Raw genomic sequence first — 57,671 nt, 5'->3', positions numbered from 1 at the left:
ATTCGCCGCCTGTACCAACAGTAAGCCAAACCAGAAATGATCGCTGACTTTGTCGTAACGAATAATCGCCGCGCCAATCACTGCCAACATAGCGCTGAAGGCATAGCCGATACGCAGCGGACGTCGGCTGAGCAAATCGTAAATCAGCGTGACATACAGCGGCGTCATGACGGTGAACAGCAGAAACTCCGTGACGCTCAGATACAGGTAAGCCTCAAAGCTCAGCAGATACATGATGCCGAGTTGCAGCATGCCCACCAGCATATACAGCAGGATGGTCGAGGCACGATAGCCACGCCAGCGCAGGAATGGCAGGAAGACGATAGCGGCGAGCGCTAAGCGCATCAGCACGGAGAACCAGGAGTCCACCTGCCCAGCCAAATATTCCCCGATTAAACTGAATGAAAAAGCCCACAGAATGGTGGTAACGATCAGTAACAGCACGGTAACGATCCCAAAATGAACAGTGGCGCTAGTGTAAACAAACTGTCGCTATTGAGCTGAACTATCTGGTTTACAACAGCGCAAAATAGCGTCAATTAATGCTCATCGCTTCGCTTTTTAACCACACTAAAATGCGCGAAATACAACATTTCCTGGTTTTTATCGCTCTTTACCGTCATCAAACTGTAACAAATGTGTCACATATCACAGTAACCGTGCGTGACCATCACTATTCTTTGCGCGAAATGGAAATATCACCTTTCCGTTTATAACGTTGCCGTAATTGCCCCAACCTGCTGGGAACTCATAACTATATCGCGCCCTGGAGGGCCACACTCATGTTGAGTATCTTCAAACCTGCACCGCATCGGCCCCAGGTGGCAGATGATCGTGTCGATCCGCTCTATCGTCGTCTGCGCTGGCAAATTTTCCTGGGAATTTTCTTCGGCTATGCGGCTTACTATTTAGTGCGCAAGAACTTTGCGTTAGCCATGCCTTATCTGGTTGAGCAGGGTTTTTCACGCGGCGATCTCGGTTTTGCGTTGTCGGGTATTTCCATCGCGTATGGCTTTTCGAAATTCATTATGGGTTCAGTGTCGGACCGCTCGAATCCACGCGTATTTTTGCCCGCCGGATTGATCCTCGCTGCGGCGGTGATGTTGTTTATGGGCTTCGTGCCGTGGGCGACATCGAGCATCATGGTGATGTTCGTGCTGCTGTTCCTGTGCGGCTGGTTCCAGGGCATGGGTTGGCCGCCCTGCGGACGCACCATGGTGCACTGGTGGTCGCAGAAGGAGCGCGGCGGCATTGTCTCGGTGTGGAACTGCGCGCATAACGTCGGCGGCGGCATTCCACCGTTGCTGTTCCTGCTCGGTATGGCGTGGTTCAACGACTGGAAAGCAGCGCTGTATATGCCGGCGTTTGGCGCCATCATCATCGCGATCTTTGCTTTCGCCCTGATGCGTGATACGCCGCAATCCTGCGGATTACCGCCGATTGAAGCCTGGAAGAACGATTATCCGCCGGATTACAACGAGAACCACGAGCAGGAGCTGACGGCGAAGCAGATTTTCATGCAGTACATTTTGCCTAATAAGCTGCTGTGGTACATCGCGCTGGCTAACGTGTTTGTTTACCTGCTGCGCTACGGCATTCTCGACTGGTCGCCCACCTACCTGAAAGAGGTGAAGCACTTCACGCTGGATAAGTCCTCGTGGGCCTACTTCTTCTACGAATATGCCGGCATCCCCGGCACGCTGCTGTGCGGCTGGATGTCCGACAAAGTGTTCCGAGGCAACCGTGGCGCCACCGGCGTGTTCTTTATGACGCTGGTGACCATCGCCACCGTGGTCTATTGGCTCAACCCGCCGGGCAATCCCGGCATCGATATGCTGTGCATGATTGTGATCGGCTTCCTGATTTACGGGCCGGTGATGTTGATTGGCTTGCACGCGCTGGAGCTGGCGCCGAAAAAAGCGGCGGGAACCGCGGCGGGCTTTACCGGGCTGTTTGGCTATCTTGGCGGATCGGTGGCGGCGAGTGCGATTGTCGGCTACACCGTCGATTACTTCGGCTGGGATGGCGGCTTCATCGTGATGATTGGCGGATCGGTGCTGGCGGTGATTCTGCTGCTGCTCACCATGGTGAGCGAGCATAAGCACAAAAAACAGATGGCATAACGAGTATGGGCCGGTGATCGCCGGCCCATTTTTTTACGCGAGGAACAGCTTGCGCAGCGTATGCGGCACCGCATCTTCCGCATTGCTACCAATCACTTCCAGCGTTGGCAAGGTGTCTTTCAGACGCTGCTGGCCATTACGCATGATGCAGCCTTTGCCTGACATGCTCAGCATCTCCACATCATTCATGCCGTCGCCGAAGGCGATGCACTCTTTCAGCGAGTGACCCAGCTGCTTAGACACAGCTTCCAGCGCATGACCTTTCGAAACGCCGCCCGCCATCACTTCCAGACAGGTCGGCAGTGAGAAGCTGACATTCACACGATCGCCCCAGCGCGCTTCAATCGCCTGTTCCAGCGGAATCAAACGCTGCGGATCTTCACAGGTGAAGAACACTTTACTGATGCCATCGGTCGGCAGCATCCCTGGCTGGTAAACCTGATAGTTGAAGTCAGATTCGCGGAAATAGTCCTGTTCATCCGGACGATGACGGCTCATGAACCATTCGTCGTCGCGATAGACGTGCGTCAGGATGTGTTCATCATGATATTGCAGGCCATACAGATCGCTGGCGATATCGGCATCAAGGTTGTGGCTGAACACCAGTTCGCCAGCAGCGTTGTGTACGCGCGCGCCGTTAGACGTGATCATGTAAGCCGGAATGGCGAGCTTATCGCGCATCTGCCCGACGTCGATATAGTGACGGCCGGTGGCAAAAACAAAGTGAATGTCACGCGCCACCAGCTCCTGCAGCGTAGTACGCGCGAACGGGGTTAAACGGTGTTCCGGAGAGAGCAGCGTGCCATCCAGGTCGGATGCGACGATGTGATACATGTAAACCTCGGGTGTTGATATCGGAAAATAAAATTGATTAAGCGTGATGCTCGAAGAAATCCACCACTGCGTTCAGCGCTTCGGCGCGCATCGCGTCTTTTTCGAACAAGATCTCATGACGCGCTCCTGTTATCACATACGGCGCGTTGCCCGCGCAGGGATGCCCCGCTTCGGCCATCGCCGTACAAAAGAGATCCTGTGAGCGGTTATCTACCACATCATCTTCGCTGGCCTGCAGCAGCAAGGTTGGTGTGGTGATGTTCGCTATCTGACTAAAAATGTTGCGCCCGGCCTGTACGCCTTCACGCACCCAGTGATAGGTCGGTCCACCCACGCGAATGGCCGGGTCATCGGCGTAGAAACGCAGGTTGCGGCGATAGCGTTCGCGACTATGCGTCAGGCGGTTAATGCCAAAAGGATTAGCGCGCCAGCGGCCGGTGCCCAGCGCGTAACCTTCACGCAGCGCAGGCAGTTTTTCTGTCCAGTCGAGAATGCGGTGCGCCATCCAGTCTGGCAGCGGCAGCACAATACCAAACATCGGTGCGGAAAATACCGCGGCGTGAAACGCCTGCGGCTGACGCGCCAGAAACAGTGCCAAAATCGCCCCGCCCATCGAGTGGGCCAACACGTAGCGCTGCTGATAATGTGAGCTGATGATCTCTTTCAGATACAGTGTTTCCAGATCGTCAACATAGTCGCTAAATTCCACCACATGACCGCGATGCGAATCTTCGAGCAGACGTTCGGATCGTCCCTGACCACGATGATCGAGAATCACCACATCGTAGCCACAATGGAAAAGGTCATAAGCCAGTTCGGGATACTTGATATAGCTTTCAATGCGGCCAGGCACGACCAGAATGACACGGCGATGTTGCGGTGAGGTGAAACGGACGTAGCGGATCTTCAGGTTGCCGACGCCGGTGAATTCACACTCTTCACGGCGACGCCAGAAGTCGAGCAGCGGACCGGTGGCAAAGGCCGAAAAGCCTCGCTCACGCCCGAGCCAACTCTGTTTATGATGCTGCATCCGTCCCCCTGAAAAAAACGTGATTGGCGCGCAAGTGCTGCGTAGCGTGCCGCGATTTTCTGTCGTATTGTGTCACACTTCGCTAACTTCAGGGAATGTCACACATGACCATTGAATGGTGGTTAACCTACTTGCTGACCACAACCATCCTTAGCCTTTCGCCCGGTTCCGGCGCGATTAACACCATGAGCACCGGCATTAGTCACGGCTATCGCGGCGCAGTGGCATCGATTACCGGTTTGCAGCTGGGCCTGGCCATTCATATCGTGCTGGTCGGCGCCGGTTTGGGGGCGCTGTTTTCCCAATCGCTGCTGGCCTTTGAAGTGCTGAAGTGGGCCGGTGCAGCCTATCTGGTGTGGCTGGGGATTCAGCAATGGCGTTCCACGGGCGGTATCGATCTTGATGCCGTAGCCAAAGCGATGCCGCGTCGTCGCCTGTTTAAGCGTGCGGTGCTGGTGAATCTCACCAACCCGAAAAGCATCGTGTTTCTCGCCGCGCTGTTCCCGCAGTTTATTCAGCCGCACCAGCCGCAGCTCATGCAGTATTTGGTACTTGGCGTCACCACCATCGTGGTCGATATCATCGTGATGATTGGTTACGCCACGCTGGCTACACGCATCGCCGGTTGGATTAAGGGACCGAAGCAGATGAAACTGCTGAACCGTACCTTTGGTGGATTATTTATGGCGGTAGGCGCGCTGTTAGCCAGCGCCCGCAAAATGGCTTAGAGGAAATCGCCACCGATCTCAAAGCCGTCGGTGGCGCAGCCAGTTCGGTGCCGGCCAGCGCGCAGACCCCGGAGCGTACACGTAGTACGTGAGGAGGGCGAGCACTGCCCGGTGCCGAAATGGCAAGTAAACCAGGCTTTATCGCGAAATAATCAGATGAATACCAAACCCGGCAAACAACACGCCCGCCATGCCATCCACCCACTTCGCCATCCGCTGATACTTATCGCGCATCCACGGCATGGCGAAAATCGCCGCCACCAGCGTAAACCACGCGAACGTCTCACCAATAATCAGCAGGAATAAGCCCCAGCGCTCCATCGCGCCCACGTCGTTGCCGACGAACAGCGAGAACACGCTACCGAAGTAGATGATCGCTTTAGGGTTAGACAAGTTCGTCAGAAAACCTTTCAGGAAGCTCATGCCGCGTTTCGGCAGCTCAACCACTGGCGCTTCCGTTTGCGGCTGCTTATGACGCTGACGCGCCGAGCGCATCAGCTGCCAGCCCATCCACAGCAGATATAATCCGCCACCAACCATAATAATCTCGTGCAGCCAGGCCATTTTTTCGAGGATCAGATGCAGGCCCATCAGCGCGACGCCAGCCCAAATCACAATGCCTAACGTAATGCCCAGTACACCCATCATCGCCTCTTTACGCGATCGGCTCGCGGCCGTTTGCGACACAAAGAAGAAGTCCGGGCCAGGACTCATCAGCGCAACCAGATGCACCAGCGCGACGGTAGCGAATAACATCAGCATGAATTTTTTCCTTTAACCTTCATCAACATGTTCTTTGATCATCACCATGAACGGCTTACCAAAACGTTCCAGTTTGCGATGACCGACGCCGTTCACGCTGAGCATTTCTGACGCGCTAATCGGCATTTGTTCTGCCATTTCAATCAGCGTGGCATCGTTAAATACCACGTAAGGCGGAATGTTCTCTTCGTCGGCAATGGCTTTGCGCAGCTTACGCAGCTTGGCAAACAGTTGACGATCGTAATTGCCGCTGTGCACTTTCGGCGAGCTGCTGCCACGTGTTTTCACCGTAACGATGCGCGGCACTGCCAGCATCAGCGGTACCTCTGCACGCAGTATCGGACGCGCCGCTTCGGTCAACTGCAATGCCGAGTGCATGGCGATGTTTTGCGTGACCATGCCGAGATGGATTAACTGACGCAGCACGCTGATCCAGTGTTCATGGCTATGTTCGCGGCCTAAACCGTACACGGGCAATTTATCGTGGCCGTTGTCGCGGATACGCTGATTACTGGCACCGCGCAAAACTTCAACAATATAGCCCATCCCAAAGCGCTGACCGGTACGATAGATGCTCGACAGCGCCTTTTGCGCTTCCAGCAAGCCGTCGTAGCGACGTGGCGGATCGAGGCAGATATCGCAGTTGTCGCACTGCTGCTGGCGACCTTCGCCGAAATAGTTCAGCAGCACCAGACGACGGCAGGTTTGCGCTTCCGCAAATGCACCCATCGCGTTGAGCTTGTGGCGTTCAATATCCTGCAGCGGGCCGGGCACTTTCTCTTCCAGACATTTACGCAGCCACGCCATATCCGCCGGATCGTAGAGCATCATCGCTTCGGCAGGCAGGCCATCTCGTCCGGCGCGGCCGGTTTCCTGATAATAGGATTCGATGTTGCGCGGGATATCGAAGTGCACCACAAAACGCACGTTGGGTTTGTTGATGCCCATACCGAACGCCACGGTGGCGACCACAATTTGCAAGTCATCACGCTGAAACGCTTCCTGCACGCTGGCGCGCTGCGCGCTATCGATGCCGGCGTGATAGGCGCCAACACTCAAGCCGCGACTTTGCAGCCGCGCGGCAGTGTCTTCCACTTTGGCACGGCTGTTACAGTAAATAATGCCGCTTTTGCCGCGCTGATCCTGCACATAACGCAGTAACTGTTCGGTGGGTTTGAATTTCTCCACCAGCGTGTAGCGAATATTCGGGCGGTCAAAGCTGCTGATTTGAATCAGCGGATCGTCCATCTGCAGCAGATGGGCGATATCGTTACGCGTGGTTTCATCGGCGGTGGCGGTTAACGCCATTACCGGCAGATGCGGGAAGTGCTGACGCAGCTGGCCGATCGAGCCATATTCCGGACGGAAATCGTGGCCCCATTGCGAAATACAGTGCGCTTCATCCACCGCCAGCATCACCGGATTCCACTGGCGCAGGCTGTCGAGGAAGTTGTCCATCATCAGGCGTTCAGGCGCGATATACAGCAACTTCAACTTGCCGCTGCGGCAATCCGCAAACACCTGCTGTTGCTGCTCACGCGTCTGCGTCGAGTTAAGGCACGCCGCAGCGACGCCGTTGGCCAGCAGCTGATCAACCTGATCTTTCATCAGTGAAATCAGCGGTGAAACCACCAGCGTCAGCCCTTCACGCACCAGCGCCGGGATTTGATAGCACAGCGATTTGCCGCCGCCGGTTGGCATCACTACCAGACAATCACGCCCTGCAAGCGCAGTTTCAATGATGTTTTGCTGACCGGGACGGAACTGCTGATAGCCGAAGGTATCTTGTAATACCTGCTGCGCCAGCATTTCCTGATTGAGCACTGCCGATGTTGCCACGGTAATCCTGTATTTTTTGCGGGTTAGAACAGATCGTTGAGCGTTACGCCCACGCCGAAACGCGTCTGGCGATGGTTATAGTCGATCAAAGATTCACCATAACCGCTGAAGACCTGCGTGTAAAAGCGCACGTGTTCAGAGATTGGGTAGCTCCAGGCGAAGGTTGCACCGCCGAAGCCGCTGTTCCAGTTGTAGTTACCTTCCACGCTGAAAATGCTGTCGCCCATCATGTAGCCAAGCTTAGCGCGGTAGTAACCCATGTATTTGGTGATGTCCGGGTTATCGTCATTGCTTTCACTTTCTGGCAGACGATACCAGGGTTTGATCTCCGCGAGAAGGTTGCCGTTTTCTGCCATTAAGCGGGCATAAACACGGTTCCAGCTGCGTGAGGTCGGTTCGCTGCGACCGTTCGACTGATGGACAAGGCCGGTTTCCACATCGCGCAACGTCCAGCCGGCGAAGGTGTAATCGGTCGCCCAGCCGAGGAAAATCTGCGGCTCATAATCGGTTTCACGGAACGGCGATGAAGCGCCACGGTTTGAGAGCTGCCACCACGACCGCTGAGTATAGGATGCGGCCAGTACTGAGTTATCGCCTAAAATGCCGCGCCACAGCGGAAATGCCAGGCTGAGCTGGAATTTTACTTCATCATTTTTCGCTTTGTCTGCCCAGTTGTACGAAGAGATCGCCTCTTTGTTCATATCTGTGGTGTAGGTATAAAGCAGGTAGTTATTTTCGTAAGGATAAAGCACGAACGGGTTATCGTGTTTCTCCAGCAGGTTAGCGATAATGCTGCCCCTCACTGCCGGTGCATCATGAACCTCTTTTATCGTGGCTTCGTCGGCCTGCGCCAGGGCAGGAAGGATCAGTGCCGCTGCCAGCAAGGCGTAATGCTTACGCATAGAATTCTCCAGAGAACTGCGTGTCGTAATCGTCAAAGGACGGTTCAAAAAGCAGGCCATTCTACACGCAAATTCAGCGGTTGATCAGCGCCGATTTCCGAAACTGGAAAGCGGCTCGAACGCGGCATAATATACACAACTCGTTAACATTTTAAGGCAGGAATTATGTCATCCCCGTTGCTGACACAGCAGGAAGCGCGCCGTCTGATTGGCGAAATTTTTGTTTATCACATGCCCTTCAATCAGGCGCTCGGATTAGAGCTGGATCGACTGGAAGCGGATTATGCCGAACTGGGCTTTGCCAATAAAACCATGCTGGTGGGCAATGCGGCGCAGCAAATTTTGCACGGCGGCGTGATTGCCTCGGTGCTGGATGTAGCCGCCGGGCTGGTGTGCGTCAGCTATGCGCTGACGCGCCAGGAAAGTATTACCGAAGAAGAGCTGCGCCAGCGCCTTTCACGCATGGGCACCATTGATATGCGAGTGGATTATCTGCGTCCCGGCCGCGGTGAGCGCTTTATCGCCACCAGCAGCCTGCTGCGCGGCGGCAATAAAGTCGCCGTAGCGCGCGTGGAGTTACATAACCAGCAAGGCGATTACATCGCTACCGCTACCGCGACTTATATGATTGGCTGATTGCCACCTTTTGGATGTGATGATGGATACGCAACAAACTCGCCAGGGTATTGGCTATGCGCTTGGCGCTTACTTCATTTGGGGCATCGCGCCGGCTTACTTCAAGCTGGTTAAAGAAGTTCCTGCCACCGAAATCATGACGCATCGCGTGATTTGGTCAGCGCTGTTTATGCTGCTGCTGATCACCCTAAGCCGCAGCTGGACGCAGGTGCGCAGCGTGCTGGCTCAGCCGAAAAAAGTGCTGCTACTGGCGCTGACCGCTGTAACCATTGGCGGCAACTGGCTGCTGTTTATCTGGGCGGTAAACAATCAGCATATGCTGGAGGCGAGTCTTGGATACTTTATCAACCCGCTGATTAACGTGGTGTTTGGCATGCTGTTTCTGCGCGAGCGCTTCCGTCGCTTGCAGTGGCTGGCGGTGTTGCTGGCGACAACCGGCGTGTTGGTGCAGCTGTGGCAATTCGGTTCGCTGCCGATTATCGGTCTTGGCCTGGCATTCAGCTTTGCCTTGTACGGCTTGGTACGCAAAAAGATTCAGGTGGATGCGCAGAGCGGCATGCTGATCGAGACGCTGTGGCTGTTTCCGCTGGCGGCAATTTATCTGTTTGGCTTCGCCGACAGCGCCACCAGCCATCTCAGTGCTAACGCCATGAGCCTCAATCTCAAGCTGATCGCAGCGGGAATCATTACCACCATTCCGCTGATGCTGTTTGCGGCAGCCTGCGCGCGTCTGCGCTTATCGACCGTGGGTTTCTTCCAGTATCTTGGCCCGACGCTGATGTTCCTGCTGGCGGTGATCTTCTACGGCGAGAGCCTGACACCCGACAAGATGGTGACCTTCGGCTTCATCTGGCTGGCACTCGCCGTGTTTATTATTGATGCGGTGGCGTTTTCAGCTCGCTCGCGGGTGCGCATAGCGTGAAATAAAACGCGCCAGCGCCGGGCCGGTTAGCAAGATGGTGAACAGACGCAGTGTCTGTAGCGCCATGACAAAAGCGATATCGACCCGGCTGCCGGCAGCGATTATCGCGACGGTATCCAGCCCACCCGGGCTGGTTGCCAGATATGCGGTCATCAGATCAACATGCAGCACGCGCGTCAGCATCCAGGCTAATCCCCCGCACAACAGCATCAAGCCAAATATCGACACCAGCATTTGTGGCAAGGTACGCAGCGCCAGCAGGAAAATCGGGCGGGTAAAACGCAATCCTACGCTCCAGCCAATCAGCGCATAGGCCAGCGCCAGCAGCCATTCCGGCACCTGCAAGGTCGCCACATCGGTGCCGTGCAGCACCGCGCCAATCAGCGCCGGTAGCAGCAATGCACCCGAAGGAATGCGTAACCGTTGCCCGAGCCAGGCACCGGCAAACATCACCATCAGCGTTAACAGGAAGCTGCTTTGCAGTGTGGGAAACCACACCAGATCCGCCGCGCCACCGCTGGAGTCGAGGCCAATGCGCGCCACCACCGCCGCAGCCGTCGCGACAAACAGCACGCGCAAATACTGCATAAACGCGACCAGCCGCACATCCGCACCGAAATCACCGGCCATCGCCACCATCGCTGAGGCGCCGCCGGGCGACGATCCCCACGCGCCGGTGGGTCCCGGCAAATTACTGAAGCGCACCAGCAGAAAACCCGACAGGCCGCTGGCCGCTAACGTCAACACCAGCACCGCCAGCACCACCGGCCAATCCTGGATTAGCGGCGTGAGAATCCCTGGCGATAAGCTTTGGCCGATCATGCAGCCAAGCACTGCCTGTGCCAGCACAAAGAAACGTTTATCGATGCGAACGGTAGCGCCGCACAAGCCCATAACGGTACCGACGATCATCGGACCAAGCAGCAAGGCCGCAGGAAGGTGGAACAGCTGGAGAATGATCCCCAGTACTAACGATGCAATCAGCAGAATGGTCCACTGAAGTCGCAGGGAGAAGCGCGCCATAAGGTGGAATCAGAAAGAAAACAGAACCAACAGGTTACGCAGAAATGGGGAACAGCGCTAGTTTATGGGCTACTGCTAAGCGCTTTCCTGTCGCCATAAATGGCGACCCTACGTTTTCAGGAGCGGTTTTGTAGGGTCGTCATTCATGACGACCAAGGCGTGCAGCAAGTTACAACCAGTTTTTGCGCTTGAAATAGAGGTACGGCGCCAGTCCGGCGAGGATCATCAGGCTGATCGCGCCCGGATAACCAAAGCTCCATTTCAGTTCAGGCATAAACTCGAAGTTCATACCGTAGCTTGATGCCACCAGCGTTGGCGGCAGGAACACCACCGAAACCACCGAGAAGATCTTGATGATGCGGTTCTGCTCGATGTTGATGAAGCCCATCGCCGCCTGCATCAGGAAGTTAACCTTCTGGAACAGCGATTCGTTATGCGGTAGCAGTGATTCGATATCGCGCAGGATTTCACGCGCCTGCTCCAGCTGATTGCTCGGCAGACGTGCCTTGCGCACCAGGAAGTTGAGCGCACGTTGCGTATCCATCAGACACAAACGCACCTTCCAGCCGATATCTTCCAGCTCCGCCAAACGCGACAGCGCCTGGTCGTACTCTTCGCCCTGCTGGCCTTCCATGATCACGCGGCTGAGTTTCTCCAGCGCGCTATAGATGTTCTCGATCTCATCCGCCAGCTGTTCGATTTTGGTTTCGAACAGATCGAGCAGCAGTTCATAGGCGTTACCATCGGTCAGCGTCTGGTTGCGCGCACGCATGCGATAGAGGCGGAACGCCGGCAGTTCACGTTCACGCAGCGTGTACAGGCGATCTTCGCGAATGGTAAATGCCACGGTGGAGTTGCCGGCATGATCTTCGGCATCTTCAAAGAAGAAGAAGGAGTGAATGTGCAGGCCGTCTTCGTCTTCGAAGAAGCGCGCCGAGGCTTCGATGTCTTCCAGTTCCGGACGCGTCGCCAGGCTCTGGCCGAGTTCACACTGCACGCGATCGCGTTCGCTGTCGTCGGGTTCGATCAGATCGACCCACACCGAGGTGTTGAGTTTGTCGTTATCTTCTTCCAGCTCGATGCGCGTCAGACGATTACGATCGAGTTTAAATGCGCTCAGCATAGCAATAACTCCCCATTTTTTTGGAATGGGACAAGGCGGTGAACCACTTTTTTATAGCGGGCACGGCGAAGCCTGAACACGGAAACTTTCGCTTCAAGGGTAAATCAGTGCTAACTCATGCGACGAGAGTAAAAAGGGAGGTCGCTGATAACCGCTATGGCTACCAGCTAAAAGAGGTAACCTTAGGAGTTCCTGTTAAACAGGTGATTGAGCCAGCATCGACTGGGCGCGTCCAAGGCATTGTCCTCTCATGATAATAGTGCGCGCATGTTACGCTGAGACGAAAAAGTCGTCAAGGTAGCGCAACCGCGCTACACCGTTTCCAGACGGGCGTAAGCCGCCACCAGCCACTTGATTCCCTGCCCCTGAAACGCTACCTGCAGACGGCTGTGTTCACCGCTGCCTTCCAGGTTGATAATGGTGCCTTCGCCGAACTTGGCATGTCGCACACGCTGACCGAGCGTGAAGCCACTGTCATTTTGCGCGATCGGCGTGCCCATGCGCTGATGACTCACCGGACGACTGACGCTGGCGCGCAAACGGACCTCTTCCACACACTCTTCCGGCAGCTCGCCGATGAAGCGTGAGGGGCGGTGATACACTTCCTTACCATAAAGGCGGCGAGTTTCGGCGTAGGTCAGCGTCAGTTTGACCATCGCGCGCGTCACGCCAACGTAGGCCAGACGGCGCTCCTCTTCCAGACGCCCGCCTTCATCCAGCGACATCTGGCTTGGGAACATGCCCTCTTCCATGCCAACGATAAATACCTGACTAAACTCCAACCCTTTTGCCGAGTGCATGGTCATCAATTGCACCGCATCCTGCCACTTGTCGGCCTGGCCTTCGCCCGCTTCCAACGCCGCATGTGACAGGAAGGCCTGCAGCGGCATGAGATCTTCGTCTTCATCCTGATAGCTGAACTGGCGCGTTGCCGTTACCAGTTCCTCAAGGTTTTCGATACGCGCCTGGCCTTTCTCGCCCTTCTCCTGCTCATACATGATCCATAAACCGGAGTCTTTAATCACGCGATCGGTTTGCACATGCAGCGGCATTTCGGCGGTTTCTGTGGCCAGTGAATCCACCAGTTCGCAGAAGCGTTGCAGTGCCGATGCGGCGCGTCCGGCCAAGGCTTTATTCTGTAATAGCTCGCGCGTTGCCTGCCACATTGTCAGTTGCTGTTCGCGCGCGGTCTGACGTACCACGTCTAGCGTGCGATCGCCCACGCCGCGCACCGGCGTATTCACGACTCGCTCGAACGCCGCATCATCATTGCGATTGGCCATCAAACGCAGATAGGCCAGCGCATCTTTGATCTCCTGACGCTCGAAGAAGCGCATGCCGCCATAAATACGATACGGCATGCTGCCTTGCAGCAGCGCCTCTTCCAGCACGCGTGATTGGGCGTTGCTGCGGTAGAGAATGGCGCAATCCTGCAGCGCGTTGCCGTTCTCATGCCAGCTTTTGATGCGATTCACCACAAAGCGCGCTTCGTCCAGCTCATTGAACGCGCAGTAGAGCGAAATCTTTTCGCCGTCGCTACCGTCGGTCCACAGCTCTTTGCCGAGGCGGCCATTGTTGTTGGCGATCAGCGTGTTAGCGGCTTTCAGAATGTTGTTGGTCGAGCGATAGTTCTGCTCCAGACGAATGGTTTCTGCGCCTGGGAAGTCCTGCAGGAAGCGCTGGATGTTCTCCACCTGCGCACCGCGCCAGCCGTAAATCGACTGATCGTCATCGCCGACAATGATCACGCGGCCCGTATCGCCTGCCAGCATACGAATCCACGCGTACTGAATGTTGTTGGTATCCTGGAATTCATCCACCAGCACGTTGCTGAAACGCTCGCGGTAATGGTTCAGGATATGCGGCTTATTGAGCCATAGTTCATGGGCGCGCAGCAGCAGCTCGGCGAAATCGACTAATCCGGCACGATCGCAGGCTTCCTGATACGCCTGATAGATGCGCAGCCAGGTTTGCTCCACCGGATTGCCGTAGCTTTCGATATGTTTGGGACGCAGGCCTTCATCTTTTTTGCCGTTGATGTACCACATGCCCTGACGCGCAGGCCACTGTTTCTCATCAAGGTTCATCGCTTTGATCAGGCGTTTGAGCAGACGTAGCTGATCGTCGCTATCGAGAATCTGGAAATCCTGCGGCAGACCGGCATCAAGGTGATGCGCGCGCAGTAAACGGTGCGCCAGGCCGTGGAAGGTACCAATCCACATGCCGCCCTGGCTGGTGCCGATCAGCTGATCGATACGGTGGCGCATCTCCGCCGCTGCTTTGTTGGTAAAGGTCACCGCCATAATCGAATAGGGCGAGCAGTTCTCTACCGACAATAGCCAGGCGATACGATGCACCAGCACGCGGGTTTTGCCACTGCCTGCTCCGGCCAGCACCAGCAGATTGCTACGCGGTGCGGCGACCGCCTCGCGCTGTTTGTCATTCAAGCCGTCAAGCAGTTCAGAAACGTCCATAAGCACCGTTTTAAGAATTGAGATACATATCCATCATCATTCGGCTTGCCGCAAGGCGGCAAGTGTCTGAATCCCCGGGAGCTTACATAAGTAAGTGACCGGGGTGAGCACGTGCAGCCAACGCAGCGCCAACTTGAATGATGATGGATACGACTGGATAAATTTACAGCTATTATAGCAGCGAGGTTAAAGATGCCAACCGATCAATTTCCACGTGCGGCAGCAGACGCGCATCGCCAATTTTCATCAGATTGCCTTCACGCAGATTGATCCAGCAGGCTTGCATGCCCGCACGCAGCGAACCGGCAACATCGGTGGTGAGATCGTCGCCAACGTGCAGAATGTGCTCGGGCGCGATGTTTAAACGCTCAGCGGCAAGGTGATACATATCCTGCCACGGCTTGGCGCGGCCGTGCGGACCGGCTCGCAGCGCGAACTGGAAGTAGTGATCGATGCCGAGCTTTTCCGGGCAGGCATTGCCGTTAGTGATCGCCACCAGCGGTACGCGCTCGCCCAGCCATGTCAGCGTTTGATGTGTCTCATCTGGCATCGTGACTTCGCTGCGCCACTGATGGAATACGCTCATCACGTCGCTGGCACCGGCGCTAGCCTCTGCTGCGGATAAGCCGACATTGAGCAGCGCCAGTTCGACCGAGCGGCGGCGCCATTCGGACACGTCGTGATAAATTTCCGGCTCGCGCGCCAGCAACTCATTACGCAACGCCTGATAATCCGCCGGCGTGAATTCACGTAGCGCCGGGTGATAAGCCTGCAGTGCAGCATGCGATTCGGCAGTGGTTTTGCGGATGACGGGATGGTTGTCATACAGCGTGTCGTCGAGATCAAAGGTGATCGCTTTGATCGGGCCGAGCGGACGATAAAACTTCATTAAGACTTTCCTCGTTTGGCACGCGGATGGGCCGCATCATAAACCGTCGCCAGATGCTGGAAATCCAGATGGGTGTAGATTTGCGTGGTCGCCAGGTTAGCGTGGCCGAGCAGTTCCTGCACCGCGCGCAGATCGCCGCTCGATTCCAGCAAATGCGTGGCAAAAGAGTGGCGCAGTTTATGCGGATGAATATGGCTGGCAACGCCCTGCTTAATGCCCCATTCGGCAAAGCGCTTCTGCACATTGCGCGTTGAAATCCGGCTGCCGCGGCTGGAGACAAACACCGCATCGTCCTGCGGCGCGAAGCTATCGCGCAGCGGTAACCAGTGCTGAATCCACGTCACCGCCGTGCCGCCAATCGGTACGCGGCGCTCTTTGCTGCCTTTACCCAGCACCCGCACTTCGCCCGCTTCCAAATCTATATGGCGGCAATCCATATTGACCAGCTCGGAGAGACGCAATCCGCCACCGTACATGGTTTCCAGCATCGCACGGTCGCGCACCGCCAGCGGATCGTTAAGGTCGATCTCCAGCAGTTGGTTAACTTCGTCGACATCCATGTTTTTCGGCAGGTGGCGCGCATTGCGCGGCGTGGAAATCCCTTTGGCGGGATTGGCGCTCAGCATGCCCTGATGGACTTGCCAGTCAAGAAAACTGCGCAGCGCCGACATGCGCAATGCCAGACTGCTGGCGCCCAAACCGCCGCGACGGCTGCGCGCTGCCAGTGTGCGCACCTGCGCCGGCTCCAGCTGCGCCCAACTCGCCAGTTTCATCTCATCGGCCATTGCCATAATCGCCTGCAATTGCCGTTGGTAATTCTTTTGCGTCAGCGGGCTGAGCTGGCGTTCAACCTTCAGATATCGCAGAAAGTCATCCACAGCAGGCAGCAGCGGACTGACGCTACTCATGCGCGCTCTACCCAGCGTGACAGCAGATCCGGCAACATTTGCGCCAGATGCTGCAGCAGCAGCGTGCCCATGCCCGCCTGATAATGCTGATTATCGCGGCTGGTGAACATCAATATGCCCAGCTCGCCGCGCTCGCCCATCAACGACATCGCCACCGAGCCAATCGCTTTAGCCTGCGGTAACAACAGCAACAATTCCGGGCCATTCAGACTGCCAAGATAGTGATGCTCATCGCCAAAGCGCTGAATACGCAGCGGTTCGAATGCCTGACGAGACAAGCCGAGTTGGGTGAAATCAGAGGGTGCGCCGATGTGCCATTTATCGTTGAACAGGCGCACATGCGCACCTGCCAAACCGAGTTCGCGCGCCCAGCGATGCAGACGCGTCAGCATCTCCTGCAGGCTGTCAGCGGCGGCGAGATGGCCTTGCAACGCCAGAAGGCGATCAAACAGCTGATGATTAGCGGTGGCCTGCTCCATCAGCAGCGTGATCTCCTCTTCCAGCTGCTGGATGTGGTTGCGCTGACGCGCCATATGCCACTCCACCAGCGAAACGCTGCCGCGTACCGGATGCGGCACCATCATCTGTTCGACCTGGCGCGCGTTGCGAATAAAGAAATCGGGATTTTGACGCAGAAATGCGCTTACCGATTGATCGTCCAGCAAAACCTCACTTGCGGTTTGCTCTTCGACATTTTTCATAGATGAATAAACCCATCGTAGACGTGTGTGGCTGGACCGGTCATAAACAGCGGCTGCCCTTCCCCTTTCCAGGCGATATGCAGCGTTCCGCCGGGAAGATCGACGCGCACATTCTCCGCCAAAATGCCCTGCTGAACGCCGCAGGCAACCGCCGCACACGCGCCGCTACCGCAAGCCTGCGTTTCACCCGCGCCACGTTCGTACACGCGCAGGCGGATATGCTCACGATTAACCACTTCCATAAAACCGACATTTACGCGCTCCGGGAAGCGCTCGTGGCTTTCCAGTTCTGGACCCAGCGTTTCAACCGGCGCGGTTTTCACGCTTTCCACCTGAATTACACAATGGGGATTGCCCATCGAGACTGCGCCAAACATTACGGTTTGCTCGGCAACGCGCTGCAAATAAAGGTTCTCGGCTTTATTGGCCCGCAGCGGTACGCTTTGCGGTTCGAAGTTGGGCTGGCCCATATTGACACGCACCAGCTCATCATTGGTGACGCTGAGCACCATGCGGCCAGTTTGGGTACTGACGCGAATGTCGTTTTTGTTGGTCAATCCTTTCAGGCGCACGAAACGTGCGAAACAGCGCGCACCATTGCCGCACTGTGCGACTTCGCTGCCATCTGCGTTGAAAATGCGGTAGTGGAAATCGAGATCCGGATCGTAAGGCGGTTCGACGATCAGCAACTGATCAAAACCGATCCCCAGATTTCTGTCCGCCAGGCGGCGAATCAGTTCCGGCGAAAAAAAGACGTTTTGTGTCACAGCATCCACAACCATAAAGTCGTTGCCGAGACCGTGCATTTTTGAGAACTGCATTTTCTGCTCCGCCGGATTACTCATAGAGTTTAGTTCGCCTGCGAACCAGGCTGGCTGGTGACCAAACCGCCGACATCCGCATCCTGAGCGGCTTTCTGCTGCTGCTCGGTGACCTGCTGATTAGGCTTGTTAGGCTGATCTTTCGGTGGGAAATATAGCGGTCCTTTTAGGCCACAGCCTACCAGGCTGACCAGTGCCAGCGCCATACCCAGCTGACTTATCACTCGTATCATTCTGTCTGCTCTTCTGTCCTTAAGCCATGGTTGCTTATCATCGCAGTTGACGATGTAAAAGCAACAGGAAATAGCCGAAAATCCAGCAGCAGGTCAGAGTTACAGCGCATCCCGCCGCGCGAACGCGGGCAGGATCAATGCATTTGGTAGCGCGGCTGGAAGTCGCCGTTGTCGTTATCAGGCTGCGTGGCGCAGAGCTGCGTCAGCGTTTGGCTGCGGAAAGGAATCACCTGGAAACGCTCGCCCGTATTCACAATCTGGTAGAACTGCGGCAGGTTGAAATTGATAAAGCTGGAGCCGTAGGTAAAGCGATCGTGTGACGATGAGTAGAAACGACTCACATCACGTACCAGCTCTTCTTTACTGCCTTCGCAATGGTGATAAACCTCAACGCGGTTGGTTTCATCGAGGATATAGATGTTGAAGCCGCGATCGTCATTGGTGTCTTCAAAGAAGAACTGAATGATGCCTTCGCTGGCATAACCGTTAACCACCGGCGGCAGCGGCGTTTGGTTCGACTCCACTTTGATCGACAAGCCGTGCAGCTTGTTATTGGAAATCGCGCCATAGAATTCGACGGCGTTTTCCAGCTTCTGCACCGACACGCTCATGCGCTCGAAGAATAAGCCCCAGGTTTGGCCCGCCATACGTAACGCTTTGAAGCGGCCCGGTTCCTGACGCGTGCTCGACAGACGCAGCTCAATACACTCCGAAACCAGCTGCTGCACGCGCGTACGGATCAACCCGCGCAGATGCTGGCTGTAGCAGAACACTTCCACCGTATCCGGCGGTGCAGCATCCTGATGCATTTTGCCGAGAATGGTTTTCAGCGCTTCAATCATCGCCTGCTCGCCGTTGAAGTGCAGCGTACGCACTTCATTCCAGGAGTTGCGATACAGCAGATCGATACTGCCAATCAGGCATTGCTGCTGCTGACCGAAGCTGAACACATCCAGCTTACGGAAATCAAAATGCACCACCTGATTGCGGAATGCCGAGGTGGGATCGTGTTCCAGATTGACGATAATCGCCAGATGACGTATTTCGCACGGGCTATACAGCGCTTTTGGCGTTGGAGCCGGTACGCGCAACGGGAAGTGGCTCGATACATCGTTGACCAGTTCCTGCAGACGCGGCAGGTCGCACAGATCGTTGCCTTTCATGTGCAGGCGCGTTTTGCTGGTCAGCAAACCGTTGAACCACGCCCACGCCACCAGCTTGTTCAGATAGCGGTTATATTCCAGCGGCTGATGGCTGATGATTGAACTCATGTCCGGCGATTGGTTGTACAGATACCAGCCGGCGCGATTAGCGCGGCCTGCCGGGACGTGAATAAAGGTGAGATTCTCTTCCGAGAGATCGGGTGAAATCTGCGGGTTTACCAGCGTGACTTTACCTGGCAGCGCCTCAAACGCGGCATACAGTTTACGCGTCAGCACGCCGATATCTTGCGGGCTGGCGCTGACACTTAAATTGTTGCGACGCGCAAAGCGGATCAGGTTGCGATAACTCTGCATCATCGCATCCAACAGCTCATTGTGCGCTTCGCGTACCCGTTCAATTTTCCACTGCGATCGGTTATCCAGTACCGCCAGCTTCTCTTCATCCCAGCCCCACTCTTTCACCAGCTGCGAAAGAATCTCGCGACGCCAGCCAGTACGCTGATGATGGTGATCTTCGCTGGAGAGCTTTTCACACACTTTTAAGTAGAAACATCGACGCACTAAATCGAGGCGCGCCATGTCATCAACGCTGGTGAGATAGCGCGTCACGCGTTCCAGCATCATGCAGTAGGGATCGAGTCCGAAGCAGACAATTTCGCCATCATGCAGGCGCTGCTTGATATCCATCGACAGGAGCTGCGTATTGGGATATTCCCAGCTGTAGGCTTCCAGCAGCAGGGTTTTCAGCACCGCTTTGTACGGAGAATCGATACTTTTATACAGCTGCCACAAACTGGCGCCGAAGTACTCCTCCGCCGACAGCGTGCCAAGGCCGCCAAGGTCGAGCCACTCATTTGGCGTCAACACGCCCTGGGAATAGAGTGACATGACGTAATCGTCGTAATGGTGCTCTTCTTCGCCAGGCACCATGTTCCACAGGATGCGTTTACCCGCCATACGCACGGCGGTACGGTAAAACTCATCCAGCAGCAGAATATGTTGGGTCGAGCCGCAATCTTCACCGCCGAGGCTGCCGCTTTCATTGTGGCGGAAACGGTTCTCGTCAATCAGGAAGAAGCTGACTTCCACACCCATCGACACACACCATTTCTGCAGAAGCGTACACTTGCGCTGCAGATTGAGGCGCTCTTCATTATCCAGCCAGGATTGATGGCATACCCAGATGTCGAGATCGGAGATGCTGTTTTGCCCAACGGACGAGGTACTGCCCATGGAGTAAATACCGGTAATTGGGCGTTCGCCAGCAACGGCATTGCTAAGATCGAGCGGCTGACCGCTTGTTAAGCTCTGCAGCAGCTGCTGTTGATTTTCATCGGGCGTGAAGAGGCAAACGCCATGCGGAACGCTACCTTCGAGGTAGCCCGGCATCAGCGGATGGTGGTAGTGCAAAAATGTTGGCAGCAGACTGTAGACTTGCTGGAAAGCAGGCCCCATAGCAGCCAGTGCGCGATCGACGCGCAGCTGGTTAATCGCATCCAGTCTCTGTTTCAGTGTCTCAATGTAGAGGTACAAGACGTTTCGCCTGATTGTCCCAGTGTTAAGCACCCTGTTTCCGCAATCTGCCGCTTAATAATAAAGATATTGGGCAAATTATTGCTGGAAACGTGATCAATCTAACACCTGGAGGATTGACCGTAAAGAAAGTTGCGCTACTTAACAGTTTAGCATGTTCCGAACGTAGCCCTGCTTTTTTCAGACTTCGACTTCAGACTGAGATCCTGATTATTTCAGGCTGAGTCTGACATCGCGGCCTTTTCAATCCGTTGAAACTGACAGCATTCCCCTATCAATGATAGGATATTCGATGAACGATCAAAATGGTTAACAGCATGTTAAACAAAATTTTCAGAATTGCTACCAGACAAAGTCCTCTCGCTCTGTGGCAGGCACAATATGTCCAACAGCGCCTGATGGCCGCCCATCCGGGGCTACAGGTAGAGCTGCTGCCGATGGTCACGAAAGGTGATGTCATCCTTGATACGCCGCTGGCCAAAGTGGGCGGCAAAGGGCTTTTTGTCAAAGAGCTTGAGTTGGCAATGCTGGAAGACCGTGCCGATCTTGCCGTGCACTCGATGAAGGATGTGCCGGTCGATTTTCCACAAGGGCTCGGTCTGGTGACCATTTGCGAGCGTGAAGATCCACGCGATGCTTTTGTCTCCAATAACTACCACAGCATTGATGAACTGCCGCAGGGCGCGGTGGTCGGTACCTCAAGCCTGCGTCGCCAGTGCCAGATTAGCGCGCGTCGTCCAGATTTAGTCATCCGCTCGCTGCGCGGCAACGTTGGAACCCGTCTCGGTAAACTCGATGCCGGGGAATACGACGCCATCATTCTTGCTGCGGCAGGACTGAAGCGTTTAGGCCTGGAAGATCGCATCCGCCAGGCGATGCCCGCAGAGATCTCATTGCCTGCCGTTGGCCAGGGCGCTGTCGGCATCGAATGCCGTGTTGATGATGCGCAATTGATTACGCTGCTGCAGGCGCTGAATCACGATGATACCGCCGTGTGCGTGCGCGCTGAACGCGCGATGAACACGCGGCTGGAAGGCGGTTGTCAGGTGCCGATCGGTAGCTTCGCGGTACTGGAAGACGATCAGTTATGGCTGCGCGGTTTAGTCGGTTCACCTGACGGCAATCAGATGGTGGTAGGCGAGCGTCGTGGTCCACGCGATCAGGCCGAACAAATGGGCATTTCGTTAGCTGAAGAGCTGCTTGATGGTGGCGCGCGCGACATTTTGCGTGAAGTTTATCAGGGACAACCTCCCGCATGACCATCCTCGTGACCCGTCCGGAACCGGCTGCCACCGAACTGGTTTCGCGCTTGCGGAACCTGGGGAAGCTGGCATGGAGTTTTCCGCTCATTGAATTCACGCCGGGTCGCGATCTTCAACATCTGCCGCATCAACTTGCCGCACTGCAGCCGGGCGATCTGGTATTTTTGCTATCGCAGCAAGTCGTGACCTTCGCCCAACCCGCTTTACAGCACCACGCCACAGCATGGCCCGAAGCACTCAACTATTATGCTATCGGTCGCAGCACCGCTTTGGCATTGCACACCGTCAGTAATCTGAAAGTAGACTATCCTCATGCGCGGGAGACCAGTGAAGAACTGGTGCGTCTGAATCGCTTGCAGCAGGTAAACGGCAAACGCGCGTTGATTCTGCGGGGCAGCCCAGGCCGCGAATTACTGGCAGAAACGCTGATTGAACGCGGTGCTGAAGTGCAGTATTGCGAGTGTTATCAGCGCTGTGAAAAACACTATAACGGCGCGATTGAAGGCCGCCGCTGGCGCGATCGCGGGATTACAACGCTGGTGGTCACCAGCGGTGAAATGTTACAACAACTCTTTTCTCTGTTTCCGCCGATTGATCGACGGGAATGGTTACTGCACTGTCGACTTGTAGTCGTCAGTGAACGTTTGGCTACGCAAGCCGCTGAATTAGGCTGGCAGGACATTGATGTAGCCGATGGTGCCGATAACGATGCGCTGCTGCGCGCGTTACGCTGAACTTAACAATGGGATGAGCCATAATGACGGAACAAAAAGCCTCCTCCGCCATGGTTGAAGAAACCACCCCAGCGGACAATTCTCCCTCTCCAGCAACCAAGCCTCCTCGCGATAAAAAGAGCGATGGCAAGGTGCTGAGTGCAGTGGCGATTGTCATTGCGCTGGCGATTGGGGCGGGACTTTACCTCAATGGGAAACACCAGGCCGATTTACAGGCTCAAACTAATCAGAATCTGACTGAGCAGCTGAGCGCCTTGCAGCAGCAACTAGGCAGCGATAAACAGCAGCTGACGCAACAACTGGAGAGCGCTAACAGCGCCTTACAAGAGACGCGCACGCAGCAGGACAACAGCGCTAAAGAGCTGGAAACCCTGCGTGATAAAGTCGCCACCATTTCGGGTAACGATACCCGCACCTGGCTGCTGGCTCAGGCGGATTACCTCGTCAAACTGGCGGGCCGCAAACTGTGGAGCGATCAGGATGTCACTACCGCAGCAGCGTTACTGAAAAGTGCCGATACCAGCCTGGCGGATATGAACGATCCAAGCGTGATGAACGTGCGTCGTGCGTTGACGCAGGATATCAGCTCGCTCTCCGCAGTCAGCCAGGTTGATTATGACGGCACCATTCTCAAGCTCAATCAGCTGTCGAACGGCGTTGATAATCTGCGCCTGGCCGATAACGACAGCGATGATTCACCGATGGATGCCGATGGCGGTGAGCTCTCTAGCTCACTGCACGAGTGGCGACAAAACCTGGTGAAAAGCTGGCATAACTTTATGGATGATTTCATCACCATCCGTCGTCGCGATAACACCGCTCAGCCGCTGCTGGCACCCAATCAGGACGTTTATCTGCGTGAAAACATCCGTTCGCGTCTGCTCATTGCTGCTCAGGCTGTACCGCGTCATCAGGACGAAATTTATAAACAGTCTATTGATGCCGTCTCAACCTGGGTACGCGCCTGGTACGACACCAATGATGCCGCCACCAAAGCCTTCCTCGCTCAGTTAGATGAACTAAGCCAGCAAAGCATTTCGATGGATGTGCCGGACACGCTGGAGAGTCAGCCGCTGCTGGAAAAACTGATGCAAACCCGTGTGCGTAATTTGCTGGCTCAGCCATCGGTTGCCGCTGACCAACAGGGAGGCTAACCATGCTTAAAGTATTGGTGCTTTTCCTGCTGCTGATTGCGGGCATTGTAATCGGGCCGATAGTTGCTGGCCATCAAGGCTATGTGCTGATTCAGACCGACAACTGGAACATCGAAACCAGTGTGACGGGACTGGCGATTATCTTGATCCTCAGCCTGCTGGTAATTTTGTTAGTCGAGTGGATTCTGCGTCGCCTGTTCCGCACTGGCGCACGCACGCGCGGCTGGTTTACGGGCCGCAAGCGTCGTAGCGCGCAGCGTCACACGCAAAGCGCGCTGATGAAGCTAGCAGAAGGCGATTTCAAGCAGGCAGAAAAACTGCTGTCGAAAAATGCCGACCACGCCGATCAGCCGGTCGCAAACTACTTGCTGGCTGCGGAAGCGGCACAGCAACGTGGTGATGAAATTCGCGCTAACCAGCATTTGGAGCGTGCCGCCGAGTTGTCGGTGAACGATACCATTCCGGTTGAAATCACCCGCGTGCGTCTGCAATTAGCGCGTAATGAAGATCATGCTGCTCGTCACGGCGTCGACCGCCTGCTGGAAGTGGCGCCTCGCCATCCGGAAGTGCTTCGTCTGGCAGAACAAGCCTATGTACGTACCGGCGCGTGGGGGGCACTGCTCGATATCTTGCCTGCAATGCAAAAAGTGCAGATCAACGATGAAGCACAGCGCGACGCATTGCAGCAGCAAGCCTGGCTGGGCCTGATGAATCAGGCGATGGCCGATCAGGGTAGCGACGGCTTGAAAAAGTGGTGGCAGAACCAGAGTCGTAAAACGCGTCAGGAAACCGCACTGCAAGTGGCAATGGCGGAACATCTGATTGAGTGTGACGACCCGGATACGGCGCAAAGCATCGTGCTGGACGGCCTGAAACGCCAGTATGACGATCGTCTGGTGCTGCTGATGCCGCGTATTAAAAGCGGCGATCCGCAATCGCTAGAGAAAGCACTGCGCCAGCAGATTAAACAGCACGGCGCTACGCCACTGTTGCACAGTACGCTGGGTCAGATGCTGATGCGTCATGGTGAATGGCAGCAGGCGGCAGAGGCATTCCAGCAAGCGTTAGCGCAGCGACCGGATGCCTTTGATTATGCCTGGTTGGCGGATGTTTACGATCGTCTGCATCGCCCGGAAGACGCCGCGAAAATGCGTCGGGAAGGCTTGTTACTCACGCTGAAGACCAATCCCAGCACCTGATTATACGATTGTTACTTTTGTGCACGCCGGGCTTGTCCCGGCTTTTTTTTGCCTGTGGCAAATTGCAGATAAAAAAACACCTGCCATAAGCAGGTGTAAGATCAGGTCATTAAGACAACTGATGGCATCCGACTCAACGTAATGTCCTTCTTACTGCAGTAAAGCGTGCGCAAATACTGCCAGGCTGGACAACGGATGCCGTAAGGGGCTCTGCATCATTCCCAGGTTTATGTAGCATCAGCAAACATAAGAGGTGGAATGAGCATCTACAGGAATAGTATTGCACAAGCTGTGCCAAAGCTGCAGATTTCATAATAAATTATTTTATATCAGTAAGATAAGTAGATGGCGTACGCATAACTGTCGGCAAATCACGACGAAAGCGTTAAAAGCTGTCTCTGCAGAGCGACAAGCAATGCAAGGAATTGTCATGCTATTAAAAATCAAAGGGTTGCATGTTGCTGAATAGCGACAAAGTGCAGAATGATGCGTTCGGGGAGTGTTAATTAAGAAGTGAGGCGCGTTTGGCGGGCAGAAACGAAAAAAGCCTGCTTTCTCAAGCAGGCTTTTCGAATATGGTCGGCGAGAGAGGATTCGAACCTCCGACCCACTGGTCCCAAACCAGTTGCGCTACCAAGCTGCGCTACTCGCCGATTTTTTACTTCTTACCGCTACTGCGTAATTTTGCCTGGTGCGAAGGGAGGGACTTGAACCCTCACGTCCGTAAGAACACTAACACCTGAAGCTAGCGCGTCTACCAATTCCGCCACCATCGCGTGACCGAGCAAAATCTGGGGTGGCTAATGGGACTCGAACCCACGACAACTGGAATCACAATCCAGGGCTCTACCAACTGAGCTATAGCCACCATAAATCTGGTGCGTAAGCGTGTCACGCTTACGTAAATTCACTGCATAACGCGGTTAAACCAACCACCGAAGCTCTTGCGCACAAACTAAATGGCGCGCCCGACAGGATTCGAACCTGAGACCTCTGCCTCCGGAGGGCAGCGCTCTATCCAGCTGAGCTACGGGCGCGTAGCGCCGTTGCGGATGGGCATACTACGGGCTTGACCTCATGCTGTCCAGCCCTTTTTTATAAAAAAAACGCGTTTGATTACGCTTTGTGCATTCCATCGATAATTACTGCAGTTTGAGGCGCTTACCCTGTCAATTCTGCTGGAAAAATCAGCAATTTCAGAGATCGCCGCGCCAATGGTAGCGTAAATATTTCAGCAGCTTTAATTGGCGACGCCAGCGTGAAGGTTGACGAATGAGACGATAAAGCCATTCTAACCCGGATTTTTGCCACCAAATTGGCGCGCGCTGAACATGTCCGGTGAAAACATCATAAGTGCCGCCCACGCCCATATAGAGCGCATGCGGCCAATGTGCGCGGCAATCACGCATCAGCAACTCCTGACGCGGCGAACCCTGCGCTACCGTAACAATCTGCGCGCCGCTTGCCGCAATACGGGCAAACAGCGCCTCGCGATCTTCAGGGGCAAAGTAACCATCCTGACTGCCAACGATATTCACATTCCACTGCCGACGCAGCTTGTCGCAGGTTTCCTGCAACACTGCCTGACGTCCACCAATCAGAAAGACTGGAATGCCGCTGCGCCCAGCATGCTCCATCAACGCTTCCCAAAGATCCGCGCCCGCGATGCGATTGACCTGCAGTTGGGGATATTTTTTGCGCAGCGAGCGGACGATGCTGATGCCGTCCGGATATTTGAATTCCGCCTCAGCAATCAACGAGCGTAACTGCGCATCCTCTTCCAGCGTCAGCATTTTCTCTGCATTTATCGCCACCAATGTGCCGCTGCGCGGCTTACCATCGGGCAAAAGAAAGCGCAGAAAGCTCGCCATATCGTTGAAGGCGTGAAGATCGACTCCGCGCAGGCTATAGCGCGGCTTATCGGTTTCCATGGTATGAATTTCCCGTTGTGCCCAGAAGTTAAGATGGGCTGTGTAAAACCGGCTCACTGCGCGGACGAATTAGCCCCGCGCGCGCCAACAGCCAGTACAACAATTTAGCCACCCACATGCAGGCAGCAAAAATCAGACAAAAGAACACCACGCGCGAGCCAAAAGCATCCAGCCCTTCACGTGCCAGCACGATCATGTTAAATACCGCGCCGAAGCAAAAACTCTGCAAAATCGCCCCGCTATATCGGTTACTGGTATCGCGACCATACAGATAAAGGTTATCAAAGCCCTTCATGAGCAGGCCCACGGCAACCGCGCCGATCGGGATAAACCACACGCCCCCCATCACCAGCAGCGAACCGAGCAGCGTAGGTGAAATAGCTAAGCCAGAATGGTTGTTTAACACTTCCCAGGTAAAGTAATTGGCGCTGTTCAGAATCATTGATGGACGCCCTGGCCACATCCAGCTGGGGATGAACACGTAGAAATCACGCCAAATCGGCGCCAATCCTTGAAAATCGATTTTGTCGTAGTTTTGCAGTAACAGTGCCAGATTTTCCCATGGCGAGAAGGTATCGCGCGTCAGATAAAGGAAGGTGTAAAACGCCTCATCACCCACTACATCAAGGTTGTAGCGACGCAACGCCAGCCAAAACATGCCGCCAATCGCCATCACGCCAGCGCCGACCAGCATCCACAAGGTGATCCAGCCACGCGTAATACCGATAAACAGGAACAGCGCAAAAGCGATAATAATATTGGCGCGCGTGCCGCCCACCAGCGCGTAGGTCAGTAATCCAAATGCGACCGATACCAGCAAAAACCACAGCCACTGGCGCTGCGTTGGCTTGAGGAAGTAACGAATCAACATCGCCGGAATAAAGAAGTAGAAGAAGCGCTTGAGCGCCACGCCGGACACTTCACTGGAGAAAATCTGGTTGTACGCCGACAGCCTAAACAACAGCAAGCCGTTGTGCATAAAGAACACGGTTACGGTGCCAATGGCCACCAGCGCCAGCAGCAGGCAGGTTAGATGGGTTTCGACCCGGTTCATTTCCAGCCAGGGTTTGCGCGCTGGTGCATTAGCCGGCCGCAGCCGTACCTTGTAGCTGACGTAATAGATGGCATAAAAACTGGTGGCGGCCAGCAGCGCCTGCAGCAGATATTCCGCTGGCACCACCGCGACGTTAAAGCGGAACACCAGCACGCTGGTCAGCGGGAAGCCAAAATAGAAGGTCAGTAAAAAGAGAATGGTAAAGAACAGGTGGAAATTGAAGCGCACCCGTTTAAATTCTCGCCAGGTTAAAGTCAGAATGAAACCCAGCGAAAACAGATAAACCACCAGCAGACCACTAAACTGCATCAGGCTCATGTTCATTTCCTTTCACTCAGGGTTAACGCATCGCGCCAGCCTGCCAGATAACCCGGGGCAAAGAAGGCAATCGATGATTTATCACACTGCTTCAGTTGCCGCTGTGCTTCAGCGATACTGGCCGCATCCAGCGCATCTTCACTAAACAATACCGGCAAGCCTTGTTCACTGAGATCGCGCCAGAACGGATTTTTGCGGTTCAGCACGAAGGGAATATCAGCCTGAATCAGCAGACAAAGTGTGCCAATGCCTTGCTGACGTTCGAACATAAAATAGCCGAGCTGGCAGCGGCTAAGCAATCTCAGATAGGCATCAAAGTCGATCTTGTCGCGCAGCAAAGTGACCTGCCCCGCCGGAAACAAGCGCTGTGCGGCCGCAGCAATTTCATCAATGTAGCCATGATTGTTTTCCGGATAGCCGAGCGGCACCACAATTTTTACCCGTTCGCCAAACTGCGCACGAATCGCCTCCAGACCGGCAATGTGGTGATTACTGCGATCGCCAGAGTTACCAAGCAGGATGGTGAAATCACAGGTTTCCAGCGACGCGGGGATTGCCATATCTGGCATGCGCGTCGGGAAATAGAGCACTGAAGCCGGAACGCGCGGATGACGTTGTTGGTAATGGTGCAAATCACCTCGCGTAGCAAATACTTGCGCCAGGCGCCCCTGTGCCAGGCGGCGCAGCAGATAAAACAGCTGATACTTGAGCCCGCGTCCTTCTTCATAGAGATCCGCGCCCCACACATGCCAGAACGCCTGCTGACGGCGCAGTTTGCCGCTCAGTAACGCCAACCAAATGCCCGGATTGAACTGGCCATGAAAGAAGAAGCGCTGCGAACGATCGGCTGCGCGCGCCACCACCGCCTGCGCCAATGCACGCTTACTGGTGAAGGTTTCAATCTGCAGTGACGAATAGGCATGCAGCGTTTCTGGCGCGCTGGCAACCACCATAAATTGACGCGGCGTATCGCCAGGCATCTCGGCGCTCATCACGTCATTAAAGAAACGCAGCACCGTATGATTGTGATGCGGGATATCCGATCCCAACACGTGAAATAAAGTCATTTTTTCCGGCAATAAATCAAGAAGGTGCCACAGCAAAGGGCGAAATAGAGTATGTAGGTGGCCATATAAGCCTGCGCGGCTCCAGCGGTACCGTGCAGCGGGATCAGCCAATGGGAGAAGCCGGTTAGCAGCGCAAACTGGCTAATTTCAGTCAGAATATAAAAGCGCAGCGACGCTTTGGCGATCACCAGATATCCGAAAACATAGGCGCCGATTTTAAAGACGTCACCACACAACTGCCAGACAAAAAGGTCACGCATGGCGCTGAACTGCGGCGAAAACAGCAGCCAGATAGCCACATCGCGTAGCAGCCACACGCAGAAACTGGCAGCGGCGACGGCTGGCAAAACAAAGCGCAGCGCACGGCCAATTTCACGCGCTATCTGCGGCTTAGTTTCCAGACGCGCCAGCGTAGGCAGCAACCAGACGCTAAAGGTGGCGGTGATAAACTGCAAATAGGCATCGGAGATGCTGGTAACGCCCTGCCATAAACCGACCTGCGCCCAACCTTGCTGTTCTGCCAGCAAATTTCGCATCATCACCCACGCTACCGGCAAGGTGACTGAGGTAATCAGCGCCATCAGCGTAAACTTCGCCAAATTACGCGCCAGCTCGGGCTGCCATGTGGGCTTAAGCCAGCTCAGCGGTAATACATCGCGATGGCGTCGCAGCATGATCAGGGCAGGAAAGACGACCAGCGCCGGTACCAGCGCCAAACCGACCAGCGCACCAGCGTAACCGCCCAGCCACCAGCACAATACATAACCAAGCACGCCAATCAGGCTTCCAGCGATAAGCGCCAGCGCATTACCGCGCGCATCGCGAAAACCTTTTAGCAGCGCCAGGGTCAGGTTAGCCCAGGCAATGCCGAGCTGGAGAAAGGCGACAATGCGCACCACATTTTCGTATTCAGCATGACCAAATAGCGCCGCGCTAATGGGCCGTGCCGCCAGTAAAAAAACCAGCGCCAACAGCGTAGAAAAGCCCAGCACCATCGCCGACGCCGTGCCGGTGACCGCACGTAATTGTTGCGGCTGTTGCTGATGCTGCGCCACCAGAGTGGTGACGCCGTTGAAGATACCCGCGCCTGCCAGCACGCCGAGTACGGTGATTAACTGGCGGAAATTACCCGCCTGCCCGATACCTTCCGGTCCAAAACTGACCGCTAGCAGCTTCACCACCAACAAGCCGGCAACGATTTTTATCAGCGTGGAGGAGGCGGTCCAGACTGAGGCTTTGGCTAACGACATCAGGCAAAGAAACTCAACAGCGAACTGATCACCGTGCGCTGGTTATTATCTGAGAGGTTATAGAACAAGGGCAGACGCAGCAGGCGCTCACTTTCAGCGGTGGTAAACACATCCTCACCGTGGAAGCGGCCAAAGCGTTCACCCGCCGGCGATGAGTGCAGCGGGATGTAGTGAAACACCGTGAGGATTTCCGCTTCTTTCATCCAGTTGATCAGCGCCTGACGATCGTTGCTGTCGCGCAGTTTGATGTAGAACATGTGCGCATTGTGTTGGCAATGCTCCGGCACCACCGGCAGTTCAATACGACCGGCTGCTGCCAGCGGTTGCAGCGCATCATAATAGCGCTGCCATAGCCGCAAGCGCTGCTGATTGATTTGCTCCGCCGCTTCCAGCTGCGCCCACAAATAGGCCGCTTGCAGATCCGCCATCAAATAGCTGGAGCCGATATCGCGCCAGGTATATTTATCCACCTGACCACGGAAAAACTGGCTGCGGTTGGTGCCCTTTTCGCGAATGATCTCAGCACGCTCTACCAGCTGCGCCTCATTGATCAGCGTTGCCCCGCCTTCACCGCCCGCGGTGTAGTTTTTGGTTTCGTGGAAGCTGAAGCAGCCAATATGACCGATGGTGCCGAGCGCGCGTCCTTTGTACTGCGACATCACACCCTGCGCGGCATCTTCGATCACATAGAGTTTATGCTTCGCTGCCAGCGCCATGATGCTGTCCATTTCGCAGGCCACGCCCGCGTAATGTACCGGCACGATAGCGCGGGTTTTCGGCGTGATCGCTGCTTCAATCAAGGTTTCGTCGATATTCATCGTATCGGGACGCACATCGACAAACACAATGGTCGCGCCGCGCAGCACAAAGGCATTGGCGGTGGAGACGAAGGTGTAGCTCGGCATGATCACTTCATCGCCGGGCTGCAAATCGATCAGCAGCGCGGCCATCTCCAGCGACGCGGTGCACGACGGCGTCAGCAACACTTTTTTGCTGCCAAAATGTTGCTCCATCCACTGCTGACAGCGACGAGTAAAGCCGCCGTCACCGCACAGTTTGCCGCTGGCCATCGCCGACTGCATGTATTCAACTTCGCTGCCGACAATCGGCGGTGCATTAAAGGGGATCATGTGGCTTTCCTGTAGAACCAGTAAGCGGTGCTTTCCAGCCGCGCACCGCTGCGTAAATAGAGGCGCATCGCCGCGAGATTGCTGAGCTGGGTGGCTACGCGCAGATGCGCAAGCTGGCGCACGCGGCCCCAGTCAGCGGCAGCGAGCAGTAAACGCTGGCCCACGCCACAACCTTGCGCGTCGGGCAATACCGCTAGCAGACCAATACGCATATCGCCGTCGACTTCGCGCATTGAAACGAAACCCTGCAGCGCGCCCTGCTCATCGCAGGCTACCAGGCATTGGTTATCGAAGGTGCCGCGCACGGCGTTCTCAATCCACTGCGCATAGAAACGCCCGCTGTCAGCCGCATTAAACCACGGCGCGCGAAAGCGGCTTTGGCTAAACGCCTGCGCTGCGGCGGCTCGCAATGCTGGGATTTGCGCTTCCCGCGCGATGCGCACCCCGGTTTGCCGCTCGGTAAGTTTGATACCGATGGCGAGGTCGGCTTCACCTTCAACCAACTGAAAGCCGTGTTGGCTCAACGCATCGATCACCTCAACACGCTCAGCAGGCACTTTGGTTTGCCACAGCGCATAAGGCTGTTCAAGCGCTTCCGCCAGCGGCAGATCGCCATCCAGCGTTAAACGAGCGCTGTTCTGGCCGAAGAAGTCATTTTCCCACGTAAGGGGATTAATATTGACGCGGACGGGCATGATGAACATCCAGCAGGTACTGGCCGTAGCCGGTTTTGGTGAGCGCCTGTGCTGCTGCCAGCAACTGTGCGTCGCTTAGCCAGCCGTTGCGCCATGCAATCTCTTCCAGGCAGGCAATTTTAAACCCCTGGCGTTTTTCAACCGTCTGCACAAACATGCTCGCCTCAATCAGGCTGTCATGTGTTCCGGTATCCAGCCAGGCAAAACCACGGCCCAATAGCTCAACAGATAGCTCACCCTGATTGAGGTACATCTGGTTGATAGCGGTAATTTCCAGCTCACCCCGCGCGGAAGGTTTAACCTGTTTAGCAAACTCCACCACGCGATTATCGTAAAAATAGAGGCCCGTTACCGCCCAGCGCGATTTCGGCTGCTGCGGCTTTTCCTCGATTGAGAGCGCGTTGAAGTCATCATCAAACTCCACCACGCCAAAACGCTCGGGATCCATCACCTGATATGCGAACACGGTAGCGCCGCGGCTGCGTGCGGCCACCTTCTTCAGTTTGGGGCTGAAGCCCTGACCGAAATAAAGATTGTCTCCCAGCACCAGGCAGCATGGGTCGTCACCGATAAAGGATTCACCAATGATAAATGCCTGCGCCAGCCCGTCCGGGCTAGGTTGTTCGGCATACGCCAGCTGGATGCCAAATTCGCTGCCATCGCCCAGCAAGCGTTCAAAGTGAGCGCGATCTTCCGGCGTGGTAATGATCAGAATTTCGCGAATTCCGGCCAACATCAGCACAGACAGCGGGTAGTAAATCATCGGCTTGTCGTACACCGGCAACAACTGCTTCGAGATGGCGCGGGTAATCGGATGCAAACGCGTACCCGAACCTCCGGCTAAAATGATGCCTTTCATCGCTGCTCCTTCTGAATGGATAGTTTAGCGCGGTGCGGCCAGGCCCAGTCGCTCACCGCGATAGCTGCCATTAAGAATCGCCTGCCACCATTGTGGATTCGCCAGGTACCACTGCACCGTTTTGCGAATGCCACTTTCAAACGTTTCCTGCGGCGTCCAGCCAAGCTCACGTGCAATTTTGCTGGCGTCGATGGCGTAACGTAAGTCGTGTCCGGGACGATCGCTGACAAAAGTAATTAAGTCACGATAACGAGCGAGATGTGGTGCTCGCTGCTGGGGGGCCAGTTCATCCAGCAAATCACACAGCGTTTCTACCACCTCAAGATTGCGTCGCTCATTATGGCCGCCGATATTGTAGGTTTCACCTACTTTGCCGCTGCTGACAACGCGATAAAGCGCTCGCGCATGGTCTTCCACATACAACCAGTCGCGAATCTGGCTGCCATTGCCATATACCGGCAACGGTTTACCGGCCAGCGCATGGATGATGGTGAGTGGGATCAACTTCTCCGGGAAATGATACGGACCATAATTGTTAGAGCAGTTGGTGATGATCACCGGCAAACCATAAGTGCGCAGCCAGGCACGTACCAGATGATCGCTGCTGGCCTTAGTGGCTGAATAAGGGCTACTTGGCGCATATGGCGTCGTTTCGGTAAAGAAATCGTCACTGCCGTGCAGGTCGCCAAACACTTCGTCGGTAGAGATGTGATGCAGAATAAAGCCTTTTTTGCGCTCATCCGCCATGCCATTCCAGTAATGACGCGCCGCTTCCAGCAGTTGATAGGTGCCAACGATATTGGTTTCGACGAAGGCAATTGGGCCGTCAATTGAACGATCGACATGACTTTCCGCCGCCAGGTGCATGATGCAATCCGGCTGGTACTGCTTCATCACGCGATCCAGTTCGGCACGATCGCAAATATCCACCTGCTCGAAGGCGAAACGCGCATCCTGCTGTACCGGCGCCAGCGAGGCCAGATTGCCTGCGTAACTCAGCTTATCGACCACCACAACGCGATGGTCAGTGTTTTCAATCAGAAAACGTACCAGCGCCGAACCGATAAATCCTGCACCACCGGTAACCAAATACTGTTTCATCGCCAGACACCTTTAGTATCGACGATCCACGGCTGCGCAATCTGTGTAGCCTCAACCGCGCGGAACTGCGCGTGATCGACCAGCATCACCAGAATATCCGCCTGTTGCAGCGCCTCTTCGGTTGCGACCAACGTGGCTTCGTGCGCCAGACGCTGCGGGATGGCCGTTACGTGCGGTTCAACCACCCAGGTTTGACCGCTGTGCCATTCGGCAATCAGATGAGCCACCGTCATCGCCGGACTTTCGCGCAGATCATCAATATTCGGTTTGAAGGCCAGCCCAAAGCAGGCAATGGTGACGTCGCTGGCGCGTTTGCCGCTGGCGGTAAGGCACTCCGCCAGCGCCTGTTTTACCTGATCCAGCACCCAGCCGGGCTTAGCATCATTCACTTCACGCGCGGTACGAATCAGTCGCGCCTGCTCGGGATTTTGCGCCACGATAAACCAGGGATCGACGGCAATACAGTGACCGCCCACGCCCGGCCCAGGCTGCAGAATATTGACGCGTGGATGGCGATTCGCCAACGCAATCAGCTCCCACACGTTGATGCCTTGCTCTGCACAAATCAGCGACAGCTCATTGGCAAACGCGATATTCACATCGCGGAAGCTATTTTCTGTCAGTTTGCACATCTCGGCGGTGCGCGCATGGGTTTCCACGCATTCGCCGCGCAGGAAAATGCGGTACAGCTCACTGGCCCGCGCGGAACAGGCTGGCGTCATACCACCAATCACGCGATCGTTTTCCAGCAGTTCGACCATCACTTTGCCGGGCAATACGCGCTCCGGACAGTAAGCGATAAACACGTCGCATGCATCACCGTGCTGCGGAAAGCGCAGATCCGGACGCGCCGCCGCCAGCCACTCAGCCATTTGCTCAGTTGCGCCGACTGGCGACGTCGATTCGAGAATCACCAGATCGCCCGCCTTTAATACCGGCGCAATGGACAACGCGGCGGCCTGCACATAACTGAGATCCGGTTGATGGTCGCCGATAAACGGCGTGGGTACCGCAATCAGAAAAGCATCGGCGGCTTCTGCCTGCGTAGTGGCGCGCAGATATCCGTCTCGCACCGCGTCGCGCACCACATCACCCAGCTCAGGTTCAACGATATGGATATCGCCGCGATTAATGGTTTCGACAGCGCGGCTATTAATATCCACGCCCACGACTTTTTTTCCCCGTGAGGCAAAAACGGCCGCCGTTGGCAGCCCAATATAGCCCAGTCCGATAACGGAAATGGTTTCAAAACGCATGGTTATACTCTGTGTTGTTTTAGGGCCTGCAAGATGCGTGCGCAGGCATGACCATCGCCATACGGGTTGTGCGCGCGGCTCATTGCCTGCCAGGCTTCATCATCCTGTAATAGCAGGCTGACTTCCGCGACAATCTTACTGATATCAGTGCCCACCAGCTTCACCGTGCCGGCTGCAACGGCTTCTGGCCGCTCGGTGGTATCGCGCATCACCAGCACGGGCTTGCCGAGCGATGGCGCTTCTTCCTGTATGCCGCCAGAATCAGTGAGAATCAGCCATGAGCGGTTCATCAGCCAGACAAACGGCAGATACTCCTGCGGTTCAATCAGGATGATATTATCAATGCCGCTCAGAATGCGGTTTACCGGCTCGCTGACGTTAGGGTTGAGATGTACCGGATAAACGATTTGCACCTCTGGATGTTGGCGCGCTATCTGCGCCAGCGCGCTGCAAATACGTTCGAATCCGTCGCCAAAGCTTTCGCGGCGGTGGCCGGTGACCAGAATCAGCTTTTTGTCCTGGTCGAGGAACGGATAGCGCGCCGCAAGGCGAGCGTTAAGATCGGCATCATCAAGCACGCGATCGCGTACCCACAGCAGCGCATCAATCACCGTGTTGCCGGTAACGAAGATACGCGCATCGGGCAGATTTTCGCGTAACAGGTTCTGCCGCGAATTTTCCGTCGGCGTGAAGTGGTAGCTCGCCAGATGTCCGGTAAGCGTACGATTGGCCTCTTCTGGCCACGGCGACAGCAGATTACCCGTGCGCAGGCCCGCTTCTACATGACCAACAGGTATTTGGTGATAAAACGCCGCCAGGCTGGCAGCAAACGTGGTGGTGGTGTCACCGTGCACTAACACCACATCTGGCTGAAAATCAGCTAATACGGTTTTCATGCCCTGCAAAATGCGGCTGGTGATCTCCGTCAGCCCTTGCTCGGGGCGCATGATATTCAGATCATAATCGGGCTGCAGCTGAAACAGACGCAGCACCTGATCGAGCATTTCACGATGTTGAGCGGTGACGCACAAGCGCGACTCGAACGCAGCATCCTGCGCCAGCGCCTGCACCAGCGGAGCCATTTTGATCGCTTCAGGACGCGTGCCAAATACGGTCAGAACTTTCACATGACTTCTCTTAGTGGCTCGTTGGTAACGTTAAACGCGGACGACGCACCAGCGCCACTCCCGCACCGACCAGCGCGCCAATGACGCCCCACATGATCATCATAAACAGACGACGCGGACTGTCGCGCGATACCGGCTCTTCCGGCGTGCGCAGATAGCGATAAGTCTGGAATTGTTTATCCAGTCGCGGTCCGGTCTGCAGCGTACTCAGCATCGCTCTATTTTGATCATAGCTTAAATCGTAAGCAGGTCCGCTGGCTTGTAGGGTATCGAGTTGTGCCTGCAGCATTTGCTGCCCTAACAGGAAACGATCGCTGTCTGGTAATGCTTCACCCGTTGCCGGCGCGCGGTTCTCTTTAATGCCCTGCTCGCTCGCCACTTTCAGCGCCTGCTCAATACGCTGGCGTTGACGCGCAAACACCGCCTGCGCCACTTCTTGCTGACGATTAACCTGCGACTGCAGCTGCACGCTGCGTGCCTGCCAGGCACCTTTCAGCTCGGCATTCAGATGACGCGCCGCACGCTCGCTGGCGTACGCAATATATTGACGCAGCAGATTGTTAGCATCACCGGCGGTTTCGGCAACCAGCTTGATGTTGTCCAGGATATTGCGCGCCGGATCGGCCGCCGTGAACTGGATGTTGGTGATCAAGTCATCGAGCAACGCCGCATCATTGTGCGCATTGCCGCTTTTACGACTTTTGAAGTATTCAGTCTGCTGCCAGAAATCCCGACGCGTATCCCATGATGCCAGTTGCATGGTGAACTCTTGATAAACCTCATCCATTACGGTCGGCGCGGGTGAACTGAGATTGAGCGTATTAGTGCGAACATCCAGATTATTGAGGAATTGCTGCTGAACAAAGAAATCACCTAGCATATTCACCGTTGGACGATCGGTGACCGCAGTAGTGCTCCACGCCTGCTTCATCAACATGGAAGCCAGCCATGCCAGCAGTGCAAACAGCACGGCCAGGCCAACAATCCAGCGCTTGCCACGCCACAGCGTACAAGCGAGGCCACACATATCCAGTTCGTTCTCCACAATGGCAGAGTTCATAAAAAATCCTTATTTGGGCGCTTACCGGGAGTAATTTTTACCCGAAGTGGCTTTGTTCCAACGACGTTTAATACGACGCAATCGACGAGCCATACGCCAGGCGTGCTTAATGCAGTAGCCATAAAGAAGAAATGCCATTAAGAACAAGACGAGCATCACCCATTCAGGAATGAACGCCAGATATTCGCCTAATACGCCAATCCCGGCTAACAATGCAGCAGCGACAGTAATCAGCAAAAAAGCTTGTCGGGATGAAAATCCAGCTCGCATGATGAGATGATGAATGTGTTGTCTATCTGCAGAAAAAGGGCTCATGCCTTTGCGTAAACGACGGTACATGATCGCAATCATGTCCATTAAAGGTATCGCGATCAGCCAAAGTGCGGTGACAGGGGTAATTGGATGGCTCAGTCCCTGGGTCGTCTCTAACAATATCCAGATAATCGTAAAACCGATCATGGTACTGCCAGCATCCCCCATGAAGACTTTGTAACGCCGTCCCAGGAATCCCAGATTAAGCAGGATATAAGGAATGGTGGCGGCAATCATGGCGAAGCACCACATCGCAAGACTAACCATTCCATCAAAATAAAGAATAATCCCCATGGCACCAAAGGTGACGCATGATAATCCACCGAGTAAACCGTCGATGCCGTCAACCATGTTGAATGCATTGATAGCGGCCCAGACGGCAAAAAGCGTGAGGACGTACCCAAATGGGCCAACGATGAATTCCACTGGGCCAACGATAAATCCGAGGCTCAGCAGATATAGCTTGGCGCCAAACATCATCACAACAGCAATAACCGCCTGCACAAAAGCGCGAAACTTGACGCTAATATCGAAACGATCATCCAGAGCGCCCACCAGCACCAAAATTCCTGCACAGATCAGGTAGAGAAATCCATTTGGCATATATGATTTGGTAATCAAAAAGGCAAAACAGACACCTGCATAAACAGAAATCCCGCCAACTAATGGAATAACACCTTGATGTCTTTTCCTTAAATTAGGCTTATCCACCAACCCAATCTTTTTCGCCACTTTGCGAGCAATAAAGATAAAGGCTAAAGAGAAAAGAAAAGTTAGGCCAAGCTCTGTACTCATAGTGAGTAAATTCACGTTAATGCTCTCAGCTAAAATCGTGGACAACAATATGCAAAATGCCAGCTATTGCCGTTCATCCCTATTCCGAATTTTGCTGCAGAAAAATCCGACAGCTTAAAAAATCAGCAAATTTCTGCCGCAGTCATTATAAATGCTTCCTGCTGGGCTAATCCTAATGCCCATAAATAAAAAACGCCACGTTAAGACGTGGCGTTAGCAATAATTCCTGGCAAATTGTGCGAAGAGCCGCTTGGCTTAGCGGCTCTACACATGCAACTTATGAACGCTTCATCATATCGAAGAATTCGTCGTTGGTTTTGGTCATAGCCAGTTTGTTGATGAGAAACTCCATTGCGTCGATTTCACCCATAGGATGGATGATTTTGCGCAGGATCCACATCTTCTGCAGCTCTTCCTGAGTGGTGAGCAGCTCTTCTTTACGGGTACCGGAACGATTGTAATCAATCGCTGGGAACACACGCTTCTCAGCGATTTTACGCGAGAGGTGCAATTCCATGTTACCTGTACCTTTAAACTCTTCGTAAATCACTTCGTCCATCTTCGAACCGGTATCAACCAGTGCGGTGGCGATAATGGTTAGGCTACCGCCCTCTTCCACGTTACGTGCCGCGCCGAAGAAACGCTTTGGACGATGCAGGGCGTTGGCATCCACACCACCGGTCAGGACTTTGCCTGATGCAGGTACCACAGTGTTATAGGCACGCGCTAAACGGGTGATGGAGTCGAGCAGGATGATGACATCTTTTTTGTGCTCAACCAGACGCTTGGCCTTCTCAATCACCATCTCAGCAACCTGCACGTGACGTGAAGCTGGCTCATCAAAGGTAGAAGCGATGACTTCACCTTTAACCAGACGCTGCATCTCGGTCACTTCTTCCGGACGTTCGTCAATCAGCAGTACCATCAGCAGGCAATCTGGATAGTTGTAGGCAATGCTCTGCGCAATGTTCTGCAGCAGCATGGTTTTACCCGCTTTCGGCGGCGCCACGATCAGACCACGTTGACCACGACCAATCGGCGAAGCCAGATCCAGCACGCGTGCTGTCAGGTCTTCAGTCGAGCCATTACCGCGCTCCATACGCATGCGTTTGCTGGCATGCAACGGCGTGAGGTTTTCGAACAGAATCTTGTTGCGCGCGTTCTCCGGCTTGTCGTAGTTAACTTCGTTAACTTTCAACAGCGCAAAGTAGCGTTCACCCTCTTTTGGCGGACGAATCTTGCCAGAAATGGTGTCACCAGTGCGGAGGTTGAAGCGGCGGATTTGGCTAGGAGAGACGTAGATATCATCGGGACCGGCGAGGTAGGAGCTGTCTCCAGAACGGAGGAAACCAAATCCGTCCTGCAGTATCTCCAGCACACCATCACCAAAGATGTCTTCGCCGCTTTTTGCGTGCTGTTTCAGGATAGAGAAAATAATATCCTGCTTGCGCATACGCGCCTGGTTTTCCAGCCCCATATTTTCGCCGAGGGTAATCAGCTCAGAAACCGGCGTATTCTTTAATTCGGTAAGATTCATAGTGATGGGTTCTTAAACTCGGGGTAATTCTCGAAATGATTGTCGTGAGTGGTATGGCAAAAATTCCATGCCTGTTAATGGCTCTTTTTCAACTCAGCTCGACGATTATCGTCAGATGTGGCGATAGGAAACGAGGAGACAGTCGAAAGATGATGCCGAATGTGCTAGTCATCAGATTGCCAAACCACGATAACGTTCATTGCGAGTAGGGTCTGACAAGGGAAAACTTAGATGCAAACTACAAGGTAAGAGCGTAATGCAGTGAACTCAACTTAACACGCTTAAAGTGAGACGTCCAGCAGTGGCGAAAAAATTCACCACTGCGGAACAAACACCGCGCCGGGCTTAGGCCAGGTTGGCGTTCAGGAACTCTTTTAACTGGCCTTTAGACAGTGCGCCAACCTTGGTTGCCGCCACTTCGCCGTTCTTGAACAGCAGCAGAGTTGGGATACCGCGGATGCCATATTTAGGCGCAGTACCCGGGTTGTCATCAATGTTCAACTTAGCGATGGTAAGCTTACCTTCGTACTCTTCGGCGACTTCGTCGAGGATTGGGGCGATCATTTTGCAAGGACCACACCATTCAGCCCAGAAATCTACCAGAGTGACACCGTCTGCTTTCAGTACGTTTGTGTCGAAACTGTCATCGGTCAAGTGAACGATCTTATCGCTGCTCATGTTTAACTCCAAAAGATTGTGCCTGGCGAATTGGCGTAAATTATACCAACGTAGGTTGACTTTATTTCATCGGATACGCTTTCGTAAAGCGCTAGTAAGCTGATATTCTACCACACTATGAGCAAAACACACTTAACTGAACAGAAGTTTTCCGACTTCGCCCTGCACCCTCAGGTGGTAGAAGCCCTTGATACCAAAGGCTTTTCTAACTGCACGCCTATCCAGGCGCTCGCGTTGCCTTTTACGCTTTCAGGGCGTGATGTCGCGGGTCAGGCGCAAACCGGTACCGGCAAAACGATGGCGTTCCTGACGTCAACGTTTCATTATCTTCTTTCTCATCCTGCCGCAGAAGGTCGCCAGATCAATCAGCCACGTGCGCTGATCATGGCCCCAACGCGTGAGCTCGCCGTACAAATTCATGCCGATGCTGAACCGTTAGCGAAGGTAACTGGCTTAAAGCTGGGCCTGGCTTATGGTGGCGACGGCTACGATAAACAACTGAAAGTGCTGGCAGATGGCGTCGACATCCTGGTGGGCACCACCGGACGTCTGATCGACTATGCCAAGCAGAACCATGTCAACCTTGGCGCCATTCAGGTTGTTGTGCTGGATGAAGCCGATCGCATGTTCGATCTCGGCTTTATTAAAGACATTCGTTGGCTGTTCCGCCGCATGCCGCCGGCCACCCAACGCCTAAGTATGCTGTTCTCTGCCACCTTGTCTTACCGCGTGCGTGAATTGGCGTTTGAGCACATGAACAACGCCGAATACGTGGAAGTGGAACCCGAGCAGAAAACCGGCCATCGCATTAAAGAAGAGCTTTTCTACCCTTCTAACGAAGAGAAAATGCGCTTGCTGCAAACGCTGGTTGAAGAAGAGTGGCCCGATCGCGCCATTATTTTCGCCAACACCAAACATCGCTGTGAAGACATTTGGGGCCATTTGGCTGCCGATGGTCATCGCGTCGGTCTGCTGACCGGTGATGTTGCACAGAAAAAACGTTTGCGCATCCTCGACGATTTCACCAAAGGTGATGTCGATATCCTGGTCGCTACCGACGTCGCCGCACGTGGTCTGCACATTCCTGCGGTAACGCATGTGTTCAACTACGATCTGCCAGACGATCGCGAAGACTACGTACACCGCATTGGCCGTACGGGCCGCGCGGGAGCCAGCGGTCACTCCATCAGCCTGGCGTGTGAAGAGTACGCGCTGAACCTGCCGGCGATTGAAGAGTACATTGGTCACGGTATTCCGGTCAGCAAGTACAACAGCGATGCATTGCTAAACGAACTGCCACCACCGAAGCGCCTGCAACGCAGCCGCACAGGAAACGGTCCACGCCGTGGCGGTAACAACAGTAACCGTCGCAGCGGCGCGCCGCGCAATAGCAACCGTAAGCGTTCAGGTTAAGCACACCATGCTAAGCGCATCGTCACTTTATGCAGCGATTGATTTAGGTTCTAACAGCTTTCATATGTTGGTGGTGCGCGAGGTGTCTGGCAGTATTCAGACCGTCGCGCGGATAAAACGCAAAGTGCGTCTGGCAGCCGGTCTCGACAAAGCCAATCATCTCTCTGCAGAGGCGATGCAACGCGGCTGGCAGTGTCTGAAGTTGTTCTCCGAACAGCTGCAGGATATTCCCCCGGAACAGATCCGCGTGGTGGCAACCGCCACGCTGCGCATTGCAGAAAATGCGCAGGATTTTCTCGTTACCGCTGAACAAATTCTTGGCTGCCCGGTGAATGTCATCAGTGGCGAAGAGGAAGCGCGCCTGATTTATCAAGGTGTTGCGCATACCACTGGCGGTTCCGATCAGCGTTTAGTGGTTGATATCGGCGGCGGAAGCACAGAACTGGTGACCGGCGAAGGTTCGCACGCCACCACGCTCTTTAGCTTATCGATGGGCTGCGTAACCTGGCTCGAACGCTATTTCAGCGATCGTCATCTGGCGAAAGAGAATTTCGAGCAGGCTGAAACGGCGGCGCGTGAGATGATCCGCCCAGTAGCCGCTGCGCTACGCGAGAAAGGCTGGCAAATCTGTGTGGGTGCATCCGGTACCGTGCAGGCGCTGCAGGAAATTATGATGGCGCAGGGCATGGATGAGCGCATCACCCTGAGCAAGCTGCAGCAGTTGAAACAGCGCGCGATTCAATGTGGCAAGCTGGAAGAGCTGGAAATTGAAGGATTGACGCTAGAGCGCGCATTAGTCTTTCCCAGCGGATTATCAATCCTCATCGCCATCTTCCAGGAACTCAGCATTGAAGGTATGACGCTGGCTGGCGGCGCACTGCGCGAAGGTTTAGTGTATGGCATGCTGCATCTGCCGGTTGATCGCGATATCCGCAGCCGCACGCTGCAAAATGTGCAACGTCGTTTTGCCATTGATATTGAGCAGGCTGGTCGCGTACGTCAGCTAGCAGAGAGTTTCTTCCGTCAGGTGAGCAGCAGCTGGAAGCTGGATAACCGATGTCGCGACCTGTTGCTGAGCGCCTGCTCAATCCACGAAATTGGCCTGAGCGTCGATTTCCGTCAGGCACCGCAGCACGCCGCCTATCTGATTCGTCATCTTGATCTTCCTGGTTTCACTCCCGCGCAGAAAAAAATGCTGGCTTGCCTGTTGCAGAATCAAAGCGGCAGCATCGATCTCGCGTTACTGACGCAGCAAAATGCCGTTCCACCACGTATGGCGGAGCGATTAAGCCGTCTGCTGCGTTTAGCGATTATTTTCTCGAGTCGTCGCCGTGATGACACTTTACCGGCCGTGCGTTTGCAGGCGGACGATGATGCGTTGCATCTGACACTGCCAGTAGGGTGGCGCGAAGCGCATCCGCTGCGTTCCGAGCTGCTGGAGCAGGAGAGCCATTATCAGTCATATGTGCACTGGTTACTGACGATTTCCTGATTGCTGATGGATGCCCTCACCCTAGCCCTCTCCCACAGGAGAGGGAACCGATCAAGCCCGTTTTAAAATCTAGTTATCAGCCTAATCATCGCAGCGGACTGCTCCTTCTCCCGCCTGCGGGAGAAGGTTGGGATGAGGGGCAAAGCGCACCAATCTTATCCCTTCTTCGCGTTCTCAAGCATCGCCCTTAACCCGGCAACGCGCGTCTGTCCGGTCTTCGCACGCTCTTCTGCGCTCACCACTTTTTTCTCGCGCTCCCACACCACATCGTCCTGCGGGAGTTCCAGCAGGAAGCGGCTCGGCTCCGGGCGCATCAGTTCACCGTACTGGCGGCGTTCGCGGCACAGCGTAAAGGTTAGCTCTTTCTGCGCGCGCGTAATGCCCACATACGCCAGACGACGCTCCTCTTCGATATTGTTCTCATCGATGCTGCTCTGATGCGGCAATAACCCCTCTTCCATGCCGACCAGATAGACATACGGAAACTCCAGCCCTTTTGACGCGTGCAACGTCATCAGCTGCACCTGATCGAGCTCCTCGTCGCTCTCACCGCGCTCCATCATGTCGCGCAGCGTAAAGCGCGTCACCACCTGCGCCAGCGTCATCGGTTCGTTCAGTTCGTCCCCTTCCAGCATCTCGGTCATCCACTGAAATAGCAGGTTGACGTTCTTCATGCGCATCTCAGCCGCTTTCGGGCTGGGAGAGGTTTCAAACAGCCAGCTCTCGTAATCAATGCCGCGAATCAGGTCGCGCACCGCATTAACCGGCTCGCGTTCCGTCAGCTGGATAATCTCATTCAGCCAGTGCGTGAAGCGCTGCAGATGTTCCAATCCGCGCCCGCTCAGCGTTTGCTCCAGGCCCATATCAAAGCTGGCGTGATACAAGCTTTTATTGCGCAGATTGGCCCATTCGCCCAGCTTTTGTAGCGTTGCCGGACCAATCTCCCGACGCGGCGTATTCACGATGCGCAGAAACGCACTGTCATCTTCCTGATTGGTCAGCACGCGCAGATAAGCCAGTAAATCCTTGATTTCCGGACGCGAGAAAAACGAGGTGCCACCGGAGATGCGATAAGGAATACGGTTCTGCATCAACTGCTTCTCAAACACGCGCGACTGATGGTTGCCGCGATAGAGAATGGCGTAATCTTTGTAGGCGGTTTTGTTGATGAAGTGATGCGCAATCAGTTCGCCGGCCACGCGCTCCGCTTCATGATCCTCATTATTGGCACTGAGCACCTTCAACTCGCTGCCCTGCCCCAGTTCAGAGAACAGGCGCTTCTCAAACACGTGCGGGTTGTTAGCGATAAGGATGTTGGCCGATTTTAGGATGCGCTGCGTCGAGCGGTAATTCTGCTCCAGCTTCACCACTTCCAGCGCCGGGAAATCCTCTTGCAGCAGCACCAGGTTTTGCGGTCGCGCACCACGCCACGAGTAGATCGACTGATCGTCATCGCCCACGACGGTAAAACGCGCCCGCGCGCCGACCAGCAGCTTCACCAATTCATACTGGCTGGTGTTGGTATCCTGATATTCGTCCACCAGCAGATAGCGAATACGCTGCTGCCAGCGTTCACGCACTTCCTGATTACGCTGCAGCAGCAGCGTCGGCAGCGCGATTAAATCGTCGAAATCCAGCACGTTGCAGGATTTCAGATGTTGGTCATACAGCTGATAACAGTGGGCAAAAATCTGGTCGCGCTGCGATTTGGCCAAACCCGCTGCGCCCTGGGGATCGACCAGATCGTTCTTCCAATTGGAGATAGTTGAAATCAGCTGCTGTAACAGCGTCTTGTCTTCTTCCAGCCACTGTTTGGTCAGGTCTTTCAGCAGCGCCAGCTGATCCTGATCGTCGAATAGCGAGAAACTGGATTTCATTCCCAGCGCTTTGTACTCGCGCTTGATGATCTCAAGTCCCAGCGTGTGGAACGTTGAAATCATCAGGCCGCGCGCCTCTTTGCGCCCCAGCGTTTGCGCCACACGCTCTTTCATCTCGCGCGACGCTTTATTGGTAAAGGTCACGGCGGCGATATGGCGCGCCTGATAGCCACACTCGCGGATCAGATGGGCGATTTTATTGGTGATCACACGGGTTTTACCTGAACCCGCACCGGCCAGCACCAGACAAGGACCGGTGACAAATTCGACAGCGCGTTGTTGGCCGGGGTTTAGACGCATAACGGAATTCGCTCAGTTGATTCGAAAGAAAGGTGGGTATAATGCTCGCGCGACGATTATACACAACGAGACAAAATGATGGCGAAAACCGCGGCGGCTTTACATATCCTGGTGAAAGAGGAAGCGCAGGCAAAATCCTTGCTGGCCCAGCTGGAGAAAGGCGCAAACTTTCAGCAACTGGCGAAAAAGCACTCTACCTGCCCCTCTGGCCGCAACGGCGGCGACTTAGGTGAATTTCGCAAAGGGCAAATGGTGCCGGCATTTGATAAGGCGGTCTTCACCTGTCCGCTGCTGCAACCTTACGGACCAGTGAAAACCGCCTTTGGTTACCACATCATCAAAGTGCTGTGGCGTAACTGATCACTTCTGATTCTTCATCTGCTGCAGCACCTTACTGCACTGGTTGTCGTCCGTATCGCTTGGCGAAATCAGCGCAACCAATGCTGCGGCTGGTGCGACTACGGCACCCAGCGCAATCGCTGCGGCACCGCGTGCAATCAGTGGTCCGGCTTTCACCCCGGCATCCGGATTTTTGAAGGTGCCGCGCACATATAACGGCGAACGCAGCGTGATGATGCGAATCCCTTTACTCTCCGGATTGATCGACAAGTCCATACGTTCGTTGGCGAAGTTGACGTTGCCGGTCACGTTGATCACCGCATTCTCGGTATCCAGCAGGAACAGCTTCGGCGTTGCCAGGCCCTGACGAATATTCAGATCGGTCGCCGCGCAGTTAATCTTCACCTCATCATCGCCAAACAGTTTCCCCACCACATAATTCCCGACGTTCAGGCCCGCAATCTCCATCAGGCTGCGGCTAATCAAGCCATCATTCATTAGCAGTTTCATTTCGCCATTGCTGGTGCCCAACAGATCCGCCACCGAGTTGCCGGTGCCGCTCAGCGTGGCGTCGCCATTCAGCTGACCCAAACTGTTTTGCATCGCGGTGACATCCGGGAACAGCTGACGCAGACGCAGTTTACGCGCATGCAGATCGGCGCGTCCGCGCATCGGGCTGCGATCGCCTTCCAGATGAATGGTGGAGTTAATGCTGCCGCCCGCCATACCGAAGCGCAGCGGATCGAGCAGCAGGTCGCCATTCTTTAGCTGTACATGCGTGTAAAGATCGCTCAACGGCAGCTTGCTGCTGTGTTCGATGCGCTTGCCGCTGAACTTCACGTCCGCATCCATCACGTCCCAGCTTTTGGTATCGAACTTGTCATGCGGCAACACGCGGTCGGCGGGCTGCGCTGCAGCTTCACCGCGCTGCGCTTTCGCCTGCTGCGTCTTCTCGCTGCCTTTACCTGAATCGACGCCAATCAGCGGCCCCAAATCCGCCATGCGCAGCTGGTTCGAAGTGAGTTCACCGGTTAAGGTTGGACGCGGTTTGCCCTGACGATAGCTGAGCGAACCGTGAATATCGCTGTCGCCGATATGGCCGTTAAACTTCTCGTAGCGGAACAGCGGCCCTTTCTCCTCGTTGAAACGCGCAATCAAATGACCGTCGGTTTCATACGGCGGCGTATCGGGCAGCAGTACGCCCGTCAGGCCATACAGGTTCGCCAGCGTGTCACCGGAGAAGCGCAGGCGCACATCCAGCCCACCGAGATTGAGCGGATCTTGCAAGGTGCCGTCAATGCGCACGCGCGTGCTACCATTACGCACATCCGCCTGCAGCGGGAACGGCGTGGTTTTACTGCGCAGCGATAACATGCCGCCAATTTTGCCGTCACCCTCCAGCTTCTCATTGTTGTAGGTGCCGTTCGCCTGCCAGCCAAAGACAAAATCACCCGCGCCTTTTTGCTGGTCGTTACCGCCCGCCACCTGTGCGTACGGCACCGGTTTGCCCAGTGGGTTGATGGTGACCGTGACATCGGCTTTATTGATGGCATCGCGATAACGTACCTGCCCTTTATCGAACAGAATGTTGTCGAGGCGGAAGGACCAGGCAGACGGCGCGGCATTCGCCTTGCTGTTATCGCTGCTGGCTAAATCGAAGGTCCAGTTGTTCTTTTTGTCCGCGGTTTGCACCAGCCGCGCGTCGGGCTGCTGCATCTTTATCCACGGCAGGTAGATCTGCTTATGCAGCAATGCCAGCGGCGCGATCGTCGCTTCTACCCGCTGTAAATGCACCATGGTGACTTCAGGAACCGTCGGCGGATTGCCCAGCATCACATCATCGGCATGTACCTGCGGCCACGGCACCCAACTGCGCCAGCCGGGCTCCTCGCGATTGCGCACCCAGGCCACGCCAAGATCGCCGCGAATAGCGAAAGGACGATTGAGTTCAGCAGAAACTTTCTGATTTATCGTTGGTTTTAGGCGGTTCCAGTCAAAGGTGGCGATGATCACCACAATCACTACAACCAATAATAAAAAAATCCCGACCACCCAGCTCAGGATCTTTCGGGTACGTGACATATTGCTTCCTCCTTGCCCTTCCACGTCTCGACTAAGGATAGTCGAGACGCTGCAGAACGGGATCAGGGAAGCTCAAGTGCCATACGTTCCAGCTCGCTAAACGGCACCGGACGCGAGAAGAAATAGCCCTGCGCCGCCATTGCCGGCGAGCTGCGCACCTGTTGCCACTCTTCTTCAGTTTCCACGCCCTCCACGATAACGCCGTTGCAGTAGCGATTAATTAGCGCCAATAGCATAGAGAACATGGAGCGGCCTTCATCGCTGGCGCGCAGCAGCATAAACAGCTCGCGCGACAGTTTGATGTAGTCATAACGCAGTTCGGTCAACGCGGAGAAGTTCGCCATGCCAGAGCCAAAATCATCCAGCCACAGCGGGCCGAGTTCCGGCATCTTCGCCACCATCTCTTCCTGCGGCAGAGCATGATGTTCGGTGAGTTCAAAGCGCACCCACGGCAACTGCGCGATCAGCGCGCGAATCGACTCATGCTGCTCAATTTCCATCAGCGTTGGACCATCGATATTCACCGAAGCCACCAGCTGACGCTGATGGAAAAAGGGTGACCATGTTATCAGCAGCTCCAGCTGCTCCTGGACGACACCGAGCCGCTGCGCGATAGTCAGGGCTTCAAAATAGTCTTCGGGCGACAGCCTTTTTTCTGGCGCGGAGGGATGCGTTACCGCCGTCAATAATTCAATGGCCAGCAAGCGGCCTGAGACCTGATAAATCGGCTGGAAAGTATAGAATCGTTGGCACTGCTGCCAGAAGAGACGCGTTTCCTGTTGTTGCTCCAGTTCATTTGAAACAGGCAGCCGATGACTCAAATTCTTCATCACCATGGTTTTTTCCTGGTTGGTGTCGAGTGCCTGCAAATAGCATCTCAGCGGCAAGTATCGGCGATCGCAGGGATAACTTTATCGATCTCATTAGTCCCATGAATAGATGAGTGTAACAGCGTGCTTCGCGCTTAATCGGCAAAATAAAACGCGCTTTGGCCGTTAAATCGCCGTAGTACCGGCACTTCACTGCCTTAAGTTAAATTAAAACATCGTTTTAAAAACCATTGACGACTGCCATACCAGACGCGAGACTAAGGCAGAATTCACTATAGGCCGAAGACCATGAAGCAGAAAAAAATCGCCATTATTGGCGAATGCATGATTGAACTGTCCGAAAAAGGTGAGAACATCAAACGCGGTTTTGGCGGCGATACGCTGAACACAGCGGTATATCTGGCCCGTCTGTCAGATAACCAGCAGCTGCGCGTGGATTATGTCACCGCACTGGGTACCGACAGCTTTAGCGATCAGATGATCGCTGCCTGGCAGCAAGAGCAGGTGCAAACCCAACTGATTCAGCGCCTCGACAATAAAATGCCCGGTTTGTACTTCATCGAAACCGATGAACATGGCGAGCGTACCTTCTGGTACTGGCGCAACGACGCGGCCGCCCGCTTCTGGCTGGATAGCGCGCAGGCGGATGACATCTGCCAGCAGCTGGCACACTACGATTATCTCTATCTGAGCGGCATTAGCCTGGCGATTCTGCCGGAAGCCAGTCGCAACAAACTTATGGCGCTGCTCAGCGCCTGTCGTCAGAACGGCGGCAAGGTGATTTTCGACAATAACTACCGTCCGCGTTTGTGGGCCGACAAAGCCAGCGCGCAGCAGGCGTATGCCGAGATGCTGCGCCACACCGATATGGCCTTCCTCACGCTCGACGATGAAGATCTGCTATGGGGCGAGCAGCCGCTGGAAACGGTGATTGCCCGAACGCGCGCCGCCGGCGTACAGGAGATTGCGATTAAGCGCGGTGCCGACTCCTGTCTGGTGGCCGTCGGCGACGAACCGCTGCGGGAAGTTGCCGCGATCAAGCTGGCGAAAGAGAAAGTGGTCGATACCACCGCCGCAGGCGACTCCTTTAGCGCCGGTTATCTGGCGGTGCGTTTAGCCGGTGGCAGCGCCGAAGATGCCGCGGCGCGCGGTCATCTCACCGCCAGCACGGTGATCCAGCATCGCGGCGCTATTATTCCGCTGAGCGCGATGCCACGTTAATCGAGGTGCGCATGAATGCGCACCCTACGCAGATTGTAAGGTCGTCATTTATGACGACCAAATTCATAAATACCGCTAACAACCTCGCCCCCAAAGTTTGCCTTAACGCAGTATTTTTCCCTGCTAATTTCCACTAATCACTTAGCTCATCCATTTCTGTAACATTACCCGCTGCACCGCTTCAAATACGCTTATCAGAGTGATTTAAATTCAATGTGTTATGCCACGAAAACCGGCCGCCAGGCATAGTCTGAAACTGGCGAAATCGCCGGTTTTCGGCTGGACGTCAGCCGCAAAAGAGACCATGTTTTAATCAATAACAGCAGGACGCTGTGACTCCGGCCGCGAAAAGAATAACGACAACATGACTCGCTCAGGACTGACTTATGCACACAGAAATTATCAATATCTGGCCACACGGTGATGCGCCAGGCGCGAGCGATTCGCGCGCTCAGCCGCAGATCGTCGATCTCGCCAAAGAGTACGAACCTTATGACCGCGCCGCCACCGGCGTGCGTTGCCCGGAAATTGCCCTCTGGCATCCGGAAACCTCGAACGGTATCACGCTGTTAGTCGCGCCAGGCGGCGGTTATCAGCGCGTGCTAATTGACCGTGAAGGCAGCGCGCTCGCAACCTTCTTCACCTCAATGGGCTACACGCTGGCGGTGATGACCTACCGCCTGCCGTACGATGGACATCATGAAGGCCCAGACGCGCCGCTGGCCGACGCGCAGCGTGCGGTGCGCGTGCTACGTGAACGTGCACAGCGCGGCATGAACGGTAAATACATCGTGATGATGGGCTTTTCGGCTGGCGGACACGTTGCCGCCAGTCTCGGCACACGCTTCGGCGATAAACTCTATCCGGTGCAGGATCAGGCCGACAGCTTCTCGCCGCGCCCGGATGCGATGGTGCTGCTCTATCCGGTGATCAGCATGCGTGAAGGTCTGGCCCACGAAGGCGCGCGCACCCGCTTGCTCGGCGCGTGGCCGGATCAAAAGATGATAGAGGCATATTCCCTGGAAACGCGTGTGCATGCACAAACGCCACCGACGCTGCTGATTCACGCCTCTGACGATGAGTCGGTGTCGGTGAATAACAGCATGGTGTTTTTCAGCGCGCTAAGGGAGCACAAGGTGCCGGTGGAGATTCACTTCTACCAGAAGGGCGGCCACGGATTTGGTATCCGTGGCGTGGCGGACCTTCCGCTCGCCAGCTGGCCGATGCTGGTGACAGAGTGGCTTAGAGCCAAATAATCCCCGTCATACTTCAAACTGCAGCGGCGTTGGCTGCGTGGGCTCACCCCAGTCACTTACTAACGTAAGCTCCTGGGGATTTGCCCACTTGCCGCCTTGCTGCAGCTTGAATTATTTAGGGGATGTCACGAGGAAGGTGGAGATTGTTCCGACGCGCCGGCGCTGTTGTCCGGTTTTACTTCATCCGGAGCGGCAGGCGCAGCAGGTGCGTCAGGCAGCTTCATCACTTTATCCCAGCTTTCCTGCAGCATCTTCACGTTGGTCTCGGCTTCACCCTGCGGCTGAATCAGTACCATGGTCAGCTCCTGCGACAGTTGCTGGCGCAGTTCCTGATTTAACTGGTCACGCGTCATTTCGCTGAGGAACGTCTGGCGCAGTTTCTGATACTGCTCTGGCGCAATATCCACCACCGCATTTTGCTGCGAGCGCAGACGCTGTCCCATCAGAATATCGGTATCGGTGCGTGCGTAAGTGGCGAACAGCTTGTTGAGCTCCAGCAGCTTTTGCGCCATCAGCGCATCAAACTCCTCCTGCGGCAATCCTTTATCACGCACCGCCGCCAGCTCTTTCGCCACCTGATTCATATTCTGTGGCAACGAGGCATTCGGGCTGTCCATGTTGATCGAACACTGCGCACGCTGATACAGCACACGGCAGTCAAAGCCAACCTGTACGCTTTGCGCTTTGCTGTCCGCCAGAGCGCGCTGCACGTGCCAGAACAGCGCTTCACGCGCCAAATCGCTCTGCCAATAGCGCTGCAAATTTTGCGAATCACGGATGGGTTGCCACGCCGTATCCCATACCAGCGACAGGCGATCCTGACTCATCCCGCCATTCACCAGATTAACCGGCTGATGCGGCAGCGGTGAGAGCGTCGGTAACGCAGCAGGCGCCACGCGCTTGCCTTTCAGCGGCGAGAAGGCTTTATTGATCTGCTCCGCCATGCTGCGGCTGTCAACATTGCCGACCACATACAGCGTCATGCCATCGGGCGTGTACCACTGCTGATAGAAACTGTTGAGCTGGGCGATATCCACCGGCGCGCGCGGCTGCTCGCCGGGATCGTGCGCCAGCATCGCCGAACCTTTCAGGCGATAGCGCCACCACACATCCTGGGTATTCGTGGGCCAGGTCGCGATCGGATCGGTCGCCGTCAGCGTGGTTGACACCACTTGCTCATTAATCGTCATTTTACCGGCGGTTGCCGCCAGCCAGTTGAGTGCTTCTTTCAACAGATCCGGACGGTTGTTTGGCAAGCTGAGATTATATTGGGTGTAATCGTACGAAGAGATGGCAGGCGGCAGCGGACGTTGCGGATCCATGGCCTGTTGCCATAGCGCGCGTTGCTGATTGGTGTCCAGCGTGGCGTTATGCACCATCGCCAAACGCGATAAAAGATGGCTGTAGCCGGTTTGTTGTGCGCTCTCCACCAGCGAACCGGTGTTAACAATCAGGCGCAGTTCAATGCGATCGCTGGGACGTTGCGGTGTGGTTAGCAGCTGCCAGCTAAAACCATTGTCCAGTTTACCTTCCTGCCAGGCGGGATCGGGTTGGAGCGTCTCGGCTTGCACGCCAAAACCGGATGCTGCCAGTAGCAATCCGCCAACCAAAAGCCGAATTCTGGTGCCCTGCATGTGAACCCCTACTCAAACAGATCAACGCTCGTTAGCGCGGCATGTTCGGCCACATCTGGGGTGACCGGTGCGGCAGTTTGCCGCCACGTTTATTTAATAACAGACTCTTTGACCACGAGAAGGTCAGGATGTCGCGCAACGAGGCAAAAAATCGGGAAAAAAATCAATGGGGTTTATTATGCAAATGCCCGCTGTCAGGGCAAGCGACAGCGGGCATTTCTCGGCAAATTAACGCAAATAGCCTTTTACGCAGCGGTTTCTGATGCGTTTTTCACCTTTTTCGCTGAAGAAAGCGTCGCGTTCATTTGCTTCTCATCCAGCTGGCCAACCCACTTGGCTACCACAATGGTCGCCACGCCGTTACCGACCAAATTGGTCAGCGCACGCGCTTCCGACATAAAGCGGTCGATACCCAGAATCAGCGCCAAACCGGCTACCGGCAGATGTCCCACCGCCGACAAGGTTGCCGCCAGCACGATAAAGCCACTGCCGGTGACACCCGCTGCGCCTTTAGAGGAGAGCAGCAGCACCACTAACAGCGTGATTTGATGGAACACATCCATATGCGCATTGGTCGCCTGCGCAATAAACACCGCCGCCATGGTGAGATAAATCGAAGTGCCATCAAGGTTGAAGGAGTAACCCGTAGGGATAACCAAGCCCACCACCGATTTCTTACATCCCAGTTTCTCCATCTTATCCAGCATACGCGGCAGCGCAGACTCGGAAGAGGACGTGCCGAGTACGATCAGCAGCTCTTCTTTGATATAGGCGACAAATTTAAAGATGTTGAAGCCGGCGAAGCGGGCAATCAGCCCCAGCACCACCACCACGAACAGCACGCAGGTGATATAGAAGCAGATGATCAGCTGGCCCAACTGCACCAACGATCCCACACCATATTTCCCGATGGTAAAGGCCATGGCACCAAAGGCACCGATTGGCGCGAGACGCATGATCATGTTGATAACGCCGAAGATCACTTTCGAGAAGCTTTCGATAACGTTAAACATCACCGTGCCGGCGCTGCCCAGACGATGCAGCGCAAAGCCGAACAGAATAGCGAACAGCAATACCTGCAGAATGTTGCCGCTGGCGAAGGCGCCGACCACGCTATTCGGGATCACATCCAGTAAGAAGGCGACAATGCCCTGCTGCTCCGCCTGCTGGGCGTAAACCGCGACCGCTTTGGCATCCAGCGTGGCCGGATCAACGTTCATGCCCGCACCCGGCTGCACCACGTTGACCACCACCAAACCGATGATCAGCGCGATGGTGCTGACCACTTCAAAGTACAGCAGCGCAACCGCGCCAGTACGTCCAACGGCTTTCATGCTCTCCATGCCGGCAATACCGGTCACCACCGTACAGAAAATAACGGGGGCGATGATCATCTTGATCAGCTTAACGAAACCATCTCCGAGCGGCTTCATTTGTGCGCCTAACTCAGGATAGAAGTGGCCCAACAGGACGCCGATGCCAATGGCAACTATGACCTGCAAGTAGAGGCTTTTTAAGATTTTCATAACAGGTGTCCAGTAAGACGGTTTGCACCGCCATTGTTGTGGAGTAACGCATGCGGCAAGCCGCCAGAAGCGTAAAACCTTACCGATGGCGAGGAAAATAACACCCTGTTAACAAGATTAATATCCCCTAACATTCCTTACAAAAGTTACAAAACTCTAACTATGAACTGAAACGCTTCAGCTTAGCGCTTCGCTGTAATTTTATAAGGAAAATCAATAACCAAGGTGATTATTCAGGGAGTTGCGGGGTCTGGAGCCAGCGGTGATTAAAGACGTTGAGCGGCAGCGCTTCAGCATATAAGTAGCCCTGCCCTATAGTAATTCCGCGCGCCAGCAGCCAGTCACGCTGTTCGGCGGTTTCCACACCTTCAGCGATCACATCAAGGTGAATGATGTCGGCAATCGCCGCCACGATGCGTACCATGGTGTCATCATCGGGCAGTGCCGCGACGAAGCTGCGATCCATTTTCAGCTTGTTCACCGGCAGCGCTTTAAACTGATGCAGGTAGTTAAGATTGGAGTAACCCATGCCGAAATCATCAAGCGCGACGGCCACGCCGGTTTGTTGCAGTGAGCGCAGCAGCGCAATCGCCTGTTCGGCATCACCAATCTGTGCGGTTTCGGTAATTTCCAGCACGAAGTTGCCCGGCGCAATGCGATGGCGCTCCAGTAAGCCCTGCAAATGACTCACCATGCTGGCATCGCGCAGCTGCACCGCCGAGATGTTAACGCTGAGCGGGATGTTAATGCCCTGCTTCTGCCAGCCGGCAAGAATGCGGCAGGCCTCTTCAAACACCCAGCGACCAATCGCCGAAATCACGCCAATCTCTTCAGCGCTGGCAATAAACTCTTCCGATAAGCCATAGCTGCCATCCGGCATGCGCATGCGCAGCAGCGCTTCGGCACCGGCCAATTCACCGGTTTCCATATTGATTTGCGGCTGCAGATAGAGGGAGAACTGATCCTCCTGCAAACCTTGCAGAATGTCATGTTCCTGCGTTAAGCGCTTTTGCGCGCGCTCGGTGAGTGCCGGGTCGAAGAACAGAATCTGGTTTTTGCCTTGATGGCGCGCCGACATCATCGCCGATGTAGCGCGATCCAGCTGCTCGCTGGCCGAGATGCTGTTCTCTTCATGCAGCGCCAGACCAATGCTGGCATTAGGCCGCAGCTGCAGCTGTTGCAGGTTCACCGGCTGATTGATGCGAATCATCAGATTGCGCGCCAGGCGCATGGCGCGGAACGGATTGTGCGCGCGCTTCATCAGCAAGGCGAAGTCGCTCGGCCCGGTTTGCGCCAGCAGCACGTGATCGTCCACTGTGCTGCGAATCTTCTCCACTAGCGTCAACATCAGCGTATCGCGCTGCTCATCGCTCAAAACGCCGTTGGCTTCCTGCAGCGTCTCGATACGAATCACCATCAGTCCCCACGCCTGGCGGTTACGTTGATGGCTCATGTGTTGTTCGAGCAGCGCAAGGAACAGCGCGCGATTAGGCAGATCCGTCACGGCGAAATGGGTAGTCATACGGCTCATTTCGTCGTGAATCGACTCCAGCACCTGCTGATTGCGATTGTAGCTGCGAATCAGCATGCCGATTTCATCATCGCGATGGTTATGCGGCAGCGTCATTTTGTGCGTCAGAATCGCCTGCGGCGGCAGCTCCTGCAAATCACGCGAGATATCGCGCAGCGGATGCACAATCAAGCGGTTGATGCACCAGCTGATGGAGATCGAAAGGATCAGCGCCAGCAGCAGATAGGTGGTGATCATGGTGGATAACGTGCTGAGCAGGAACTGATAGACGCGCGACGAATCGGCCTGCAGCACCAGATACGCAATCGGCTTTGGCAAGCCAGAGCGCTCAACCGAATAGAGCGGCAGCGTGATTTGCACCGGCAGCTCAAACAGGCGCGCCACCCAGCGCGGCACCGGTTTTTCCGGCGCGAAATCGGCGTGCAGCGCCTGGAACGCGTTCGGCAGCACCACATCGGCGCGCGATAAAATACCGGCGGGGTTCAAAGGATTGAGAATGCGCTCGGCCTGGGCAATATCGGCTTTCAACACGGCATCGGAGAGCGGCTGACGCACGGTATGCGCCACATTTTCCATTTGTTGGGCGTAGTCAATCCTGCGCTGCTGCACAAAGTGAAAGAGCTGGATGACAATAAAAATGCAGATGGTCACCATCGCCACGGCGGAAACCGTCGCCATCTGCTTTATCGTTAGAGAACGACTGACGCGCAACAAAACTTCTCCAGGCCATCAAAGGCGTGTCATGAGATGAAATTCGCAGCGAGTATATCCCAGTTCATGCGTTTTTTTCGCCGGGATATCGGCGAAAAGTAAGCAAGTTGGGTTATTTATGAAGTGATTCGGAATTAGGCAGGTGTTATTGCAAATGAATGCCCATCTTGTAGGGCTGAGGGATCCCCAGGAATATTGTTAATACACATACACGATATTCCTGTAATTCCCGGCCAGCCCGGCCCGCGCCTCTTCAATATCCAGTTCTCTCACGCTGTCCGGTTCCTGCCTTATCG

48 protein-coding genes and 4 tRNA genes (1 of these 52 running past the window's edge) are annotated in these 57,671 nt (G+C 55.0%); 13 read left to right on the top strand and 39 right to left on the bottom strand.

Annotated elements, in window-relative coordinates; genetic code table 11:
• Positions 1-444 carry the 5' portion of a carboxylate/amino acid/amine transporter gene (locus AC790_RS15210; protein WP_009127869.1) on the bottom strand. It extends 420 nt beyond the left edge of the window, so only the first 444 of its 864 coding nucleotides appear in the window; its start codon is at positions 442-444; the stop codon falls past the left edge of the window.
• Positions 445-782: 338 nt separating this feature from the next.
• On the opposite strand from AC790_RS15210, the gene glpT reads away from it, so the two are divergent.
• Complete coding sequence (glpT, locus tag AC790_RS15205) at positions 783-2,123, top strand: glycerol-3-phosphate transporter (RefSeq protein WP_049852319.1); 1,341 nt, start codon at positions 783-785, stop codon at positions 2,121-2,123.
• Between the two features lie 33 nt (positions 2,124-2,156).
• Here glpT and yigL read toward each other — a convergent pair whose 3' ends face one another.
• Together yigL and pldB are read right to left on the bottom strand one after the other, a co-directional pair.
• Positions 2,157-2,957 carry a sugar/pyridoxal phosphate phosphatase YigL gene (gene yigL / locus AC790_RS15200; RefSeq protein WP_009127864.1) on the bottom strand — a complete coding sequence of 267 codons (801 nt, stop codon included), beginning with the start codon at positions 2,955-2,957 and terminating at the stop codon, positions 2,157-2,159.
• 37 nt (positions 2,958-2,994) lie between these two features.
• A complete protein-coding gene (pldB, locus tag AC790_RS15195; protein WP_009127862.1) occupies positions 2,995-3,987 on the bottom strand; it encodes a lysophospholipase L2 in 993 nt (330 codons plus the stop codon).
• Positions 3,988-4,091: 104 nt separating this feature from the next.
• Between pldB and rhtB the strand changes: the two genes are divergently transcribed.
• On the top strand, positions 4,092-4,715 hold the full coding sequence (gene rhtB, locus AC790_RS15190; RefSeq protein WP_049852318.1) for a homoserine/homoserine lactone efflux protein: 624 nt from the start codon (positions 4,092-4,094) through the stop codon (positions 4,713-4,715).
• A gap of 138 nt (positions 4,716-4,853) precedes the next feature.
• Here rhtB and rhtC read toward each other — a convergent pair whose 3' ends face one another.
• From rhtC to pldA, 3 genes are read right to left on the bottom strand one after another with little or no spacing between them, the layout of a single operon-like run.
• Positions 4,854-5,477 carry a threonine export protein RhtC gene (gene rhtC, locus AC790_RS15185; RefSeq protein ID WP_049852317.1) on the bottom strand — a complete coding sequence of 208 codons (624 nt, stop codon included), beginning with the start codon at positions 5,475-5,477 and terminating at the stop codon, positions 4,854-4,856.
• A 12-nt stretch (positions 5,478-5,489) separates the two neighbouring features.
• On the bottom strand, positions 5,490-7,316 hold the full coding sequence (gene recQ, locus AC790_RS15180) for an ATP-dependent DNA helicase RecQ (protein WP_049852316.1): 1,827 nt from the start codon (positions 7,314-7,316) through the stop codon (positions 5,490-5,492).
• 23 nt (positions 7,317-7,339) lie between these two features.
• On the bottom strand, positions 7,340-8,218 hold the full coding sequence (gene pldA, locus AC790_RS15175) for a phospholipase A (protein ID WP_009127855.1): 879 nt from the start codon (positions 8,216-8,218) through the stop codon (positions 7,340-7,342).
• A 165-nt stretch (positions 8,219-8,383) separates the two neighbouring features.
• Between pldA and AC790_RS15170 the strand changes: the two genes are divergently transcribed.
• Positions 8,384-8,854: a thioesterase family protein gene (locus AC790_RS15170; protein WP_008105780.1), complete on the top strand. Its 471-nt coding sequence runs from the start codon at positions 8,384-8,386 to the stop codon at positions 8,852-8,854.
• Between the two features lie 22 nt (positions 8,855-8,876).
• A complete protein-coding gene (gene rarD, locus AC790_RS15165; RefSeq protein WP_049852315.1) occupies positions 8,877-9,776 on the top strand; it encodes an EamA family transporter RarD in 900 nt (299 codons plus the stop codon).
• Here rarD and AC790_RS15160 read toward each other — a convergent pair.
• The 9 genes from AC790_RS15160 to AC790_RS15120 all read right to left on the bottom strand — a co-directional run bounded on the left by AC790_RS15160 (position 9,747) and on the right by AC790_RS15120 (position 20,644).
• A complete protein-coding gene (locus AC790_RS15160) occupies positions 9,747-10,799 on the bottom strand; it encodes an AbrB family transcriptional regulator (RefSeq protein ID WP_009127851.1) in 1,053 nt (350 codons plus the stop codon). The two genes, rarD and AC790_RS15160, sit on opposite strands and share 30 nt — an antisense overlap.
• A gap of 169 nt (positions 10,800-10,968) precedes the next feature.
• A complete protein-coding gene (gene corA / locus AC790_RS15155) occupies positions 10,969-11,922 on the bottom strand; it encodes a magnesium/cobalt transporter CorA (protein WP_009127850.1) in 954 nt (317 codons plus the stop codon).
• A 311-nt stretch (positions 11,923-12,233) separates the two neighbouring features.
• Positions 12,234-14,396: a DNA helicase II gene (gene uvrD, locus AC790_RS15150; RefSeq protein ID WP_049852314.1), complete on the bottom strand. Its 2,163-nt coding sequence runs from the start codon at positions 14,394-14,396 to the stop codon at positions 12,234-12,236.
• A gap of 172 nt (positions 14,397-14,568) precedes the next feature.
• Positions 14,569-15,285 (bottom strand): 5-amino-6-(5-phospho-D-ribitylamino)uracil phosphatase YigB, encoded by a 717-nt coding sequence (gene yigB / locus AC790_RS15145; RefSeq protein ID WP_009127845.1) that lies wholly within the window; start codon positions 15,283-15,285, stop codon positions 14,569-14,571.
• Positions 15,285-16,193 carry a tyrosine recombinase XerC gene (gene xerC / locus AC790_RS15140; RefSeq protein WP_009127843.1) on the bottom strand — a complete coding sequence of 303 codons (909 nt, stop codon included), beginning with the start codon at positions 16,191-16,193 and terminating at the stop codon, positions 15,285-15,287. Before xerC ends, yigB begins: the two co-directional genes overlap by 1 nt.
• Entirely contained in the window at positions 16,190-16,894 is a 705-nt protein-coding gene (locus AC790_RS15135; protein ID WP_009127841.1) for a DUF484 domain-containing protein, read from the bottom strand. The genes xerC and AC790_RS15135 overlap by 4 nt, the downstream gene beginning before the upstream one ends.
• Complete coding sequence (gene dapF / locus AC790_RS15130) at positions 16,891-17,715, bottom strand: diaminopimelate epimerase (RefSeq protein WP_009127839.1); 825 nt, start codon at positions 17,713-17,715, stop codon at positions 16,891-16,893. Before dapF ends, AC790_RS15135 begins: the two co-directional genes overlap by 4 nt.
• 29 nt (positions 17,716-17,744) lie before the next feature.
• On the bottom strand, positions 17,745-17,948 hold the full coding sequence (locus AC790_RS15125) for a lipoprotein (RefSeq protein ID WP_009127837.1): 204 nt from the start codon (positions 17,946-17,948) through the stop codon (positions 17,745-17,747).
• 134 nt (positions 17,949-18,082) lie between these two features.
• On the bottom strand, positions 18,083-20,644 hold the full coding sequence (locus AC790_RS15120) for a class I adenylate cyclase (protein ID WP_036621210.1): 2,562 nt from the start codon (positions 20,642-20,644) through the stop codon (positions 18,083-18,085).
• Between the two features lie 317 nt (positions 20,645-20,961).
• On the opposite strand from AC790_RS15120, the gene hemC reads away from it, so the two are divergent.
• From hemC to hemY, 4 genes are read left to right on the top strand one after another with little or no spacing between them, the layout of a single operon-like run.
• Positions 20,962-21,903: a hydroxymethylbilane synthase gene (gene hemC, locus AC790_RS15115; protein WP_049852333.1), complete on the top strand. Its 942-nt coding sequence runs from the start codon at positions 20,962-20,964 to the stop codon at positions 21,901-21,903.
• Complete coding sequence (gene hemD / locus AC790_RS15110) at positions 21,900-22,640, top strand: uroporphyrinogen-III synthase (RefSeq protein ID WP_009127832.1); 741 nt, start codon at positions 21,900-21,902, stop codon at positions 22,638-22,640. The genes hemC and hemD overlap by 4 nt, the downstream gene beginning before the upstream one ends.
• Before the next feature lie 23 nt (positions 22,641-22,663).
• Entirely contained in the window at positions 22,664-23,794 is a 1,131-nt protein-coding gene (gene hemX, locus AC790_RS15105) for a uroporphyrinogen-III C-methyltransferase (protein WP_009127830.1), read from the top strand.
• Positions 23,795-23,796: 2 nt separating this feature from the next.
• The gene (hemY, locus tag AC790_RS15100) at positions 23,797-24,993 is read left to right on the top strand and encodes a protoheme IX biogenesis protein HemY (protein ID WP_009127829.1); all 1,197 of its coding nucleotides are present in this window, start codon (positions 23,797-23,799) and stop codon (positions 24,991-24,993) included.
• A gap of 576 nt (positions 24,994-25,569) precedes the next feature.
• Here hemY and AC790_RS15095 read toward each other — a convergent pair.
• The 18 genes from AC790_RS15095 to trxA form a co-directional block, all read right to left on the bottom strand.
• Positions 25,570-25,646 (bottom strand) — tRNA-Pro (locus AC790_RS15095).
• A 36-nt stretch (positions 25,647-25,682) separates the two neighbouring features.
• A tRNA-Leu gene (locus tag AC790_RS15090) sits at positions 25,683-25,769 on the bottom strand.
• Positions 25,770-25,785: 16 nt separating this feature from the next.
• Positions 25,786-25,861: transfer RNA gene (locus AC790_RS15085), tRNA-His, on the bottom strand.
• A gap of 92 nt (positions 25,862-25,953) precedes the next feature.
• Positions 25,954-26,030: transfer RNA gene (locus AC790_RS15080), tRNA-Arg, on the bottom strand.
• Between the two features lie 159 nt (positions 26,031-26,189).
• Entirely contained in the window at positions 26,190-26,924 is a 735-nt protein-coding gene (wecG, locus tag AC790_RS15075) for a lipopolysaccharide N-acetylmannosaminouronosyltransferase (RefSeq protein ID WP_049852313.1), read from the bottom strand.
• Positions 26,925-26,952: 28 nt separating this feature from the next.
• Complete coding sequence (wzyE, locus tag AC790_RS15070) at positions 26,953-28,296, bottom strand: ECA oligosaccharide polymerase (RefSeq protein ID WP_009127825.1); 1,344 nt, start codon at positions 28,294-28,296, stop codon at positions 26,953-26,955.
• Positions 28,297-28,298: 2 nt separating this feature from the next.
• Positions 28,299-29,363: a TDP-N-acetylfucosamine:lipid II N-acetylfucosaminyltransferase gene (locus tag AC790_RS15065; protein WP_049852312.1), complete on the bottom strand. Its 1,065-nt coding sequence runs from the start codon at positions 29,361-29,363 to the stop codon at positions 28,299-28,301.
• Positions 29,360-30,613 (bottom strand): lipid III flippase WzxE, encoded by a 1,254-nt coding sequence (gene wzxE, locus AC790_RS15060; protein ID WP_049852311.1) that lies wholly within the window; start codon positions 30,611-30,613, stop codon positions 29,360-29,362. Before wzxE ends, AC790_RS15065 begins: the two co-directional genes overlap by 4 nt.
• Positions 30,613-31,743, bottom strand: a complete 1,131-nt coding sequence (rffA, locus tag AC790_RS15055; RefSeq protein ID WP_049852310.1) for a dTDP-4-amino-4,6-dideoxygalactose transaminase — start codon at positions 31,741-31,743, stop codon at positions 30,613-30,615. Before rffA ends, wzxE begins: the two co-directional genes overlap by 1 nt.
• The gene (gene rffC, locus AC790_RS15050) at positions 31,740-32,438 is read right to left on the bottom strand and encodes a dTDP-4-amino-4,6-dideoxy-D-galactose acyltransferase (protein WP_049852309.1); all 699 of its coding nucleotides are present in this window, start codon (positions 32,436-32,438) and stop codon (positions 31,740-31,742) included. Before rffC ends, rffA begins: the two co-directional genes overlap by 4 nt.
• On the bottom strand, positions 32,416-33,297 hold the full coding sequence (rfbA, locus tag AC790_RS15045; RefSeq protein WP_049852308.1) for a glucose-1-phosphate thymidylyltransferase RfbA: 882 nt from the start codon (positions 33,295-33,297) through the stop codon (positions 32,416-32,418). Before rfbA ends, rffC begins: the two co-directional genes overlap by 23 nt.
• A 24-nt stretch (positions 33,298-33,321) precedes the next feature.
• A complete protein-coding gene (gene rffG, locus AC790_RS15040) occupies positions 33,322-34,398 on the bottom strand; it encodes a dTDP-glucose 4,6-dehydratase (protein ID WP_049852307.1) in 1,077 nt (358 codons plus the stop codon).
• A complete protein-coding gene (gene wecC, locus AC790_RS15035) occupies positions 34,395-35,654 on the bottom strand; it encodes a UDP-N-acetyl-D-mannosamine dehydrogenase (RefSeq protein ID WP_049852306.1) in 1,260 nt (419 codons plus the stop codon). Before wecC ends, rffG begins: the two co-directional genes overlap by 4 nt.
• A gap of 2 nt (positions 35,655-35,656) precedes the next feature.
• The gene (gene wecB / locus AC790_RS15030; RefSeq protein ID WP_049852305.1) at positions 35,657-36,781 is read right to left on the bottom strand and encodes a non-hydrolyzing UDP-N-acetylglucosamine 2-epimerase; all 1,125 of its coding nucleotides are present in this window, start codon (positions 36,779-36,781) and stop codon (positions 35,657-35,659) included.
• A 10-nt stretch (positions 36,782-36,791) separates the two neighbouring features.
• Positions 36,792-37,841 carry an ECA polysaccharide chain length modulation protein gene (wzzE, locus tag AC790_RS15025; RefSeq protein WP_049852304.1) on the bottom strand — a complete coding sequence of 350 codons (1,050 nt, stop codon included), beginning with the start codon at positions 37,839-37,841 and terminating at the stop codon, positions 36,792-36,794.
• Positions 37,842-37,862: 21 nt separating this feature from the next.
• Complete coding sequence (wecA, locus tag AC790_RS15020; RefSeq protein ID WP_009127802.1) at positions 37,863-38,948, bottom strand: UDP-N-acetylglucosamine--undecaprenyl-phosphate N-acetylglucosaminephosphotransferase; 1,086 nt, start codon at positions 38,946-38,948, stop codon at positions 37,863-37,865.
• Positions 38,949-39,225: 277 nt separating this feature from the next.
• On the bottom strand, positions 39,226-40,485 hold the full coding sequence (gene rho / locus AC790_RS15015; RefSeq protein WP_008105744.1) for a transcription termination factor Rho: 1,260 nt from the start codon (positions 40,483-40,485) through the stop codon (positions 39,226-39,228).
• 345 nt (positions 40,486-40,830) lie between these two features.
• Positions 40,831-41,163, bottom strand: a complete 333-nt coding sequence (gene trxA / locus AC790_RS15010; RefSeq protein WP_049852303.1) for a thioredoxin TrxA — start codon at positions 41,161-41,163, stop codon at positions 40,831-40,833.
• A gap of 117 nt (positions 41,164-41,280) precedes the next feature.
• Between trxA and rhlB the strand changes: the two genes are divergently transcribed.
• Complete coding sequence (rhlB, locus tag AC790_RS15005; RefSeq protein WP_009127796.1) at positions 41,281-42,576, top strand: ATP-dependent RNA helicase RhlB; 1,296 nt, start codon at positions 41,281-41,283, stop codon at positions 42,574-42,576.
• 7 nt (positions 42,577-42,583) lie between these two features.
• A complete protein-coding gene (gene ppx / locus AC790_RS15000) occupies positions 42,584-44,068 on the top strand; it encodes an exopolyphosphatase (RefSeq protein ID WP_049852302.1) in 1,485 nt (494 codons plus the stop codon).
• A gap of 155 nt (positions 44,069-44,223) precedes the next feature.
• Here the strand turns inward: ppx and rep are convergent, their stop codons facing one another.
• Positions 44,224-46,245 (bottom strand): DNA helicase Rep, encoded by a 2,022-nt coding sequence (gene rep / locus AC790_RS14995; protein ID WP_049852301.1) that lies wholly within the window; start codon positions 46,243-46,245, stop codon positions 44,224-44,226.
• Between the two features lie 78 nt (positions 46,246-46,323).
• On the opposite strand from rep, the gene ppiC reads away from it, so the two are divergent.
• Entirely contained in the window at positions 46,324-46,605 is a 282-nt protein-coding gene (gene ppiC / locus AC790_RS14990) for a peptidylprolyl isomerase PpiC (RefSeq protein ID WP_036621218.1), read from the top strand.
• On the opposite strand, the gene AC790_RS14985 is transcribed toward ppiC, so the two are convergent.
• On the bottom strand, positions 46,606-48,666 hold the full coding sequence (locus tag AC790_RS14985) for an AsmA family protein (protein ID WP_009127787.1): 2,061 nt from the start codon (positions 48,664-48,666) through the stop codon (positions 46,606-46,608). It abuts the gene before it with no gap.
• A gap of 62 nt (positions 48,667-48,728) precedes the next feature.
• Positions 48,729-49,502, bottom strand: a complete 774-nt coding sequence (gene pdeH / locus AC790_RS14980) for a cyclic-guanylate-specific phosphodiesterase (protein WP_049852300.1) — start codon at positions 49,500-49,502, stop codon at positions 48,729-48,731.
• Positions 49,503-49,784: 282 nt separating this feature from the next.
• On the opposite strand from pdeH, the gene AC790_RS14975 reads away from it, so the two are divergent.
• Complete coding sequence (locus AC790_RS14975; RefSeq protein WP_049852299.1) at positions 49,785-50,717, top strand: sugar kinase; 933 nt, start codon at positions 49,785-49,787, stop codon at positions 50,715-50,717.
• Positions 50,718-51,103: 386 nt separating this feature from the next.
• Positions 51,104-51,973 carry an alpha/beta hydrolase gene (locus AC790_RS14970; protein WP_049852298.1) on the top strand — a complete coding sequence of 290 codons (870 nt, stop codon included), beginning with the start codon at positions 51,104-51,106 and terminating at the stop codon, positions 51,971-51,973.
• A 125-nt stretch (positions 51,974-52,098) separates the two neighbouring features.
• Here the strand turns inward: AC790_RS14970 and AC790_RS14965 are convergent, their stop codons facing one another.
• From AC790_RS14965 to hmsP, 3 genes are all read right to left on the bottom strand, one after another.
• The gene (locus AC790_RS14965) at positions 52,099-53,607 is read right to left on the bottom strand and encodes a pitrilysin family protein (RefSeq protein WP_049852297.1); all 1,509 of its coding nucleotides are present in this window, start codon (positions 53,605-53,607) and stop codon (positions 52,099-52,101) included.
• A 245-nt stretch (positions 53,608-53,852) separates the two neighbouring features.
• Positions 53,853-55,133, bottom strand: a complete 1,281-nt coding sequence (locus AC790_RS14960; protein ID WP_009127778.1) for a dicarboxylate/amino acid:cation symporter — start codon at positions 55,131-55,133, stop codon at positions 53,853-53,855.
• Between the two features lie 229 nt (positions 55,134-55,362).
• Positions 55,363-57,375 (bottom strand): biofilm formation regulator HmsP, encoded by a 2,013-nt coding sequence (gene hmsP, locus AC790_RS14955; RefSeq protein WP_200902271.1) that lies wholly within the window; start codon positions 57,373-57,375, stop codon positions 55,363-55,365.
• Positions 57,376-57,671: the final 296 nt, after the last annotated feature.

The sequence above is a fragment of the Pantoea sp. RIT-PI-b genome, from assembly GCF_001187905.1.
Lineage (GTDB): Bacteria > Pseudomonadota > Gammaproteobacteria > Enterobacterales > Enterobacteriaceae > Pantoea > Pantoea nemavictus.
This window is presented reverse-complemented; position numbering and strand designations above follow the sequence as displayed.

Excerpts from the sequence above, each read along its gene's own strand:
- wzzE (WP_049852304.1), bottom strand. The coding sequence starts at position 37,841 with ATGAACTCTGCCATTGTGGAGAACGAACTGGATATGTGTGGCCTCGCT.
- rep (WP_049852301.1), bottom strand. The coding sequence starts at position 46,245 with ATGCGTCTAAACCCCGGCCAACAACGCGCTGTCGAATTTGTCACCGGT.
- pdeH (WP_049852300.1), bottom strand. The coding sequence starts at position 49,502 with ATGGTGATGAAGAATTTGAGTCATCGGCTGCCTGTTTCAAATGAACTG.
- AC790_RS14970 (WP_049852298.1), top strand. The coding sequence starts at position 51,104 with ATGCACACAGAAATTATCAATATCTGGCCACACGGTGATGCGCCAGGC.
- rhlB (WP_009127796.1), top strand. The coding sequence starts at position 41,281 with ATGAGCAAAACACACTTAACTGAACAGAAGTTTTCCGACTTCGCCCTG.
- ppiC (WP_036621218.1), top strand. The coding sequence starts at position 46,324 with ATGGCGAAAACCGCGGCGGCTTTACATATCCTGGTGAAAGAGGAAGCG.
- rfbA (WP_049852308.1), bottom strand. The coding sequence starts at position 33,297 with ATGAAAGGCATCATTTTAGCCGGAGGTTCGGGTACGCGTTTGCATCCG.
- rffA (WP_049852310.1), bottom strand. The coding sequence starts at position 31,743 with ATGATCCCCTTTAATGCACCGCCGATTGTCGGCAGCGAAGTTGAATAC.
- hemY (WP_009127829.1), top strand. The coding sequence starts at position 23,797 with ATGCTTAAAGTATTGGTGCTTTTCCTGCTGCTGATTGCGGGCATTGTA.
- rhtB (WP_049852318.1), top strand. The coding sequence starts at position 4,092 with ATGACCATTGAATGGTGGTTAACCTACTTGCTGACCACAACCATCCTT.
- rffG (WP_049852307.1), bottom strand. The coding sequence starts at position 34,398 with ATGAAACAGTATTTGGTTACCGGTGGTGCAGGATTTATCGGTTCGGCG.
- pldA (WP_009127855.1), bottom strand. The coding sequence starts at position 8,218 with ATGCGTAAGCATTACGCCTTGCTGGCAGCGGCACTGATCCTTCCTGCC.
- ppx (WP_049852302.1), top strand. The coding sequence starts at position 42,584 with ATGCTAAGCGCATCGTCACTTTATGCAGCGATTGATTTAGGTTCTAAC.
- wecC (WP_049852306.1), bottom strand. The coding sequence starts at position 35,654 with ATGCGTTTTGAAACCATTTCCGTTATCGGACTGGGCTATATTGGGCTG.
- AC790_RS15065 (WP_049852312.1), bottom strand. The coding sequence starts at position 29,363 with ATGACTTTATTTCACGTGTTGGGATCGGATATCCCGCATCACAATCAT.
- AC790_RS15160 (WP_009127851.1), bottom strand. The coding sequence starts at position 10,799 with ATGGCGCGCTTCTCCCTGCGACTTCAGTGGACCATTCTGCTGATTGCA.
- AC790_RS14985 (WP_009127787.1), bottom strand. The coding sequence starts at position 48,666 with ATGTCACGTACCCGAAAGATCCTGAGCTGGGTGGTCGGGATTTTTTTA.
- AC790_RS14965 (WP_049852297.1), bottom strand. The coding sequence starts at position 53,607 with ATGCAGGGCACCAGAATTCGGCTTTTGGTTGGCGGATTGCTACTGGCA.
- hemC (WP_049852333.1), top strand. The coding sequence starts at position 20,962 with ATGTTAAACAAAATTTTCAGAATTGCTACCAGACAAAGTCCTCTCGCT.
- hemX (WP_009127830.1), top strand. The coding sequence starts at position 22,664 with ATGACGGAACAAAAAGCCTCCTCCGCCATGGTTGAAGAAACCACCCCA.
- uvrD (WP_049852314.1), bottom strand. The coding sequence starts at position 14,396 with ATGGACGTTTCTGAACTGCTTGACGGCTTGAATGACAAACAGCGCGAG.
- AC790_RS15170 (WP_008105780.1), top strand. The coding sequence starts at position 8,384 with ATGTCATCCCCGTTGCTGACACAGCAGGAAGCGCGCCGTCTGATTGGC.
- rffC (WP_049852309.1), bottom strand. The coding sequence starts at position 32,438 with ATGCCCGTCCGCGTCAATATTAATCCCCTTACGTGGGAAAATGACTTC.
- trxA (WP_049852303.1), bottom strand. The coding sequence starts at position 41,163 with ATGAGCAGCGATAAGATCGTTCACTTGACCGATGACAGTTTCGACACA.
- rhtC (WP_049852317.1), bottom strand. The coding sequence starts at position 5,477 with ATGCTGATGTTATTCGCTACCGTCGCGCTGGTGCATCTGGTTGCGCTG.
- wzyE (WP_009127825.1), bottom strand. The coding sequence starts at position 28,296 with ATGAGCCTGATGCAGTTTAGTGGTCTGCTGGTGGTTTATCTGTTTTCG.
- AC790_RS15125 (WP_009127837.1), bottom strand. The coding sequence starts at position 17,948 with ATGATACGAGTGATAAGTCAGCTGGGTATGGCGCTGGCACTGGTCAGC.
- wecG (WP_049852313.1), bottom strand. The coding sequence starts at position 26,924 with ATGGAAACCGATAAGCCGCGCTATAGCCTGCGCGGAGTCGATCTTCAC.
- AC790_RS15135 (WP_009127841.1), bottom strand. The coding sequence starts at position 16,894 with ATGAAAAATGTCGAAGAGCAAACCGCAAGTGAGGTTTTGCTGGACGAT.
- glpT (WP_049852319.1), top strand. The coding sequence starts at position 783 with ATGTTGAGTATCTTCAAACCTGCACCGCATCGGCCCCAGGTGGCAGAT.
- yigL (WP_009127864.1), bottom strand. The coding sequence starts at position 2,957 with ATGTATCACATCGTCGCATCCGACCTGGATGGCACGCTGCTCTCTCCG.
- yigB (WP_009127845.1), bottom strand. The coding sequence starts at position 15,285 with ATGAAGTTTTATCGTCCGCTCGGCCCGATCAAAGCGATCACCTTTGAT.
- rarD (WP_049852315.1), top strand. The coding sequence starts at position 8,877 with ATGGATACGCAACAAACTCGCCAGGGTATTGGCTATGCGCTTGGCGCT.
- rho (WP_008105744.1), bottom strand. The coding sequence starts at position 40,485 with ATGAATCTTACCGAATTAAAGAATACGCCGGTTTCTGAGCTGATTACC.
- AC790_RS14960 (WP_009127778.1), bottom strand. The coding sequence starts at position 55,133 with ATGAAAATCTTAAAAAGCCTCTACTTGCAGGTCATAGTTGCCATTGGC.
- xerC (WP_009127843.1), bottom strand. The coding sequence starts at position 16,193 with ATGAGTAGCGTCAGTCCGCTGCTGCCTGCTGTGGATGACTTTCTGCGA.
- pldB (WP_009127862.1), bottom strand. The coding sequence starts at position 3,987 with ATGCAGCATCATAAACAGAGTTGGCTCGGGCGTGAGCGAGGCTTTTCG.
- wzxE (WP_049852311.1), bottom strand. The coding sequence starts at position 30,613 with ATGTCGTTAGCCAAAGCCTCAGTCTGGACCGCCTCCTCCACGCTGATA.
- dapF (WP_009127839.1), bottom strand. The coding sequence starts at position 17,715 with ATGCAGTTCTCAAAAATGCACGGTCTCGGCAACGACTTTATGGTTGTG.
- corA (WP_009127850.1), bottom strand. The coding sequence starts at position 11,922 with ATGCTGAGCGCATTTAAACTCGATCGTAATCGTCTGACGCGCATCGAG.
- AC790_RS14975 (WP_049852299.1), top strand. The coding sequence starts at position 49,785 with ATGAAGCAGAAAAAAATCGCCATTATTGGCGAATGCATGATTGAACTG.
- hemD (WP_009127832.1), top strand. The coding sequence starts at position 21,900 with ATGACCATCCTCGTGACCCGTCCGGAACCGGCTGCCACCGAACTGGTT.
- wecA (WP_009127802.1), bottom strand. The coding sequence starts at position 38,948 with ATGAGTACAGAGCTTGGCCTAACTTTTCTTTTCTCTTTAGCCTTTATC.